The sequence below is a fragment of the Type-E symbiont of Plautia stali genome, from assembly GCF_059731115.1.
In genome coordinates this window covers 1,725,052-1,782,172 of record NZ_AP035906.1, presented here as the reverse complement: position 1 = coordinate 1,782,172, position 57,121 = coordinate 1,725,052, and the positions used below count along the sequence as shown (strand labels likewise).

55 protein-coding genes and 1 pseudogene (2 of these 56 running past the window's edge) are annotated in these 57,121 nt (G+C 53.6%); 21 read left to right on the top strand and 35 right to left on the bottom strand.

Translation table 11 applies throughout. The features are described 5' to 3' along the window. From AC6I8L_RS08190 to AC6I8L_RS08180, 3 genes are all read right to left on the bottom strand, one after another. A protein-coding gene (locus AC6I8L_RS08190) for a DUF2291 family protein (protein WP_058959718.1) crosses the window boundary here: on the bottom strand, positions 1–329 show its 5' portion. Its footprint begins 283 nt before the window's first position; 329 of the gene's 612 nt are visible here — the first part of the coding sequence; its start codon is at positions 327–329; the stop codon falls past the left edge of the window. Between the two features lie 44 nt (positions 330–373). Then, positions 374–1,309 (bottom strand): D-ribose ABC transporter substrate-binding protein, encoded by a 936-nt coding sequence (locus tag AC6I8L_RS08185; protein WP_058959717.1) that lies wholly within the window; start codon positions 1,307–1,309, stop codon positions 374–376. 65 nt (positions 1,310–1,374) lie between these two features. Continuing rightward, complete coding sequence (locus tag AC6I8L_RS08180) at positions 1,375–2,172, bottom strand: GolD/DthD family dehydrogenase (RefSeq protein WP_058959716.1); 798 nt, start codon at positions 2,170–2,172, stop codon at positions 1,375–1,377. Positions 2,173–2,548: 376 nt separating this feature from the next. Between AC6I8L_RS08180 and AC6I8L_RS08175 the strand changes: the two genes are divergently transcribed. Then, positions 2,549–3,370: a DeoR/GlpR family DNA-binding transcription regulator gene (locus AC6I8L_RS08175; RefSeq protein ID WP_058959715.1), complete on the top strand. Its 822-nt coding sequence runs from the start codon at positions 2,549–2,551 to the stop codon at positions 3,368–3,370. Between the two features lie 47 nt (positions 3,371–3,417). Here the strand turns inward: AC6I8L_RS08175 and cheZ are convergent, their stop codons facing one another. The 15 genes from cheZ to otsB all read right to left on the bottom strand — a co-directional run bounded on the left by cheZ (position 3,418) and on the right by otsB (position 20,795). Next, positions 3,418–4,059, bottom strand: a complete 642-nt coding sequence (gene cheZ, locus AC6I8L_RS08170) for a protein phosphatase CheZ (protein ID WP_058959714.1) — start codon at positions 4,057–4,059, stop codon at positions 3,418–3,420. A 9-nt stretch (positions 4,060–4,068) separates the two neighbouring features. Then, positions 4,069–4,458, bottom strand: coding sequence for a chemotaxis response regulator CheY (gene cheY, locus AC6I8L_RS08165; RefSeq protein WP_058959713.1), 390 nt, complete (start codon positions 4,456–4,458; stop codon positions 4,069–4,071). 39 nt (positions 4,459–4,497) lie between these two features. Next, the gene (locus AC6I8L_RS08160; RefSeq protein ID WP_058959712.1) at positions 4,498–5,547 is read right to left on the bottom strand and encodes a protein-glutamate methylesterase/protein-glutamine glutaminase; all 1,050 of its coding nucleotides are present in this window, start codon (positions 5,545–5,547) and stop codon (positions 4,498–4,500) included. Continuing rightward, entirely contained in the window at positions 5,544–6,419 is an 876-nt protein-coding gene (gene cheR, locus AC6I8L_RS08155; RefSeq protein WP_034821825.1) for a protein-glutamate O-methyltransferase CheR, read from the bottom strand. Before cheR ends, AC6I8L_RS08160 begins: the two co-directional genes overlap by 4 nt. Before the next feature lie 90 nt (positions 6,420–6,509). Then, entirely contained in the window at positions 6,510–8,189 is a 1,680-nt protein-coding gene (locus AC6I8L_RS08150) for a methyl-accepting chemotaxis protein (protein ID WP_058959711.1), read from the bottom strand. A gap of 165 nt (positions 8,190–8,354) precedes the next feature. Beyond that, complete coding sequence (locus AC6I8L_RS08145) at positions 8,355–10,025, bottom strand: methyl-accepting chemotaxis protein (RefSeq protein ID WP_058959710.1); 1,671 nt, start codon at positions 10,023–10,025, stop codon at positions 8,355–8,357. Positions 10,026–10,274: 249 nt separating this feature from the next. After that, positions 10,275–11,951, bottom strand: coding sequence for a methyl-accepting chemotaxis protein (locus tag AC6I8L_RS08140; protein ID WP_058959709.1), 1,677 nt, complete (start codon positions 11,949–11,951; stop codon positions 10,275–10,277). 170 nt (positions 11,952–12,121) lie between these two features. Then, positions 12,122–12,619 carry a chemotaxis protein CheW gene (cheW, locus tag AC6I8L_RS08135; protein ID WP_034821837.1) on the bottom strand — a complete coding sequence of 166 codons (498 nt, stop codon included), beginning with the start codon at positions 12,617–12,619 and terminating at the stop codon, positions 12,122–12,124. Positions 12,620–12,641: 22 nt separating this feature from the next. Next, a complete protein-coding gene (gene cheA, locus AC6I8L_RS08130; RefSeq protein ID WP_201785664.1) occupies positions 12,642–14,624 on the bottom strand; it encodes a chemotaxis protein CheA in 1,983 nt (660 codons plus the stop codon). Between the two features lie 10 nt (positions 14,625–14,634). Continuing rightward, positions 14,635–15,666: a flagellar motor protein MotB gene (gene motB, locus AC6I8L_RS08125; RefSeq protein ID WP_034821843.1), complete on the bottom strand. Its 1,032-nt coding sequence runs from the start codon at positions 15,664–15,666 to the stop codon at positions 14,635–14,637. Next, positions 15,663–16,550 carry a flagellar motor stator protein MotA gene (gene motA / locus AC6I8L_RS08120; RefSeq protein WP_034821846.1) on the bottom strand — a complete coding sequence of 296 codons (888 nt, stop codon included), beginning with the start codon at positions 16,548–16,550 and terminating at the stop codon, positions 15,663–15,665. Before motA ends, motB begins: the two co-directional genes overlap by 4 nt. A 131-nt stretch (positions 16,551–16,681) precedes the next feature. After that, positions 16,682–17,260: a flagellar transcriptional regulator FlhC gene (gene flhC / locus AC6I8L_RS08115; RefSeq protein WP_034821849.1), complete on the bottom strand. Its 579-nt coding sequence runs from the start codon at positions 17,258–17,260 to the stop codon at positions 16,682–16,684. Continuing rightward, on the bottom strand, positions 17,260–17,610 hold the full coding sequence (gene flhD, locus AC6I8L_RS08110) for a flagellar transcriptional regulator FlhD (RefSeq protein ID WP_034821852.1): 351 nt from the start codon (positions 17,608–17,610) through the stop codon (positions 17,260–17,262). The genes flhC and flhD overlap by 1 nt, the downstream gene beginning before the upstream one ends. A gap of 960 nt (positions 17,611–18,570) precedes the next feature. Continuing rightward, on the bottom strand, positions 18,571–20,010 hold the full coding sequence (otsA, locus tag AC6I8L_RS08105; protein ID WP_058959707.1) for an alpha,alpha-trehalose-phosphate synthase: 1,440 nt from the start codon (positions 20,008–20,010) through the stop codon (positions 18,571–18,573). Further along, positions 20,007–20,795, bottom strand: a complete 789-nt coding sequence (gene otsB, locus AC6I8L_RS08100) for a trehalose-phosphatase (RefSeq protein ID WP_034821859.1) — start codon at positions 20,793–20,795, stop codon at positions 20,007–20,009. The genes otsA and otsB overlap by 4 nt, the downstream gene beginning before the upstream one ends. A gap of 538 nt (positions 20,796–21,333) precedes the next feature. On the opposite strand from otsB, the gene AC6I8L_RS08095 reads away from it, so the two are divergent. The 4 genes from AC6I8L_RS08095 (at position 21,334) to AC6I8L_RS08080 (ending at position 24,320) form a co-directional block, all read left to right on the top strand. Next, on the top strand, positions 21,334–21,627 hold the full coding sequence (locus tag AC6I8L_RS08095; protein ID WP_202403471.1) for a hypothetical protein: 294 nt from the start codon (positions 21,334–21,336) through the stop codon (positions 21,625–21,627). Positions 21,628–21,737: 110 nt separating this feature from the next. Further along, on the top strand, positions 21,738–22,421 hold the full coding sequence (locus tag AC6I8L_RS08090; protein ID WP_058959706.1) for an outer membrane protein: 684 nt from the start codon (positions 21,738–21,740) through the stop codon (positions 22,419–22,421). Positions 22,422–22,590: 169 nt separating this feature from the next. After that, positions 22,591–23,103: a GNAT family N-acetyltransferase gene (locus AC6I8L_RS08085; RefSeq protein ID WP_034821865.1), complete on the top strand. Its 513-nt coding sequence runs from the start codon at positions 22,591–22,593 to the stop codon at positions 23,101–23,103. A 158-nt stretch (positions 23,104–23,261) separates the two neighbouring features. Further along, a complete protein-coding gene (locus AC6I8L_RS08080; RefSeq protein WP_058959705.1) occupies positions 23,262–24,320 on the top strand; it encodes a YeiH family putative sulfate export transporter in 1,059 nt (352 codons plus the stop codon). A gap of 32 nt (positions 24,321–24,352) precedes the next feature. Here AC6I8L_RS08080 and AC6I8L_RS08075 read toward each other — a convergent pair whose 3' ends face one another. The 6 genes and pseudogenes from AC6I8L_RS08075 to umuD form a co-directional block, all read right to left on the bottom strand. After that, positions 24,353–24,664, bottom strand: a complete 312-nt coding sequence (locus tag AC6I8L_RS08075; protein ID WP_058959704.1) for a hypothetical protein — start codon at positions 24,662–24,664, stop codon at positions 24,353–24,355. 311 nt (positions 24,665–24,975) lie between these two features. Further along, a complete protein-coding gene (locus tag AC6I8L_RS08070; RefSeq protein WP_058959703.1) occupies positions 24,976–25,236 on the bottom strand; it encodes a hypothetical protein in 261 nt (86 codons plus the stop codon). 258 nt (positions 25,237–25,494) lie between these two features. Beyond that, positions 25,495–25,680 (bottom strand): annotated as a pseudogene (locus AC6I8L_RS08065) (sigma 54-dependent transcriptional regulator); the annotation flags it as partial. A 63-nt stretch (positions 25,681–25,743) separates the two neighbouring features. Then, the gene (locus AC6I8L_RS08060) at positions 25,744–26,340 is read right to left on the bottom strand and encodes a DsrE family protein (protein WP_058959702.1); all 597 of its coding nucleotides are present in this window, start codon (positions 26,338–26,340) and stop codon (positions 25,744–25,746) included. A 154-nt stretch (positions 26,341–26,494) separates the two neighbouring features. Then, on the bottom strand, positions 26,495–27,757 hold the full coding sequence (umuC, locus tag AC6I8L_RS08055; protein ID WP_034821883.1) for a translesion error-prone DNA polymerase V subunit UmuC: 1,263 nt from the start codon (positions 27,755–27,757) through the stop codon (positions 26,495–26,497). After that, positions 27,757–28,179 carry a translesion error-prone DNA polymerase V autoproteolytic subunit gene (gene umuD, locus AC6I8L_RS08050; protein ID WP_034821888.1) on the bottom strand — a complete coding sequence of 141 codons (423 nt, stop codon included), beginning with the start codon at positions 28,177–28,179 and terminating at the stop codon, positions 27,757–27,759. The genes umuC and umuD overlap by 1 nt, the downstream gene beginning before the upstream one ends. 258 nt (positions 28,180–28,437) lie before the next feature. On the opposite strand from umuD, the gene alaE reads away from it, so the two are divergent. From alaE to AC6I8L_RS08030, 4 genes are all read left to right on the top strand, one after another. Next, the gene (alaE, locus tag AC6I8L_RS08045) at positions 28,438–28,875 is read left to right on the top strand and encodes an L-alanine exporter AlaE (protein ID WP_153012272.1); all 438 of its coding nucleotides are present in this window, start codon (positions 28,438–28,440) and stop codon (positions 28,873–28,875) included. A gap of 323 nt (positions 28,876–29,198) precedes the next feature. Next, positions 29,199–29,459, top strand: coding sequence for a hypothetical protein (locus AC6I8L_RS08040; RefSeq protein ID WP_058959700.1), 261 nt, complete (start codon positions 29,199–29,201; stop codon positions 29,457–29,459). A 478-nt stretch (positions 29,460–29,937) separates the two neighbouring features. Further along, positions 29,938–30,222 carry a biofilm development regulator YmgB/AriR family protein gene (locus AC6I8L_RS08035; protein WP_058959699.1) on the top strand — a complete coding sequence of 95 codons (285 nt, stop codon included), beginning with the start codon at positions 29,938–29,940 and terminating at the stop codon, positions 30,220–30,222. Between the two features lie 392 nt (positions 30,223–30,614). Continuing rightward, entirely contained in the window at positions 30,615–31,355 is a 741-nt protein-coding gene (locus AC6I8L_RS08030) for an SDR family oxidoreductase (RefSeq protein WP_058959698.1), read from the top strand. A gap of 186 nt (positions 31,356–31,541) precedes the next feature. Here the strand turns inward: AC6I8L_RS08030 and AC6I8L_RS08025 are convergent, their stop codons facing one another. Next, on the bottom strand, positions 31,542–32,321 hold the full coding sequence (locus AC6I8L_RS08025) for a hypothetical protein (protein WP_058959697.1): 780 nt from the start codon (positions 32,319–32,321) through the stop codon (positions 31,542–31,544). A 302-nt stretch (positions 32,322–32,623) separates the two neighbouring features. Between AC6I8L_RS08025 and AC6I8L_RS08020 the strand changes: the two genes are divergently transcribed. Both AC6I8L_RS08020 and AC6I8L_RS08015 read left to right on the top strand, forming a co-directional pair. Then, positions 32,624–33,016 (top strand): VOC family protein, encoded by a 393-nt coding sequence (locus AC6I8L_RS08020; protein ID WP_058959696.1) that lies wholly within the window; start codon positions 32,624–32,626, stop codon positions 33,014–33,016. A 69-nt stretch (positions 33,017–33,085) separates the two neighbouring features. Next, positions 33,086–33,514, top strand: coding sequence for a hypothetical protein (locus AC6I8L_RS08015; RefSeq protein ID WP_058959695.1), 429 nt, complete (start codon positions 33,086–33,088; stop codon positions 33,512–33,514). A 64-nt stretch (positions 33,515–33,578) separates the two neighbouring features. Here AC6I8L_RS08015 and AC6I8L_RS08010 read toward each other — a convergent pair whose 3' ends face one another. Continuing rightward, positions 33,579–34,082 (bottom strand): P-loop nucleotide/nucleoside kinase family protein, encoded by a 504-nt coding sequence (locus AC6I8L_RS08010; RefSeq protein ID WP_058959694.1) that lies wholly within the window; start codon positions 34,080–34,082, stop codon positions 33,579–33,581. A gap of 107 nt (positions 34,083–34,189) precedes the next feature. Between AC6I8L_RS08010 and AC6I8L_RS08005 the strand changes: the two genes are divergently transcribed. The 4 genes from AC6I8L_RS08005 (at position 34,190) to dcuR (ending at position 37,835) form a co-directional block, all read left to right on the top strand. Then, positions 34,190–34,756, top strand: coding sequence for a flavin reductase family protein (locus tag AC6I8L_RS08005; protein ID WP_058959693.1), 567 nt, complete (start codon positions 34,190–34,192; stop codon positions 34,754–34,756). Between the two features lie 64 nt (positions 34,757–34,820). Then, the gene (msrA, locus tag AC6I8L_RS08000) at positions 34,821–35,357 is read left to right on the top strand and encodes a peptide-methionine (S)-S-oxide reductase MsrA (RefSeq protein WP_039334791.1); all 537 of its coding nucleotides are present in this window, start codon (positions 34,821–34,823) and stop codon (positions 35,355–35,357) included. Positions 35,358–35,487: 130 nt separating this feature from the next. Then, positions 35,488–37,119 carry a sensor histidine kinase gene (locus AC6I8L_RS07995; protein ID WP_058959692.1) on the top strand — a complete coding sequence of 544 codons (1,632 nt, stop codon included), beginning with the start codon at positions 35,488–35,490 and terminating at the stop codon, positions 37,117–37,119. Next, positions 37,116–37,835 (top strand): two-component system response regulator DcuR, encoded by a 720-nt coding sequence (dcuR, locus tag AC6I8L_RS07990; protein WP_034821922.1) that lies wholly within the window; start codon positions 37,116–37,118, stop codon positions 37,833–37,835. The genes AC6I8L_RS07995 and dcuR overlap by 4 nt, the downstream gene beginning before the upstream one ends. Here dcuR and AC6I8L_RS07985 read toward each other — a convergent pair. Together AC6I8L_RS07985 and AC6I8L_RS07980 are read right to left on the bottom strand one after the other, a co-directional pair. Next, positions 37,829–38,788 (bottom strand): FAD:protein FMN transferase, encoded by a 960-nt coding sequence (locus AC6I8L_RS07985; protein ID WP_058959769.1) that lies wholly within the window; start codon positions 38,786–38,788, stop codon positions 37,829–37,831. The genes dcuR and AC6I8L_RS07985 overlap by 7 nt on opposite strands. Before the next feature lie 134 nt (positions 38,789–38,922). Continuing rightward, the gene (locus AC6I8L_RS07980; RefSeq protein WP_034821924.1) at positions 38,923–41,703 is read right to left on the bottom strand and encodes a flavocytochrome c; all 2,781 of its coding nucleotides are present in this window, start codon (positions 41,701–41,703) and stop codon (positions 38,923–38,925) included. A gap of 606 nt (positions 41,704–42,309) precedes the next feature. On the opposite strand from AC6I8L_RS07980, the gene AC6I8L_RS07975 reads away from it, so the two are divergent. Next, entirely contained in the window at positions 42,310–43,821 is a 1,512-nt protein-coding gene (locus AC6I8L_RS07975; protein WP_034821926.1) for an anion permease, read from the top strand. Between the two features lie 164 nt (positions 43,822–43,985). Next, entirely contained in the window at positions 43,986–45,629 is a 1,644-nt protein-coding gene (gene fumA / locus AC6I8L_RS07970; protein ID WP_058959690.1) for a class I fumarate hydratase FumA, read from the top strand. Between the two features lie 78 nt (positions 45,630–45,707). Here fumA and AC6I8L_RS07965 read toward each other — a convergent pair whose 3' ends face one another. The 3 genes from AC6I8L_RS07965 to exaC form a co-directional block, all read right to left on the bottom strand. Further along, positions 45,708–45,872, bottom strand: a complete 165-nt coding sequence (locus tag AC6I8L_RS07965) for a hypothetical protein (RefSeq protein ID WP_166931753.1) — start codon at positions 45,870–45,872, stop codon at positions 45,708–45,710. A 151-nt stretch (positions 45,873–46,023) separates the two neighbouring features. Next, on the bottom strand, positions 46,024–47,367 hold the full coding sequence (locus AC6I8L_RS07960; protein ID WP_082678098.1) for an aryl-sulfate sulfotransferase: 1,344 nt from the start codon (positions 47,365–47,367) through the stop codon (positions 46,024–46,026). Positions 47,368–47,491: 124 nt separating this feature from the next. Further along, entirely contained in the window at positions 47,492–49,012 is a 1,521-nt protein-coding gene (gene exaC / locus AC6I8L_RS07955) for an acetaldehyde dehydrogenase ExaC (RefSeq protein WP_058959688.1), read from the bottom strand. Between the two features lie 383 nt (positions 49,013–49,395). Between exaC and AC6I8L_RS07950 the strand changes: the two genes are divergently transcribed. Continuing rightward, positions 49,396–49,959 (top strand): class I SAM-dependent methyltransferase, encoded by a 564-nt coding sequence (locus AC6I8L_RS07950; protein ID WP_058959687.1) that lies wholly within the window; start codon positions 49,396–49,398, stop codon positions 49,957–49,959. On the opposite strand, the gene AC6I8L_RS07945 is transcribed toward AC6I8L_RS07950, so the two are convergent. After that, positions 49,947–50,666 (bottom strand): glutamine amidotransferase, encoded by a 720-nt coding sequence (locus AC6I8L_RS07945; protein ID WP_058959686.1) that lies wholly within the window; start codon positions 50,664–50,666, stop codon positions 49,947–49,949. The two genes, AC6I8L_RS07950 and AC6I8L_RS07945, sit on opposite strands and share 13 nt — an antisense overlap. A gap of 190 nt (positions 50,667–50,856) precedes the next feature. Between AC6I8L_RS07945 and AC6I8L_RS07940 the strand changes: the two genes are divergently transcribed. Together AC6I8L_RS07940 and AC6I8L_RS07935 are read left to right on the top strand one after the other, a co-directional pair. Beyond that, the gene (locus tag AC6I8L_RS07940; RefSeq protein ID WP_058959768.1) at positions 50,857–51,741 is read left to right on the top strand and encodes a DMT family transporter; all 885 of its coding nucleotides are present in this window, start codon (positions 50,857–50,859) and stop codon (positions 51,739–51,741) included. Between the two features lie 47 nt (positions 51,742–51,788). After that, positions 51,789–53,150, top strand: a complete 1,362-nt coding sequence (locus AC6I8L_RS07935; RefSeq protein ID WP_058959685.1) for a CoA transferase — start codon at positions 51,789–51,791, stop codon at positions 53,148–53,150. Here the strand turns inward: AC6I8L_RS07935 and AC6I8L_RS07930 are convergent, their stop codons facing one another. The 3 genes from AC6I8L_RS07930 to ghrA are packed head-to-tail and all read right to left on the bottom strand — an operon-like array spanning position 53,151 to position 55,438. Continuing rightward, positions 53,151–53,711, bottom strand: coding sequence for a TorD/DmsD family molecular chaperone (locus AC6I8L_RS07930; protein WP_058959684.1), 561 nt, complete (start codon positions 53,709–53,711; stop codon positions 53,151–53,153). 26 nt (positions 53,712–53,737) lie between these two features. Continuing rightward, positions 53,738–54,475 carry a phosphatase gene (locus tag AC6I8L_RS07925; RefSeq protein WP_034821944.1) on the bottom strand — a complete coding sequence of 246 codons (738 nt, stop codon included), beginning with the start codon at positions 54,473–54,475 and terminating at the stop codon, positions 53,738–53,740. A gap of 24 nt (positions 54,476–54,499) precedes the next feature. Beyond that, on the bottom strand, positions 54,500–55,438 hold the full coding sequence (gene ghrA, locus AC6I8L_RS07920) for a glyoxylate/hydroxypyruvate reductase GhrA (RefSeq protein ID WP_479398330.1): 939 nt from the start codon (positions 55,436–55,438) through the stop codon (positions 54,500–54,502). A gap of 208 nt (positions 55,439–55,646) precedes the next feature. Between ghrA and treA the strand changes: the two genes are divergently transcribed. Beyond that, positions 55,647–57,121: the 5' portion of an alpha,alpha-trehalase TreA gene (gene treA / locus AC6I8L_RS07915; RefSeq protein WP_058959683.1), read on the top strand. It continues 205 nt past the right edge of the window; 1,475 of the gene's 1,680 nt are visible here — the first part of the coding sequence; it begins with the start codon at positions 55,647–55,649; its stop codon lies off the right edge, out of view.

Here is a 57,121-nt window from a genome sequence, read left to right as displayed (position 1 = left end):
ATACGGCCATTGCGCGAAGTGGTATTGACCGCCGTAACTTCACCACTGACGTTGACGCTGAAGACACAGGGGTTCTCTTCCTGTGCGCGGTAGCCATAGGTTTGACAGGCGCTGTCAAAATCTTTGGCGGACTTCAGCGCATTCAGCAGTTCCGCCACCGGCTTCGCATCGTGCTGAATCTGCGGTACCAGTTTCTGCTGCCAGGTCTGAGCAATATTGGCCATTTTAGGATTGGGGGGATTTTTCAGGTCGGCCAGCTCCTGCTGCGACACAATGCGGCAACCGCTAAGGATCACGATAGGAAGCAGTAACCAGAGTCGTTTGTGCATCACATTCTCCTGGGCGCCTGCTGAGCAGGCGCACCGATTATTGATTACGACTTGTAGTTAAAGTCCTGCACACCTTTAGCATTGTCCGGGGTGATTAAAATGCCGCGGAACATCACGCGCTGCTTCTCCGGCTTCACCCCTTTCTGGATGAAGTTGTCGAGATCGGTCACACCCTGCGCGGCAATAGCCTGCGCCTGCAACATCACCGTAGCTTTCAGATCGCCTTTTTCTACCGCATCACGCTCGTCATTGCTGCCATCGATGCCCACCACTGTGACATCGTTGCGACCTGCGGCTTTGAGTGCCGCAATCGCGCCCAGCGCCACCGGACCGTTACCACAGATCACGCCTTTGACATCGGGATGGGCCTGCAGAATGCTGTCCATAATGCGTTTGCCATCGATCAGGGTGCCTTTCGCATCCTGACGCGCGACAGATTTCATATCCGGATACTGATCCAGCACCTGGTGGAAGGATTTCGAGCGGGTGACGCAGTTATTGTCAGCGAGGTTACAGGTCAATTCGGCATAGCTGCCCTTTTCACCCATCTTCTCCACAAACACGTTGGCCACATCAGAACCCGCCTGGAAGTTGTTGTGGGTGATCTGCGCCAGCGCCACATCGTCGACCGGAATCTCACGGTTGATCAGCACCACGGGGATCCCCGCATCTTTGGCTTTTTTGATTGCTGCGACGCTGGCGGTGGAGTCGGCGTTATCCAGCACAATGCCCTGCACTTTTTTACCGATGGCGGCATCAATCAGTTCGCTCTGCTTCTTAACGTCTTCACCGTGCGACAGCACGCTGGTTTTATAGCCCAGCTCTTGCGCTTTCAGGTTGGCGCCTTTGGCTTCGGAAGCGTAATAGGGGTTATCCAGTGAGTTCACCAGAATCATGATGGTGCCTTTGTCGGCAGCGAAGCTGGATTGGGCGATCAGGCAACTGGCAATGGCAGTGAATAACAGGGTACGTTTTTTCATGTTCGTGCTCTCTCATTGTTTTGTTGTTATTGCAGGGTTGAGGCCTTACTGGTGCTGGCGCGGCATTACCAGATGGTGAAGCCGCCATCGATCATTAAATCTGCGCCGGTGATCATGTCGCTGCCGTTGCTGGCGAAAAACAGCACGGCGGCGGCAATCTCATCGGTGTAAGCAAAACGCCCTAACGGGATCAGTTTCTTCATCTGTTCACCCTTCTCACCACGCCAGGCTTTTTCGCCCATCGGCGTCAGCACCACGGTGGGTGACAAGGTATTAACGTTGATACGGTGTGGCGCGAACTCTTTGGCCATCACCTTAGTCATTCCAAGCAGGCCAGCTTTGGCAGAGGTATAAGCCACGTGGTTATCAATGGCGATGGAAGCGGCTTGCGAGGCGATATTGATGATCTTGCCGCCATTCCCGGCGCGCACCATGCGTTTGCCCGCGGCTTGCGAGCAGAGAAAAGGACCGGTGAGATTGACGGCGATCTGCTTCTGCCACTCGGCAAAGTCGGTTTCCAGTACCGGCTGTAACATCACATAACCTGCACAGTTCACCAGGATATCGATGTGGCCGTAGTGCTGTTCCACCTGGTCGAACGCCGTCTCGACTGAGCCAGCATCGGTCACGTCACAGCACACCAGCAGTACACGATCGGCAGAGAATTGTTCCTGCACAGCCGCCACGCGATCGCTTTCGAATGGAGGGTAAAGCAGGGCCAGCCGTGCACCTTTCTCTAACAGCATGGCGTTACTGGCCATGGCAATCCCACCCAGGCCACCGGTCACCACTGCCACTTTGCCGGTAAGATCCAGATCGGTATTCACGCCGTAGCGCAGGTTGACATCGTATTCCCCACTCATCCCTTCTCTCCTGTGTGCCTGTTCAGCGGCTCTGGTTATCTCTGGCCGGATAGGTTTGCTGTAATATTGATTTTCGAACAAAAATATAAGCTATCGTTTCGCAATGGTTTGTGGGTGAGATCAAATTTCATACAAATGATGAAAACTATTTTTATCCAGCTGTTTTTAAAGCAAATAATAAAAAATCAGGTTTTTTGATATAGAAATAACAGCTGGCGGGTGTATGTGAAATCAAATGCATGGCTTTATCTTATTTTCATTCGAAAATGCATCTTTGTGCGAGCCGCCTCGCAAATCCCCAACACGCAGAGTAAAATCATCACGGGTTTTCTTATGGTTAAAACCAGACCGTGATTGGAAAGAGGGAGCATTTCGATTGAAAAGCAAAACTGAGCAGCTGGCTGATATGCAGCAGCGTCGTGAGAAGATCCTGGAGATGATCCGCGAAGACGGCACAGTCACGGTTAAAGCGCTTACCGATACCTTTGGCCTGACCGAAGCCACCATCCGCACCGATTTGCGTATGCTGCAAAAAGCCGGGCATGTGCAGCGTTATCATGGCGGCGCCACCCTGATGACCGGCAAGCAGAATACCGGCGCCCTGCTGCTTGAGCGTCAAACCCATCTTGATGAGAAAGAAGCGATTGGCCGTCTGGCCGCGCAGTATGTCGAAAACGGCGATACGGTGATTTTCGATTCTGGCACCACCACCACCGCCATTGCGGAGGCGATCAGCCACATCCGCCGTTTATCGGTGATCACCACGGCAGTGAATATTGCGCTGAAGCTGGGGGGCGAACCGGGGATTAATATCCTGCTGACAGGCGGCACCTTTAAGTTTCCGACGCTATCGACCTCCGGGGAGAAAGCGGCTTCATTCTTTGAAAACGTGCTGGCGGAAAAGCTGTTTCTCGCCACCGCCTGCATCTCGCCGCGCCTCGGTTTAAGCTTCCCCAGCGAAACCGACATCAAAGTGAAGATGGCGATGATCAACTCCGCCAGTACGGTATTTGTGGTGGCGGACTCCAGCAAAATCGATAAGGTGTCGATGTTTGCCCTGCCGTGTGACTGGAGCAAAATCCACTATTTGATTACCGATCGCGGGATCACCCCGGCGCAGATTGCGGCGTTTGAAGCGTTGGGTGTGCAGGTGTTGGTGGCAGGTATTGAAGAGGCAAAAAAACGCGCGGTGTTTTGAGCATCAATTCAGGGGCGGCCCACTCGCAGCCGCCCCTTCAATGCTGATTAGAAACCTAAGCTATCCAGCAAGTCATCCACCTGATCCTGGTTCGCCACCACGCCAGGTGCATTGGCATGGATCTGCGGACCATTCAACAGGCTGCTGGCGTCTTTACGCGCGGCAGCGTTGGCTTCAGGCATATTCTCCAGCAGCACCATCAGCAACTGACGCTCGATCTCCTGGATCACATCCATCATGCGCTTGATCACCTGGCCGGTAAGGTCCTGGAAATCCTGCGCCATCATGATCTCGAGCAGCTGCTTGTTGGTGTACGAGGTATGCGCCGGCACATCACTGAGAAATTCGCGCGTATCCGAAACCAACTCGCGTGCATCCGCCAGCTCAATCGGGTTTTCAAACCACGCATCCCAACGGCCTTTCAGCTTATTGGCGTTGGCTTCCATTTGGTCCTGGTGTGGCTGCGCGGCTTCAACGCAGTTGAGTGCGCGTTCTGCCGCTTGCGCCGTCATCTGCACCACGTAATCCAGACGGTCGCGCGCGTCCGGAATGGCTTCCGCCGCTTCGGCAATCGCCTGGTCTAACCCCAATTCGCGCAGGCTGTCGCGCAACATACGCGTCAGCGAGCCGATACGGGTAATAATGTCGTGTGCCGAGGCTTCTTCGGTTGGTTTCGGAAGGTCGCTCATCACATCTCCTTACATACCCAGTTTTTCGAAAATTTTACCCAGCTTTTCTTCCAGCGTGGCTGCGGTGAACGGCTTCACGACATAACCGCTGGCACCGGCCTGGGCGGCTGCAATGATGTTCTCTTTTTTCGCTTCTGCCGTGACCATTAGCACGGGCAGCTTGCTCAACGCTGCATCAGAACGAATGGTTTTCAGCAGTTCCAGACCGTCCATGTTGGGCATGTTCCAGTCGGATACCACGAAATCGAATCCACCCGCACGCAGTTTGGTCAGTGCATCAACACCATCCTCTGCTTCTTCAACGTTGTTGAATCCCAGCTCTTTCAGCAGGTTGCGGACGATACGACGCATCGTATTGAAGTCATCCACCACCAAAAAGCGCATGTTTTTATCAGCCATATCTACTCCTGTGTTGTCTCGTCCGGCAGGACGGGCTCGTTAAATTCGCAATGCCTGTCCGGCGCTAATTTTTGCCAGCATGTGCTGACTGATGTGTCCTAAATCGACTACTTCACTGGTGCCGCCCATCGCAATCGCTTCGCGCGGCATACCAAAGACGACGCAACTGGCTTCATCCTGCGCGATGGTCCAGGCACCGGCGCGATGCATTTCCAGCATCCCGGCGGCACCGTCGTTACCCATCCCGGTGAGGATGACACCCACGGCATTTCGTCCTGCGTGCACCGCCACGGACCGGAACAGCACGTCAACAGACGGCTTGTGACGGTTTACCGGCGGGCCATCATTCAGTTTCACCACGTAGTTGGCGCCGCTGCGGCCCAACTCCATGTGCATGGCGCCCGGTGCGATATAGGCATGACCGGGTAAAATACGTTCGCCATCTTCCGCTTCTTTCACGGTGATCTGGCACAGCTTGTTCAGGCGCTCGGCAAACGAGCGGGTAAAGCCTGGTGGCATATGTTGCGTGATCAGCAGCGCCGGGCTGGTCGCGGGCAGCGGCTGCAATACATGGCGAATCGCCTCGGTGCCGCCGGTGGAAGAGCCAATTGCAATCAGCTTCTCACTACTCAGCAGCGGGCCGGCTTTTAGCATCACCGGGCCAGGTGTGGCCGGGCGCGCATGCAGTTTGGCTCGCGCCGCTGCGCGAATTTTGTCGGCGATCATTTGACTGTACGCCAGCATGCCTTCGCGAATACCCAACTGCGGCTTAGTGACGAAATCCACTGCGCCCAATTCCAGCGCGCGTAATGTCACTTCCGATCCTTTACCGGTCAGCGATGACACCATCACGACTGGCATCGGCCGCAGGCGCATTAACTTCTCCAGGAAGTCGAGGCCATCCATACGCGGCATCTCGACGTCCAGCGTCAGCACCTGTGGGTTGTATTGCTTGATTAAATCCCGCGCCACCAACGGATCGGGCGCGGTTGCGACCATCTCCATATCGGCGTGGCTGTTGATGATCTCCGTCATCAACTGTCGCATTAGCGCAGAGTCATCTACGCACATCACGGTGATTTTGCTCATCGTCTTTCCTTGGTCAATCCATAGACTGTCTGTCCACGCAGCCAGAACTCTTTACTGATCTGGCTGAAGTTCTCTGAGTGTCCAGCGAACAGCACACCGCCGGGCTTCAGCAGGGGAACGAAACGGCGCAGGATTTTTTCCTGCGTCTCTTTATCGAAATAGATCATCACGTTACGACAGAATATTGCGTCGAACGGACCCGGCAACGCCCAGTCGTTGGCCAGTAAATTCAGCTGCGAATAGTTCACCATGCTGGCGAGATCGGAGCGGACGCGCACCATGCCTTCATGCGGCCCGGTGCCACGCAGGAAAAAGCGTTGCAGCTGCGATTGCGATAAGGTGCGCAGCTCTTCCTGGCGATAGACCCCCGCCACGGCTTTTTCCAGTACCTGTGTATCAATGTCGCTGGCGTGCACCTGGAACTTACCCGGTCCGGTACCCAGCGTTTCCGCCAGCGTCATGGCGATGGAGTACGGCTCTTCGCCGGTTGAGGCGGCGGTACTCCACACGCTGTAACTGCCACTGCGCTTACGCGCATGATCCGCGAGGATCGGGAAATGGTGCGCCTCGCGGAAGAATGAGGTCAGGTTGGTGGTCAACGCGTTAATAAACGCCTGCCACTCTGCACTGTTCTGGTCTTGCTCCAGCAACGCCAGATAACGACCAAAGTCATCAATATTCAGCGTGCGCAAACGGCGCACTAAGCGGTTGTAAACCATCTCCCGCTTGTGATCGGCCAGCACGATGCCTGCGCGTTGATAGATCAGCTGGCTGATACGACGAAAATGCGTATCTGAGAGCGGCAGTCGCTGCACCATTTGCGAGAGCAGCGTTGTCGCTTCACTTTGATCCAATAACGTCGATTTCTTCATGTCAGGTCACCCGGCAACAAACTGATTAAATTGTGATACTGCGATTACTGCTGTGCTGCCAGTTGGGCCGCCTTGCGGCGGCCACACGGATTAAAAGGTTTCCCAGTTATCGTCCGCGCTACGTGCACCTGCGGGTTGAGCCAGCGCTTTGACTGCGGCTGGACGCAACATTTTTGGCGCTGTAGATACGTTAACGGCCTGAGCGACAAATTCTTTACCAATATTGAACACCGCAACCGACTGTTTCAGTCGACTGGCCTGATCTTCCAGTGCGGCAGCCGCCGTGGCTGACTCTTCTACCAGCGCGGCGTTCTGCTGTGTCACGCGGTCCATCTCGTTCACGGCCAGACCCACCTGGTCGATTCCGCGACTCTGCTCATCCGACGCCGAGGCGATTTCGCCCATGATGTCGGTGACGCGAGTGACGGCGTTGACGATGTTGGTCATGGTTTCGCCCGCGCTCTCCACCAGCACCGAACCGGTGTTGACGCGACTCACCGAGTCTTCGATCAGACCTTTGATCTCTTTCGCTGCCTGGGCGCTGCGCTGTGCCAGACTGCGCACCTCACCCGCCACCACCGCAAAGCCACGGCCCTGTTCACCCGCACGTGCCGCTTCAACCGCCGCGTTGAGTGCCAGAATGTTGGTCTGGAACGCGATGCCATCGATCACACTGATGATGTCCGCGATTTTCTTCGAGCTGCCGGTGATCTCTTTCATGGTGGTGACCACGCCATCCACCACTTTGCCGCCGTGCTGCGCGGTTTCAGAGGCAGTCAGCGCCAGTTGTGAAGCCTGACGGGCGTTTTCGGCGTTCTGCTTCACGGTGGCGGTCAACTGCTCCATGCTGGCAGCCGTCTCTTCCAGAGAAGCGGCCTGCTGTTCAGTACGTGAAGAGAGATCGTTGTTACCCATGGCGATTTCGCTGGCACCGGTGTAGATAGCGTCTGAACCATCACGCACGGTACGCACGGTATTCGCCAGCTCCTGCTGCATGTGCTGCAGTGAGCTGAGTAATTCACCCATCTCGTTGCGCATACTGACATCAATCTGCTGCGTCAAATCGCCACGCGCGATGTGACGGATATGGTCGATGCTCTGTTTCAACGGACGAATCAGCACGTTGCGCATGCCGCTCCACACCAGTGCAATCACCAGCAGGGTCACCAGCAAAGTACCGATCACCAGCATGATGGAGTGCTGATAGGCGCTTTCGTTGGCATCAATACCCTGCTTTGCCAGCACGATGTTGTAGTTCAGCCATGCGGTGTAATCCTTCTCGAATTTATCCTGCATACCCTGCGTTGGTTGATCGACAAAGCCTTTGAAGTTCCCGTTACCCAGGAAATCAATCAGCTCGGCCAGTCCACCACGGAAGGCGTTGTAGTTGGCCTGCAGCGTCTTGACGTTCTCCGCACTTTTGCCCTTCTCAGACAAATTCGCGTTGAACTCGGCAAAAGCCTGGTCAGCGGTTTTCAACTCCTCACTTGCCAGCGCGACCAAATCTTTCACGGTTGCGCCTGAGCCAGCTTGCTGGCTGTCCAGCAAATAGCGGATCCCTGCACGGTTCAGCGTGTTACGCGCCTGAACCAACGATACCCAAGAGGTGCCCATCGCCCGTTGCAGCGTACTGAGACGCTGGTTATAGGCAAAATTCTCTTTATCGGCTTTCACCGTGGTAAAAAACATCCCTCCGGAAAACAGCTGCAGCAAGGCAAACAGTGCCAGCACACATAACAGCCCGGAAACGACACGAATACGACTAAACATAAACACCTCATTGGTTGGCGGATCGCTCCTGTTATCGGCGTTCACAGAGGGATCTTTATGTTGTCTGCAACGGGTTGGACCAGCGGGAATTAAGGAGGATCAGGGATAAATTAAAGTGTGCCGACAGGTGAACGGGCGCACCTGCGTGCGCCCGGTTAAAAACGTTTAAAATGTCTCCCAGTTGCTGTCACTGACGGGCGCCGTCACGGCTTTGCGTGGTGCACTCAGCATTGGCTGCGCGCTCTGTGGCTGACGCACTGCGGCAGTGGCCTGTGAAGCACGCGGCACGCGGAACACCGCCACTGACTGGCTCAAACGACTGGCCTGCTCTTCCAGCGATGCCGCAGCAGCGGCGGATTCTTCCACCAGCGACGCATTCTGCTGCGTCACGCGATCCATCTCAGTGACCGCCTGGCCGACCTGATCAATACCGCGACTCTGCTCATCAGATGCTGAAGCAATTTCGCCCATGATATCGGTCACGCGCGTCACCGCACCGACGATATCATTCATGGTTTCACCGGCGGTGCCGACCAGCTGCGAACCGCTGTTAACACGATTCACCGAATCCTCAATTAAACCTTTAATCTCTTTCGCCGCCTGCGCACTGCGCTGCGCCAGATTACGCACTTCACCGGCGACTACTGCAAAGCCGCGACCCTGCTCACCCGCGCGAGCGGCTTCGACTGCCGCGTTCAGTGCCAGAATATTGGTCTGGAAGGCAATGCCATCAATCACGCTGATGATGTCGGCGATTTTCTTCGAACTGCCGGCGATATCACTCATGGTACGCACGACGCCATCCACCACCTCACCGCCTTTGCGTGCGGTATCAGAAGCACTGAGCGCCAGCTGAGATGCCTGACGGGCGTTCTCGGCATTCTGCTTCACGGTAGCCGTCAGTTGCTCCATGCTGGCCGCCGTCTGTTCCAGCGAAGCCGCCTGCTCTTCAGTACGAGCGGAGAGATCGTTGTTGCCCGCCGAGATTTCGCTCGCGCCGGTGAAGATAGCATCAGAGCCGTCACGCACGTTGCTGACGGTACGCACCAGCGACTGCTGCATCTCATGAAGGCTGGCCGCCAGTTGGCTCATCTCGTTGCGTCCTTCCACGGCAATATGCTGCGTCAGATCGCCAGATGCGATATGGCGGATATGGCCCAGCAGCTGATGCAATGGCTGGATCAGTACCGCACGCAGGCCAAACCAGCAGCCGACAATTACGAACACCACCACCAGCGCCACCACTGCCAGCAGCCACATCATCATATGGAACGCTTGCTGATTTTGCGCCACGCCTTCCGCCGCCAGTGTGCTTTGCGCCGTGCGCCACTCAGCATAGGTGGCCTTCATCTTCACCTGTTTGGCTTCAATGTTCTGCGCAAACATGCCTTGCAGATCGTTGGCTTTTAAACGTTCCAGCATCGCTTTCAGGCCATCGTTGAAGGCGGCGTAGTCCGTTTCCAGGCGATCGCGCAGTGCGTCCGGCAAGCCTGGCGTACCCGGCAGATCGTAGTAACGCTGGTAGTGCCCGGCAGCCACATCCAGCTGCTTTTCAGTCTGTGCAATCAGCGCCTGAAGCTGGCCGCCGTTGGACTGTGCCGCCATACTGCCCTGCATGCGCAGCATCGCGCGGTTTAACACGGTACGGGTCTGGTTGAGTTCGATCCAGGCATCGGACATCGCGCCGACGTTGTTGGTCGACGTCTGTGCCACGGCAAAAGCTTCTTTATCTTTTTGTAAGGCAGACCAGAACAATCCGCCGGAAATTAACTGCAAAGCACCAAAGACCAGCAAGACTGCGATCAGGCTGGTGACAACATTGATTCGTTTTAACATGAGTTCTCCAAAGAGTGAGGCATTTCGGCTCCCGCTGTTATCGACCGCAGTTGTTAAATTTTGAGGGGCTTTAACGGATTTTACGAAATATAATTCTGCCAATAACTTTCTTTACAGAGTTTTATAACTAAAGAAATTGTCATTAAAAAAAATGCGCCTTTATCGGGTAAACGATAAAAGCGCATTGATACTATTGGAATAAAAGGATATTGCGGCAGTGGGTGCGCCAGCGCACACCACTGCAAGCGATTAAAACGTTTCCCAGTTACTGTCGCTGACTGGTGAAGTCACAGCTTTACGTGGTGCACTCAACACCGGCGGCGCGATCTGCGGATGGCGCACTTCGGCACTGGCCATGCCAGGCTGTACTGCGCGTGGCACCCGAAATACCGCCACCGACTGGCTCAGGCGGCTGGCCTGCTCTTCCAGCGAAGCCGCTGCCGCAGCAGACTCTTCCACCAGCGAGGCGTTCTGCTGGGTCACGCGGTCCATTTCCGTCACTGCCTGACCGACCTGGTCGATACCGCGACTCTGTTCATCAGACGCTGAGGCGATTTCGCCCATAATATCGGTCACACGGGTGACCGCATTGACGATCTCACTCATGGTTTCACCGGCGGTGCCCACCAGCTGCGAACCGCTGTTGACGCGATTGACAGAATCTTCAATCAGACCCTTAATCTCTTTCGCCGCCTGGGCGCTGCGCTGTGCCAGGTTGCGAACTTCACCTGCCACCACCGCAAAGCCACGCCCCTGCTCGCCAGCACGCGCCGCTTCCACCGCTGCATTCAGCGCAAGGATGTTGGTCTGGAAGGCGATACCGTCAATCACGCTAGTGATATCAGCGATCTTCTTTGAACTCCCGGCGATATCGCTCATGGTGCGTACGACGCCTTCCACCACGTTGCCGCCCTTCTGTGCGGTTTCAGAGGCACTCAACGCCAGCTGTGACGCCTGGCGGGCGTTTTCGGCGTTCTGTTTCACTGTGGCGGTCAGCTGTTCCATGCTGGCTGCGGTCTGTTCCAGCGAGGCAGCCTGCTCTTCCGTACGAGCGGAGAGATCGTTGTTACCTGCCGAGATTTCACTCGCGCCGGTGAAGATGGCATCAGATCCGTCACGCACGTGACTGACAGTACGCACCAGCGACTGCTGCATGTCATGCAGGCTGTTCGCCAGTTGGCTCATCTCATTGCGGCCTTCAACGCTAATACTCTGGGTCAGGTCACCCTGCGCGATCGACTGAATGTGGGCAATGTTAGTGTTCAATGGATTAATCAGGATGCGACGCAGGTTCACCCAGCACAGTCCAATCACCACTAATACCATCACCATGATAGCGCCCAGAATCCAGCTCATGCGGCTGAAGGCATCGGCATTTTTTTCCTGGCCTTGTGCTGCCAGTTTCGCCACATCCGCACGCCAGTCGGTGTAAGTTTTCAGGAAGTTACTTTGGCTCGGTGCTACTGGCACGCTGCCCGCTTTCGATAAATCGTTGGCGAGAAGCGCATCCTGCATCTGGCTTAATGCCGTGGCGTAAGCGGTATAGCCCTCATCCAGTTGACCTGTGAGTTCCTTATTTTGTCCCGGTGTATCCGGAATCGCTTTATAGAGTTTGAAATTATCCGCTGCTTTTTGCTGGAACTGTTTGCTGTCGTTGAACAGCCCCTCAATATCCGGCTCTTTGTTGGCCAGTTTACTGGTGGCGATACGCAACTGGATGCGCGTCAGTACTACACGGCTCTGGTTGAGGCTCATGTAAGCATCATTCAGCGCCGAAAGGTTTTGGCTCGCTAACTGCGACACATTGAAGCTGGATTTGTCGTCGTTTAAGGCTTTGAGGAATATGGATCCGGATATGACCTGCAGCAGGCCAAACATCAGTAGCACCACCAGCAGACTGGTGACGACGCGAATTTTTTTTAACATAGATAGCCCTGGGAAAAGTAAGTAAATGGAACGCAATATTTATCGGCGGGCGAGGCAGGGAGTTTAATGAAAGTTGTGTGAATAAATATTGTTATTATCTGATTTTTATAGGAATTATTTCAGAGCGGAATTATCACGGGCCGATGCTGCCAGCCCGTGATTGTCGATGATTACGCGCTACGCAGCGTATCCACCAGCGCCATCTCTTCGCTGCTCAGCAGCTTCTCGATGTCGACCAGAATCAGCATACGTTCGCCCAGTGCGCCGAGGCCGGTCAGGTACTCGGTGGACATGGTGACCGCAAATTCTGGTGCCGGACGAATCTGTTCCTGCATCAGAGACAGCACGTCAGACACGCCATCCACCACGATACCCACGACGCGGTGCTCAAGATTCAGCACGATCACCACGGTGTTTTCGTTGTACTCCACATCCTGCTGCGCGAACTTCACGCGCAGGTCGATGATCGGCACAATCACGCCACGCAGGTTCGTCACACCCTTGATGAATTCTGGGGTGTTGGCGATACGCGTTACCTGATCGTAACCCCGAATCTCCTGCACTTTAAGAATGTCGATGCCGTACTCTTCGTCACCCAGGGTGAAAACTAAGAATTCCTGGCCCACGGTTTCGCCAGCGATTTTGGTCACGGTTGCCATGTCAGTCATTTTTTTGCCCTTTATTTATCTATTACGCTGCGGCACCGGCCACACGCTTTTCACGGTTCAACGATTGCAGTGCAGAGACATCCACAATCAGCGCCACACTACCATCGCCGAGGATGGTGGCGGCAGAAATGCCCGGCACTTTGCGGTAGTTGCTTTCCAGGTTCTTCACCACCACCTGATGCTGGCCAATCAGCTGATCCACCAGCAGTGCATAACGACGGCCTGCGCTCTGCAGAATCACCACGATGCCCTGGGTCGCATCGGTTTTGGCATTCTGCACATCAAACACATTCCACAGTTCCACCAGCGGCAGGTATTCACCACGCACTTCCAGCACGCGCTCGCCACCGGCCAGCGGTTTCAGCTCTTCAGCGGTCGGCTGCAGGGATTCCATCACCGCGTTCAGCGGCAGAATGAACACTTCATCCGCCACGCGCACTGACATGCCATCAAGAATGGCCAGCGTCAGTGGCAGCAGGATGCGAATAGTGGTGCCTTTGCCCTGCTTCGAGGAGATTTCGACGTGACCGCCCATCTCCTGAATGTTTCGTTTTACCACGTCCATGCCCACACCACGGCCGGACACGTCAGTGACCTGCTCCGCCGTTGAGAAGCCCGGTGCGAAGATCAGCATGCCGACTTCTTCATCGCTCATGCTGTCGCTGACCGGCAGGCCAGAGGACAGGGCTTTCGCCAGAATACGTTCACGATTCAGACCGGCACCGTCATCGATCACTTCGATGCAGATATTGCCGCCCTGATGTTCCGCTGACAGCGTCAGATTGCCCACCGCTGTTTTGCTCGATGCCAGACGCTTCTCTGGCGTTTCGATACCGTGGTCAAGGCTGTTACGCACCAGGTGCGTTAACGGATCGATAATGCGCTCGATCAGGCTCTTATCCAGTTCAGTAGAGCTACCCAGCAGCGTCAGCTCCACTTCTTTGCCCAGCTTGCTGGCCAAATCGCGCACCAGACGTGGGAAGCGGCTAAACACATACTCCATCGGCATCATACGAATCGACATCACCGACTCTTGCAGGTCACGCGCGTTACGCTCCAGCTGGCCCATGCTGTTCAGCAGGTCGCCGTGAGCCACAGGATCCAGTTCGCCAGAACGTTGTGCCAGCATCGACTGGGTAATCACCAATTCGCCGACCAGGTTGATCAGCTGATCCACCTTCTCAACCGCAACACGAATACTGCTGGATTCGCTGGTTTTGGTCGGCGCTGCCGCACGTTTCGCTTCACGTTTGGCTGGTGGGGTGATGTCGGTTACGGTGGCAGTTTGCACCGGTGCAGGGGCTTCCACTGTAACGGCTTCGGCAGGTGCTGCTGCGACGGCGGCCGCGCCTTCCGGGAAGTGAATCTGCGCTTCATCAATCACAAAACAGAGCACCGCAACGATGTCGTCTTTACCAACGCCATCAATGGTCACTTCCAGCGAATTGGTGCCTTTCACCACGTTGGAAACAGTGCCGAGATTACCCAGCTCCTCCAGCATCAGTTCCGGCTCTTTCTCTTTCAAATCGATTAGTTGCAGGCGTAAACCCGCTGCTGATGCTGGGGCGGCGGCGATCTCTACCACGTCAGCCACTTTCGCCGGCTCGGGTGCGATTCCTTTGGCTTCCAGCGCCAGCTGACGCAGTGCTTCGCAGATATATTTGAAGTTTTCTGCGTTGGGTTCCTGCGCCGTTTTATAGGCATCGAGCTGTTCTTGCATAATATCTTTGGTTTCCAAAAACAGGTTGATGATGTCGGTGCTAAGCTGCATTTCGCCGCGGCGCGCACCATCCAGAATGTTTTCCAGGATGTGGGTGGTTTCCTGTAAAACCGTAAAGCCAAACGTACCGGCTCCGCCCTTAATGGAGTGGGCGGCGCGGAAGATGGCATTCAACTGCTCGGAATCGGGCTCCTGGGGATCCAATCCCAACAGGTGTTGCTCCATATCCGCTAACAGCTCATCGGCTTCATCGAAAAACGTCTGGTAAAAATCGCTGATGTCCATGCTCACGGGATCACCTCGGCTGTGAGGGTTGGTCTGGTGTCACCGCGCCTGCCGCTGGCTGCGCTGCTGGTGCAGGCGCCACCGCACTGGCCGGCGAAGCCGGAGTAGCGGTAGAACTTGCGGGTGCAGCAGATGCAGCGGGACCGGTCGGTGCGGTAATGTCGGGAATAATTTGTGCCGGGTCAGTTATCTGCGCGGCATCGCTCTCAGAGTTCTCTTTCTCTATCGCAGCCTGGGTGTCATGGTTCAACACCAACAGACTGATACGACGGTTTACAGCATCGTTCGAACCACGATTCTTTAACTTCATGGTGTCAGCCATGCCCACCACGCGCAGCATTTTGCCCCCATCCAGCCCGCCAATCACCAGTTCACGGCGTGAGGCATTGGCACGGTCGGCTGAGAGTTCCCAGTTACTGTAGCCGCGATCGCCCGTCGCATACTGGAAGTCATCCGTATGGCCAGCCAGGCTGATTTTGTTCGGAATATCATTCAGAACCGGCGCAATGGCGCGCAGGATGTCACGCATGTACGGCTCCACTTCTGCGCTACCGGTTTTGAACATTGGGCGGTTCTGGCTATCAATAATCTGAATGCGCAGCCCCTCTTCCACCATGTTGATGATTAGATGCGGACGCAGTGCTTTCAGACGCGGATCGGCTTCAATCAACTGGTCCAGCTTTTCGCGCAGACGATTCAGACGAATCTCCTCCAGCTTTTTCTTCTGCGCATCCATATCGACCACTTTCTTCACTTCGCCGTCTTTACGTGTTGGATCGTCACCGCCACCGGGGATCGGGCTTTCGCTGTCGCTGCTGCGCTGGCCACCGGTCAGCGCGACTTTCAGCGGTGTACGAAAGTATTCTGCAATCTGAATCAACTCTTTCGGGCTGGAAATTGAGAGCAGCCACATCACCATAAAGAACGCCATCATCGCCGTCATAAAGTCGGCATAGGCAATCTTCCACGAGCCGTGACTGCCATGATGACCTTTATGTTTGCGCTTTTTAACCAGCACAATGGGGCGATTGCCTGCCTTCATGAGTTCTGATCCGAGGTTTGTTTCGCAGGATTTTTCGCGTTACGCACATGTTCTTCCAGCTCGGAGAACGACGGACGCTCAGCGGAATACAGGGTTTTACGCCCAAACTCCACGGCGATCTGCGGTGCGTAACCATTCAGACTGGAGAGCAAGGTCACCTTGACGCACTGCATCATTTTGGTGGTTTCAGCACACTTCTGACGCAGCACTGACGCCAGCGGCGAGATAAAGCCATAAGCCAGCAAGATACCAAGGAAGGTTCCCACCATGGCGTGTGCGACCAGCGCGCCCAACTCTGCTGCCGGGCGATCGGCTGAGGCCAGTGCATGTACCACGCCCATCACCGCCGCTACGATACCGAAGGCAGGTAAGCCATCGCCCATGGCCGATATACTTTGCGCCGGCACTTCACACTCGTGCTCGTAGGTCTCGATCTCTTCGTCCATCAGCGCTTCAATTTCAAACGCATTCATATTTCCGCTCACCATCAATCGCAAATAGTCGGTAATAAAATCCACCAACTGTTTATCGGACAAAATACGCGGATAGTTAGCAAAAATTTCGCTCTGGCTGGGATCTTCAATGTCACGTTCTAATGAAAGCATGCCTTGCTGACGTGATTTCGCCATCAGGCGATACAGCAGTGCCATTAAATCCATGTATACAGCTTTGTTATATTTCGAGCCGCGCATTAACATTGGCAAGGCTTTTAATGTTTTCTTGATCGACTTGCCATTGTTGCCCACTAAAAAGGCACCAATACCGGCACCGCCGATAATAATCAGCTCGGCAGGTTGATAAAGCGCCCCCAGATGGCCACCGACCATCATATAGCCGCCCAACACGGAGCCGACGACCACGATATAACCCAGAATAATCAGCACAAAAAATCCTTACGTCCGTAACGTGTTGGTAGAAGTTAAGCCAGAGAGCCGCAGGTGTTATTCGTAAATCGTGGGCAAAAAAAAGCAGCGGACTAAGCCGCTGCTGGATGTTTTCCACGATGCGAACAAACTTAAACGGCGCGTTTAACCTGTTCATCCAGCAGTTGTGGAAAGGTATCGGCAGAATCTGCAGAAAGTTTACGTCTTTTTACGGCACGTGATGGCGGCTGGCACAGGCTGCAAACAAAGCTGCCAACAGGCTGATGAGCGTGATTAATAAAGCTCCCGCCACAGCATTTACAGTCAGACAATTCCAGCATGCCGCTTTCAACGAATCGCACCAGGGTCCATGCACGCGTCAGCGCCAACAGCGGGCCCTCGTCCGATTGCGGACACTGCTCAAGATACAAGCGATACGCTTTGATGACCGCTTCAACACCATTGCTCAGCCCGGTTTTCAACAGGAACTGCCAGGCATTACAGAACATCGATGAGTGAATATTTTGTTCCCAGGTCATGAACCAATCGGTTGAGAATGGCAGCATGCCTTTCGGTGGTGGTGCACCACGCAGCTCTTTATACAGTTTAATCAGGCGACCACGGCTCAGCTGGGTTTCGCTTTCCAGCATTTGCAGTCGTGCGCCCAACGTAATCAGCTCCATGGCCAGCTGAATATCGCGCGCTTCCTGAACAATACTTTTCTCGGTCATTAAACCGCCCTCTTCTTCGCAGAAGCATCATCTTTTGACGCGTTCCGCAGTAAACGGCTGGATAATAAAATGCCGGTGTGGATTTGCTGCAGGTCATCCACGCGTGATTCTTGAGTCAAACGATTAATATGGTTGTGATCGGTAAAACGGAACTGGCAAACCAGTTGATTGGTTTCCGCTAATTTTACCATCTCAGGCAAGGTTAATTGCGACAATGCATCTGCCATCGATTCATCGATGCCTAAACGAAACATTGCTGAAGCTTTTTCCTGGTTAATTAAACGCTGAGCAAGAAGCAAATATGACAGATTGATGTCATATATATGTTTTAGTAATTCTGATGTACCCATTTTTTTCCATCCTGATAGACGCGACACATATACGGCCACAGAATTAAAAGTTCTATGGTTCGGGTTGCTGGTTGGTAAATCTAAAGATGGCAAAAAATAATCAGGCAAAGCCAACGTGTACTGAACTGTTTCACTTCCCGCCGGGACACTGATCAGTAGTAGTCAAAACTCCAGGCCAATCTTTTCTTGAGTTGTAACCATCTTCCGTGACGTCTGCTTACAGTTTTTTAAGACTAATCCGAAAACAACGCAAATCTATATCGTCTGATTTCTACATACAACGTGAGTGGTGCGAAATTTTAGATAAAGTGTGATCTACGTCACACTTTTAAGGCAAATTTTTTCCTGGAAGCTTCAGAATTGCTTTTCTGTTGTACGTTTTTTGAGCGAATTTGAATTGTTTCGCTAATATTTCACTCTAAAAAGCCCCTTTTTAGCCTGTGTGGTCGATTGTCATGACAACGCGATCTTTTATCTGTTTAGTTGGTTTTAAATGGAGACATGAAGCCACTTAAAACCATAAAGGCAGCATAATATGCTGATTTTGGTAAAAACTATTTGCTTCTAAATTAATCACTTACAGGGAATATTGCTGAAATGCACTACCACCATGATGATAGATAAGCGTGAAGACTGGTCGCAGCGCGCCTGGGAACTGTTAGGGCTTTGTAGGGAGTGTTTAGCGAACGGCAGTGGATGTAACAGTGCGTTACATTAGTGATATGAATGAATTGGGGATTTGACGCATTGATTTGAGATAACTATCGGCCTGACCAACCAAACCTTTAGGGCCGACATGAAAAAAAAGCTTTTTTCACGTTCGATTGCACGCTTTTTAACCAAAACGTGCGATTTTAGCTGCCGTGTCAGGCAGTTACTCCTTAAGGAAATGAAAACGATTTCGCAGGTTTAAGATGGGCAGTGAAAACGGTGCGCAGCATTGCGCACCGGGAAGCAGATTTAAGCGAGTTTCGGGAAGGTCGCGACTTTATTGGCCATGCCATGATCGGCGCTGCGCGCAGGTAACGCATTTAAATCACGCAGGAAGCTCTCACGCCATTGCGTAATATCCTGCTTGCGCAACACCGCCATCATGTCGTTGTAGCGCGAGATACGCTCGGTGCGCGGCATGGTGAGCGCTCTGTCGAGTGCGGCGGCGACTTCATCACGATCGTAAGGATTGACGATCAGTGCCGATGTCAGTTCGTTCGCCGCCCCGGCAAAGCGTGATAGCACCAGCACGCCCGGATCGTCCGGGTCCTGCGCGGCAACATACTCTTTCGCCACCAGGTTCATGCCGTCACGCAGTGGCGTGACCAGACCCACATCGGTTAAGCGGAAGATTTTCATCAACAGGCGGCGATCAAAGTGCTGGTTCAGATAATAGAGCGGTGTCCAGCCGAGCGTGCCGTACTTACCATTAATACGCCCCGCTTCTGTCTCTAATTGATGGCGAATATCCTGATAGGCCTGCACATCGCCACGGGACGTCGGCGCGATTTGTGAATAACGGATATTGCCGCGATGCTGCGGGAAATTCTCCAGCAGTGCCTCATAAGCCAGAAAGCGTTCCGGCAATCCTTTTGAATAATCGAGCCGCTCGCTGGCAATAATATTTTGTACATCGCCCAGCTCACGTTTCATCGCCGCCATTTTCGGTGGCAGATGTCCTTCGGCCATCTCTTTGATGCTATCCGGCTCAATACCAATCGGATACACCTCCGTCATAAAGGTATTGCCAAAGGCACGGTGTTTCTTCTCGCCTTTATTCTGCAACTGCGTCAACTGGCTGAGGCTATCGAGGAAGGCTACGCGATCGGACTCGGTCTGGAATCCCAGCAGGTCGTAATCGCACAGCATCTCCAGCAGTGTCTGATGCGGTGGCAGCGCATTGAAGATCTCCGGCGTCGGGAACGGAATGTGCAGGAAGAAGCCGATACGATTGTTGACGCCCAGTTTGCGCAACTCGGCCGCAAACGGCAGCAGATGGTAATCATGGATCCACAACACATCGTCAGGTTGCAGCAGCGGCTTCAGGCGCTGGGCCAGCAAGGTGTTCACACGGCAATAGCCATCCCAGGCTTCGCGCTGATACTGCACTAAATCCAGACGATAGTGGAAGGCCGGCCAGATAACGGTATTAGAGAACTGGCAGTAGTACTGATCATAATCGTTCTGATTGAGCGGCAGTGAGGCATAAGTAATGCCATCCTGTTCCATCTGCGAAAGTGGCTCATCTTCTTCCTCGCCAGAGAATTCACTGATTTCTCCGTTCCAGCCAAACCACAAGCCTCCGGTGGTGCGTAACGCGTCCAAAATGCCCACCGCAAGACCACCCGCGCTGGCTTTGCCTTTATCCGGAATGGCGATACGGTTAGATACCACGACTAAACGACTCATAACCTTGACTCCTTACCGACGATGTCATGTTCTAGTTGTAATAATAGTTGCGCCAGCCAGTGCCATACCGCATCAACGCTGTCGAGACGGTAGCGCGCATGGCTGGCGCCTTCTCCGACCTTGACTGAAATGCCCTGCATGGCGTTAACGGCGAGAAATCCTTTTTCATCGGTCAGATCGTCACCCACGAAGACCGGAATGCGGCCAATAAAGGGGGCTTCTTGCATAAATTCACGTACCGCAGCACCTTTATCGATGCCCTGCGGTTTTAGCTCCACCACACACTTGCCCGGCTGTAGTGCCAGCGCAGGAAAGCGCGTCACGGCGTCTTCCGCCAGTTGCATGATGGATTTTTCGTACTCGGGCGCGTTGCGATAGTGCAGCGCAAACGCCATGCCTTTCACTTCCAGCAGGGTGCCTGGCCATTGGTCGAGTGTTTGCTGCAGTTCGGTTTGCAGCGTTTGCGCAATGTCGCCAGGCAGCGAATGCCGGTGCACGTGCCCACTGGCGTCACGGCGTTCCGCACCATGCACGCCCGCCGCAGGCGCTTCCAGTGGCGCAACCAGTGCATCCAGTTGCGCAATCGGACGGCCCGATACCAGCGCCAGGGCGCCATGGCTCAGATTGGAGATTTGTTGCAGATGCTGGCGCACCGATGCGGGGATGGAAACCGACTCGGGTTGCGACTGAATGGTCGCTAATGTGCCGTCGACATCAAAAAAGAAGGCATAAAGACCGCCGCTGAGTGACGGCAAGGTGCTGTTCTGATTAACCGCAGGGGTCACGTCTCCTCCTGTTCATTAGGCTTTAACAGGATGTTCGAAGTCAGGCTGGGTGTTTTCAGTTGGATGTCTGGACTGAGGCGAGGAGATTGAGCCAAAAACGAGGGACTGCGATAGGTAACTCTCCACAAACGCACAACTTTATAGCCAACACAGCAACCTGACTGCGAACATCGTCAGCATTAAGTCTAGACGGAGATCACAGTTTTGCCAGGCACAGTGGGTTAATGCATGAGAAAAGTGTCTGTTTCAGGTCTTTGCAACGGCAAAAAATCGCCCCTTTCCTTTTATAACGCTTCGCTTTTTTAAGACCTTAAATTTTGCCCGCCCTCTTTCCCTGGTGACGCCTCATTTACCAGATTTTCCTTACTTGCATCCGCGCCGCCGATTGGCTTATGGTGCGGTTACCGCGCGATTCAAGGCGGAAAAAAGGCCGATAAAGGCCCATATCTGCGCCAAATGGCGCTTTCAGGCAGGCATTCAGGACGATGAAAATCCGATCAGGTTCACACTTTTGCGATGTCATGGCGGGTAACAGCCTATGATCCCCCAGAGCTACAGTCAGCGCGTGCATTTCTATTACTGCATCCTGGTGGCGCTGAAAATCAATGCAAAAACGCGCAAACCCGCCGGCGTGCGTGGCAAGAATAACTTTCTGCTGAAATGGCTGCGTAACGCGCAGAACAACACCATTTTCCATCCCGATATCACCAGCGAAATTGAGTGGCTGCGTGGCAAAATTATCAGCTCCGGGCCGGATGCCGATTTAGAGCCGATGCTGCAATACGTTTATGAGACCGCCAGGCGCGCTGAAACCTTGCGTTTAGGCTCTTAGCTACCTTACGTAACTCTACCAGGTTGCCTAAGTATTCAACCGAATTTTTCTCGTGATTGGCCTTTCTTATGATGCGTTCTCTACCTGATAAAGAATGAGAACGGAATCATATGAAACTTAATGCGTTAATCTTTGCTATGCCTATGCTGTTTGCTGCGGGCAGCGCTGTTGCAGCCGAAACCAGTGAAGGCTATTACGCCTCTGCAAAATATCTGCAAAGTGAACAACGTGCCAAAGAGATGGATACCAGCGCACGTCCTGGCGTGGGGCAATTTGTTGCAGGCAATGAAAAGGCACATAACGGCGCGGCAGCGCTTGCAGCCGGTTATCAATGGGGCAATGGCTGGCGCACGGAAGGCGAATATACCTTTGGTCAGAAATCCGAATTCACCAGTGGTTCATCGACTTTCACTTCCAGCTATAACCATCTGCAAACCGATGTCCAGCGCTTGATGCTGAACGTGTATCGTGACTATCAAATCGGCTATAAGGTTGCGTTGTACGGCACCGCAGGCGTCGGCGTCAGTAAAATCAAAGCAGGCGGTTGGCAAGGCAACTCCTCTCGTCAGTATGCTTCAACCACGCAAAACAACCTGACCTACAGTGTCGGCGTCGGTATTAGCTACACGCCGATTGAGCAGGTGAGCCTGGACCTTGGCTACCGTTATGTGGATATGGGCAAAATAGAGAGCGGATACAATACGTTCGGGAACGCTCGTGGCCTTAAAGATGAGCAAATGAAAGCACATCTGGTGGAAAACCAGTTTGTTCTGGGAGCCCGTTATTTGTTCTGATGCCTTACGCATCCCTGCGCTCTCCAGTCGGAGGGCGCATCACTATTCTGATTCCACACTTAGCATGTGTCGGAACCGTCTCTCCCTGTTAAAGTACCCTGCTGAAAAGTCAGCGATGGAACGTTTGGCTGCACGACCATCAATAGGGACGGATAACAGGACATCTTACATGAATTTCACCATACGCAAGGCTCAGGCCGAGGACGCGGAACTGCTTCATCAGCTGGGACGCATGACCTACAGCGCGCATTTCAAACATATGTGGGTTTCAACCGACGAAATGGATGCGTTTATCGATAAAGAATATGGCCTGACGGTGCTGCAGAGCAGCCTCGCGGCAGAAAACGAGAGCTGGCTGATCGCCGAGACCGATCACCCGGTAGGTTTTGCCAAGGTCACCTGGAATACACCGGTTCCTGATTCCGGCATGACGGGCGCCATGTTGAATAAGCTCTACCTGAATCCCGATCAGACCGGTAAGAACTTCGGCAAAATCATGTTCCAAAGCATCATCAATGAAGCCCGTGAGAAGCAGGAAGGTTACATGTGGCTGGAAGTGATGGCTGAAAACGTGCGTGCACGTAAGTTTTGGGAAGCCTTTGGCATGCAGCACATCAAAGACATCCCGTTCGTCACCGCCTCGCAGCGCAGCACGCTGCAAATTTTGGGTATGGTGATCTAACCCGATAAGGCGCCGCGAACATCGATTTCGCCGCGCCCTCTCCGCCTTTATCTGCGTTCATCCCCGTCTTTACCACTTATTCAGATTTGTTCTAACGATATAATCAGTTTTTCTTTCAAGCCATCTCTCCGCATCATAACGGCAACACAGGAGGCGTTATGGCTGATATCTCTCTACACAAACACTCACAGGGTATGGCGCATTTCGCGCCCGGTTTGCTGCTTACGGCGGCCATTGCGCTGGCAACGGCATGGCTCGGTAATCTGCCGTCGGTCGCGCAGCTGGGGTTAGGCGCCCTGACGCTGGCCATCATCGGCGGAATCATTCTCGGCAACACGCTCTACCCGACGGTGCACGGTCACTGCGACGCGGGCGTACAGTTTGCCAAACAGAAATTGCTGCGTCTCGGCATTATCCTTTATGGCTGCCGTCTCACCTTCCAGCAGGTGCTGGATGTCGGCGTCAGCGGTGTGGTGATTGATGTACTGATGCTGACCAGCACCTTTACCCTCGCCTGCTGGCTGGGACGTAAAATCCTGAAACTGGATCGTGAAACCGCGTGGTTGATTGGTGCAGGTAGCAGTATTTGCGGTGCCGCCGCCGTATTGGCGACTGAACCGGTGATTAAAGCCGAATCGTCCAAAGTGGCGGTGGCGGTCGCGACTGTGGTGATCTTCGGTACACTGGCGATTTTCCTTTACCCGCTGATTTGGCATAGCGTTTCGCCATTACTGCCGGGCCTGAGCCTGAGTGAATTTGGTATTTACACCGGTTCGACCATGCATGAAGTGGCGCAGGTCGTGGCGGCCGGACATGCTATCAGCCCGGAAACAGAAAATGCGGCGGTGATCGCCAAAATGCTGCGCGTAATGATGCTGGCACCGTTCCTGGTGGTGATCGGGGTGATGGTACGCCGCAGCGCACCGGCCACCAGCGGGGAAAAACAGCGTATTACTTTCCCATGGTTTGCACTGGCGTTCATTCTGGTGGCGCTGTTTAACTCAGCGCATCTGATTCCCGCCTCGGCGATTGCGGTCATTAATCAGCTGGATAACGTGCTGCTCGCCATGGCGATGGCCGCACTGGGTCTTACTACCCATATCAGTCAGCTGAAACGAGCCGGTCTTCGTCCGCTGCTGTTAGGGTTGATGTTATTTATCTGGCTGATTGTCGGCGGCGGCGCGATAAACCTCACCATCCATCATTGGCTTGGATAACTTATTTGCCGCCCGACCGGGCGGCAAATGCCTTATTGTTTGAAGTGTTTTCGTGAATAGATGGCTGTCTGTCTGCGGCTTTTAATACGAAATTTCGCATGGGAGATCACGGTCATCCACTTTGGATCGACCTTGTTGGTCAAATAGATATTCAACTGATCCAACAGTGCCTCCCAATTCTTCGCCTGCCAGGCTTTATCACTACCAAGACTCTCCTTCATTCGCTGAATAAGGCTATCCACCCTGGCCTTTACATCACTCAGCGTTTCTCCGGCCTGATGTGCTGCTGCTAATTTCCGGATTTCGGTGGCGTAATAATTGATATCGATCTCGTTTTCGCGCACGCGAACCTCTGCTTATTATTGGTCCGTAATATTACAGTAACCTAAGTCTGCGAATTAACATAATCGGCAATACCTCTCGCCGCTTCGCTATTCTTACACACCCATACTATTTTTCAGCAATAGCGCGCAATATTCGTGCGATCGGACAATTAAAAACGCCACCTGAAGGCGGCGTTTCACAGGGCTTGGGTCGTAATATAAAATGGGGTTTCATTATTTTTTCGAAATCTTAACGCATTTCTTTCAGTTACCCATCAAACAAACAGACCCACGAGTTATCAGTCAATTGACGAACATCCACTGACTTACGTTCACTCTTTAATCGTGAATTCCAGCTCACTCAGTTTTTGATATTCCTTCGCCAGCTTTTTAAGTTGCGCCGCACGCATTTTATCCGCACGCGCCAGGGCTTCTTCTTCGGTTAACTGAAACTCTTTTTTCTTAAAGAACTGCTCAAAGTTGTACTCACGATCGCGACGCTGTACAAATACCTCGCCATCGTTTTTGAGTTCGCCTTCTGCGATGTAAATGCCCCGGGTTAATGCATATTTTGTTATATAGGCTTTTGTCATGCTGTCCTCTCATCTTGCTTCGTCAGTTAATTAAAGCAAAATCGCCGCGTAATTTACAGCGCCTTGAAGAAAAAACAGTCTATTCCTGGATTGTATTGCCATTGATTTAATTAATGTTTTAATTAAACCGAACGCAAAGGCCAAGCGAAGACATTCATCTGGTATGGTGGCAATTAAAAGCGCAGCGTGCTTTTAAGATTCCAGTAATGCAAAGCCATCCCATATGAATTTCCCGCTCAGCGCCTCAAATGATAGCTTTCATTTTTTCTGGATATTTTCCCAACTCAACCCAAAGCGCATAAGGTATTTACGTAAGCGATCGGCATCATTTGGCTGTTTTTTATGCTGCCGCGAGACCGCAAATAAATGTCGGCCCGCTTCAGATAATGTTGTGGTGTGTTGGCAGACTTCCAGCACGGTTTCGAGTTGTTTTTGATCGAAGAGTCATTTAGCAGAAGCAGCAATCATGGCGTTGAGGTTCTTGCAAGGGCCAGCAAAGCCACAAACTCACATACTCAGTAAAGCGTACCCCTGATTTTGCAGCGTGGTCATCGTGGTGAGTGCGGAAGGTGTATGGATCACTGAATCTGCAATCCATTGAGGTTCGTAGTGATGCCATGCAAGCGCCTGATCGCACACCGTGACTTTAACGCCCTGCTGCTCCAGCGCCGATATCAGCGCAAGGTTAGGATTATCCACACCAAACAGCTGTCGAAAGCGGGTGTTTTCCAGCATCGCGGGCGTCGCTTCGCCATTCACCGCCACCACAAATTTTAGCTGCTGTACCGGCACACCGGCCGCCACATAGGTATTCACCACTTGTGCCACATGCTCCAGCGCCGGATTAACCTGACTGCGCTCTTCCGCGCCACGACTGACTTTGAAGACCACTTTGTTACTCAGCGCACTGCTGGGCTGAAATGCGCTGCTGGCGTCATAGTGCACTTTGCCGTAACCGGCAATAGCGGGCGTGGTCCAGTTGATGGCGGGATCGGAAGCTGGGGCACTCACTTTCGGGGCAAAGAGGGTTTCATTTTGGCTGAGTAAGGCACCACACACCCCACCCGCTATTGCGACAACTGCGCTAATCACCACTGAACGCATCTCTTTTCCCCCACGACATCGTGAAAAATCGGCCTTGCCAAGTATGGCATGGATTGGCATTTTGTCGGCTTATCGTGACGGTTTACGGGAATATTCAGCCATTTCCTAACGCCCGGTAAAAAGTGGCGGCTCATGTTATGCGCTAATCCGCTATTTACTTCGCCACCGGGAGATCTGCGTATCGGGTGGTATACGCCGGTGATAACATCTCACGCTTCATCGCCCAGGATTTCTGGATTCCTTGTCCGGCGAACCATAGCTTCCCTTTCCCGCTTTGATTAATGCCATCGATCACCCGCATCAGCGTTTCGCTATTCGCCTGCGGCTGGATGTCATCAAACAAATTGAGCTGCGCCACACCCTGACTGAAGAAGTCACCTAACATTACCCCCGCTTTCATATAGCGGCACCCTTCCCGCCAGATGCGATCCAGCGCCTCGGTGGCCACGCGGATAATATCGCGGCTGTCATTGGTGGGCGTTAGTACTTTAATGATCGCCTGATTACCGTAAAAGATTTCACCCTCCGCATGCGGGCTGGTGCGAATAAACACGCCGATCTGTCGACAATACTGCCGTTCGCCACGCAACTTTTCGGCGGCGCGCACGGCATAGTTGCACACCGCTTCACGCATATCGGCGTACTCCGTGATACGTCCCGCAAACGAGCGTGAGCAGACAATCTGCTGCTTCACGGGCGCAAACTCTTCCAGTTCGAGACAGGGCTCACCGCGCAACTCTCGCACGGTGCGCTCCAGCACCACATTGAAATGCTTGCGGATCACCCAGGTGCTCTGCTCCGACAAATCCAGCGCGGTATTGATGCCCATGGCATTCAGCTTCTTACTGATACGACGCCCTACGCCCCACACATCCGCCACATCGACTAACGCCATTAACTTCTTTTGCCGCTCAAGGTTGGAGAGATCCAGCACGCCGCCGGTTTTGCTCCATTTCTTAGCGGCATGGTTAGCCAGCTTGGCGAGGGTTTTGGTGGGCGCAATCCCCACCCCTACCGCCAGATGCGTTTCGCGTTTCACCCGCTGCTGGATTTCCCGTCCGAACTCTTCCAGCACGCGGCAATTCCGCACGCCCGTCAGATTCATAAACGCCTCATCGATGGAGTAGATCTCAACGGCGGGCGCCATCTCTTCCAGTATTGTCATCACGCGCAGACTCATGTCGGCGTAAAGCGCATAGTTAGAGCTGAACACATGCACGTTATGGCGACGCAACACATCTTTGATTTTGAAATAGGGGCCGCCCATGCCGATATCCAGCTTCTTGGCCTCGGCCGAACGCGCGATGACGCAGCCATCGTTGTTGCTTAACACAATCACCGGCTTGCCTTTGAGGTCCGGCCTGAACACCGTCTCACACGAGGCATAGAATGAATTCACATCCACCAGCGCAAACATTACCGTCTCAGCGTTTTGATGACATGTTTAACGACACCGAAAATCTCAAACTGATCCGGGTCGGGAATGGGAATGATGGCGTGCGCCGCATTCATCGGTTTGAGGTGCAAGCAAGGCTTCAGCATCAGCTGCTTCACCGTGAATTCCCCCGCGATGGCAGCCACCACCACATCACCCTGCTCGGGTTCTACAGCACTATCGACGATCAGCATATCGCCATCACTGATTCCGCCCTCAATCATCGAGTCACCGCTGACTTTGATGAAGTAAGTGGCGCTGGGATGCGTGACGCAGAGATCATTGAGGTCAATACGCTGCTCAACGTAATCCTGCGCCGGTGACGGAAAACCGCACGGCACACGACTGATAAACAAGGGCAAACTGAGGATGGCGCGGAGTTCCGCCGGTTGATAAAACACCATAATGATGGCCTTCGAAAATATACTGTATATAAACACAGTATTACTGATCGGGTTGTTTGATCAAGCGGGATCCTTCGGGATGGTGCAAAGCAGTTGGCAGGAAAGGAGATTTAGTTTTGGCGGGTTTTAACGGTGAGATGGATGTGCTGCGGTGGTTTTGGGCTAGGGTGAAATGAGGGTTCGCTACAAAGTTGAACGACTGTTTTTCTCACGACTTCATATAGGAAATGCACTTTGCCTCAACCTCAAGACCAGAGCATGCGCCGAACGGCCTTTATTGCGGATACTACTGCACTGATTTTATTTTTCACCATGACGGGCATGATTAATGAACGATGGATCGCCGGCATGGCGTGGGATCAGGTTCTGCATGCCCGTTTGATTGGTGCCGTTTTGATGGTGCCGGTTGCCCGCCCTTACGGGTTGTGGCGCGATTGGGTGATGCAGCGGGCGGGATCGGGCCGGGTTTCGAAGCTGCTGTGGGACAGTGTTGCGCTGGTGAGTTTTCAGGTGCCGATCTATGCAGCAATCATTGCTTTTAGCGGTGCATCAGGCAGTGGACTGGTGCGTGGGACGCTCGGTGCTGCGTTGATGATGCTGTGTTTGGGAAGGCCTTATGGCGCGTTTCTTAATTGGGTGCGGGGGTTGTTTGGTTTGCCGCCGGGCGGAGAAAAGCCGATGTCATTGGATAGCTAAATGATTCTCAACCGGAAGCGAACAAAAATGATTCGAATAGCCTGTGAAAGGGTGTGTTAACCTTTTGATGAACAGGCACTTTTCCCACATAAATAATCCATTTTTTATAAAATCATTAAAACCAGTGCCTCACGCTGTATTAAAAATGAACACCCCCATTCCGCATGATGGAAACGCCAGATTGAATATTTAAAGGCTCCGCTTTTATTGATCATGAAAATCCACACCATGACATTATTAAGACGAGTCGTAATGCAATATTGAAAATAGCTTCTAAGTTTAAATTGAGGTTGTCATTAATTCGATCTGATGGAGGATTTTCAGTGTTATTTCAAGATCATGAAAAAAGCCATATTATCATTGGTGAAGCTGCATTAAGCCTTGCTTTATGTCGAAAGGAAATCAGTATTGCAAACCTTTTTTCACAGCTTGGTTTGATGTCTAAATCAGAGAATGATATTGACCGCTTGACTCAAATCGCTAAAGCCAGAAACTGGTTAATGAGTTTTGAGTCATCTTCAGTCGCCGAGGAGCAAATACCTTATTTGCAGACCTTAGTTAGCCTGAATAATGAACTGAATTAACGATAAATGAACTGAAGCCAAAGGACGTAATCCGGTTCCGGCCGGAAGACGACGAAGCGGATAACCTCATCGGTTACACGTGAGTGTATACCGGCCGGAGACACTGTCAGGGACGACACTCTCAAAATGATTTGCCAGAATCAGTCTTTCGCTACACCACTGGCGAAGCAACTGAGTTATCAGGCATAAGCTGATAACACACTCCACGTAAACCATCCCCGCATAAAACCGCAAACATCGAAGATGCCTTTGAGCATAAATTGGTCTAATAAGATTTATGGACGATGCCAGAACGGTTTTTGGTGATCACCGCCCTCCCAATTTTGACAAAATGCGCTAAATTTATTTCATATGCGGTTTCGATATCAGTCGAAATTCCACCATGTACAAAATCCGCACTCTACTAATAGATTGCGATTTTTATACGTTACAGCCTGACCATAATGACGTTTGAGTAGCGGACATAAGGGATAAAATCATGTATCAGAGCGCACAACAGTCAACCAATAGCGCGAAGTCTTTCCTTCACTTAGATGCGCTTCGCGACAAAGCCACTGCTGAAACCGTTGTGATTGAAGCAGCCGCGGGTGAAATCACCCAACGTGGCGTGAGAGTCACCAACGGCGCCGTGATTTTGCAATTGATCACTGAAGTGCAGAAGGCCTCTGATCCCGTGCAAATCGATCTGTTACTCAACGCCCTAAAAATCGTGGTCGGGATGACACCGGGTGAAGCGGAACGCTGGGCATACTTCAACTGGTAACAGTGTTTATGAAGGCTAAGCACATCCTCGGCCATTGATATTGTTGCGACAGAAGCCCCACATCAAGGAAACAGACGGGAAGCACTCAATATTTTAAAGAATGCAGGTATCAGCTATACGCCAGGTATCGACAAACACGAAGTGGAGGATTTTCTGTCACCTTATTTAGTGAGGTCATATTAGGCGCCTGCAAATTTCGACGCTGTTCGCGCCGGAAAGGCAAGATCTGCTTCACGCTGAAAGCCGACCTGACATCTCGCCAGTTGGTCCATTCCGTACCAGAAGCTGTAGTTCAATCAGCAATGCCTTAGTTGCGTAATGAAATGGATGACGAACAGTGTTTTGTTTACGTAAGGTAAATGCTCATTCCTCCGCCAAAAAAAGGACTAAGCATGGGCAGGTTTCAGGGTAAACGTATACTGATCACTGGTGGTACAAGTGGCATGGGACTGGCAGGCGCGCTGCGCATTATCGCTGAGGGTGGTGATGTAGCTATTACAGGGCTCAGTGAAGAAAGACTGGAACGCGCCCGTACTCTGCTGCCTAAAACATCGCTTATTTTGAAAAGTGACTCTGCAAGCGAAGTTGACATCAATACGCTAAAGGAAGCTATTAGCGATTGGGGTTCACTTGATGGATTATGGCTCAATGCTGGCTTCGCGGAGGTCAGTTCTCCGGAATCTGTAACGGCGGATTCTTTTAATCGTATGATGAACGCAAATGTGCGCGGCCCGATGCTACAGCTTGCCGCCCTATCAAAATCACTTAATTCAGGTGCATCCGTTCTGGTTACTTCGTCCTCTTCAACTTACGAAGGTGCGGCTATGACAAGCCTGTATGCAGCGACGAAAGGTGCCGTTATCGCAATGGTCAAAAGCTGGGCATCTGCGCTGGCGGAACGTGGCATTCGCGCCAACACTTTAGTGCCAGGCCCAATTGAAACTAATTTCAGGCACTTTATGCCAGAGGAGTCGCGTCAGCAGTTTGAAGATTTCGTGGTAAGCCAGGTTCCTTTAGGTCGCGCAGGCACAGCAGAAGAAGCCGCTGCGGTTGCACTCTTCCTCCTGTCCGATGACGCATCCTATGTTACCGGCAGCCAGTATGCTGTAGACGGCGGGCTGGTACATTACTGATGTTTCTAAAAGGAGTTATGAAATCTATCGAGTAGATTCAATACAGTCTGCAGTTCTCTCATAGTGGATCTCGCCCAGCTGCAGGTCTGCTCCGTGTCAGAAGCAGACATTACCTAACACATTAATGACCGTCACAGGTTTACGCTTTCTTCACAGTAAGAGTGGTGGTTGATGAGTTATCATATTTTAAAACACCCAACTGATAAATCCATCTGAATACTTTTTACTGATTTTTATTGCATACAAATCATGAAGACTTAGAAATAAATCATAATCTTTTTTGAATATTAACTCCTCATACTCTGCCATTATTAAATTATGCTGAGATGTTAGTTTGGACATCCTCTCCATTTCACTGACAAGCATGGATTTATTTGCGTCGATAGATTCGTCCATAGCAATAAACTTCCGCATTAAGGGAATTAACTGATTAGGGTCTAAGTTTTTTGTATTCTCCTTGGCTTTTTTTTGTCTTTCTGAATAGATGGAATTAATCGCATCTGTATATTTTTTGGACAGCTCCATGAATTCAGGATATGACCCAGTAACTAATGAAAGCTCTTCATACTTGAGAAATAAATCGGTCTTGCATTTCTTTACCGTTATTTCAAGGTCTTCAACTCCCTTTTTTAACTCCACGTTTGCTTTAATAATAGACATCGGAAGAGCTTCATAATATTGGCCTAATTTCGAATCAGGGGTCACAGTCATATGTACTATCTCATTAGACATAAGCTGATAAGATCCAGATAACTCCCCATACTTTAGAAAAAGTTCATTGTGTGAAGATGAACAAGAACTTTGTAATTCCCTCATTGGCCTGAAGTAATCCTTTATAAGTTCCTCTTGAAGACCTTGGTCTTTTTTGTAGTTTTCTAAAATTCCAGCAAAAAGAAATGATCCTAAAGATATAGAAATTATGGCAATTAGCAATTGACTAGAAAATGATTGTGCTCCATTACTCATGAATTATCCTTAACATATTTTAGAAATAAACGCCCCTGTTAGGGAGAGATCGACAGGTCGGAAACAAACTTAACTGATGGGTTAACCATAGTCCAGGAGCTTATTTAAACACTTAGTGTGGCTGTCTGCTTCACGCTCATAACGGTCCCCCCTCTCCAATCCGCCTCATGCTGATGGCTGGCATAGTTATCACAAATACTCCCAAGCATTATGGTAAATCCCGTGTTGTGCTGTGCTCAAACAGTTGTATCTCGCAAATTCTTCAGCAAACATCTCCAAAGCACAATTAAGGAGCACCTACCATGAACATAACCAAAATCGACCATATCCACGTCTACGTTGACGATATCGATAAAGCAGAACGCTGGTATCAGGAAACCCTTGGCTTCACCCGCGATAGCTCGCTGTACTTCTGGTTTGAACAAGGAGGGCCGCTGGTCATCAGGAATAATGGCGCATCGCTTTCCCTTTTCCTGAGAAAATCCCAGCACCCAGGCCATACCATGGCTTTTGCCGTGCAGGCATCCGCGTTTCTCGAACTCATACCTATCCTCAAGTGCAAAGAAATCGCTTATTCCGTCAGTGATCACGATGTCTCTATGTCCCTGTACTTCAGCGATCTCAGTGGCAACAAGATTGAAATAACGTCCTGGGAATATACACAGGCAAAACAGATATTGGAAAATGCGGGATAACGATTCGCCATCAAGGAACGGATAACGCTACAATCAATAACGGACTAACATTTTGAAAGGAGTCAAAAATTGAAATTTCACTATTCGCTTCATCGCCTTGGTCTGATAAAACAATGGCAAAAGGACCGATTCAGAATTGCATTTTTTATTCTCATCGGCCTATTCCTTTCAGGCGTGATCAAATGGCTATTACCCCAATTAACTCATGGCAATATCACAGGTGGCTTTACCGGTATGCTATGCGGGCTTGCAGCAAGCTTTTGGCTTACTAATATTGCGTGGCTTACATTTAAGACCCCCATTCGCCAAAGCGACCTGGATTCAGTTTTGGAGAAATACCATTACGAGCAAACTGAGCAAGGTTATTATGAGCTGCAGATAGCGAAATACAGAAGATTCAAATCTCAGCGTATTTATATAAGTAACGATGGTAATGACATCACGCTTGAAGGCCCCTACAACACCCTCAAAAGAATCATCAATCATCTCAATAAATAGCTGGAAACTTTGAGGGGCCAATATTAGATGACAGGCACAAATACCCAGCCAGTCATCTTCAGTCTTAACCGTGCATCACCACATTAAACCCTTCATTCGCGTGCGGTGCGACGAAGTAACTGCTAATCACCTCGAACTGCGCATTGGTCGCCGTGAAGTCATGTTCACCTTCTGCATTACGCGCATGCAAACGGCTCTTGCACAGCGCATCGGGCACATCGATAAAGTGCAGCTGATGTTCCGCCTGTGCACTCTGGATCACCGCCTTCATCCACTGACGTTGGCCGACGGTGTTCGCCGGGAAATCCAGCACCACTGACACACCTCGCTGTAACAGTGCGATTAGGTGTGGCGTCATCGCATTACGTAGCTTGCCCGCACAACGCACGTAGTCCGCAACATCCTGCATCTCTTCGGCGAACAAATGTGCCAGCCAGGCGTCTTCGCTGATAATCACCGCGCCAGTTTGTTGGGCCAGTTGATGTGCCAGCGTGGATTTTCCGGCAGCGATTTTACCGCACAGCAGATGCAAAACAGGACGAGATGTGGACACAGACGCAGATTCCATTAGCCAGCTCCAGATAAAATGACGCTCTACCATGCCGTTAAATGCCGGTCCAGTAAAGCCTGGCATCTACACTTACGCTATCTCTGTAAAAAATAAGGAGCCGCATGATGAGTCAACGCCTGCACAAAATCGACTTTCCGGTCAGCAAGGCGCGGAAGTATCTGGAACCTGGTCCGGTGGTGTTGCTGAGTTCGCAATTTGAAGATCACCACGACATCATGACGCTCGGCTGGCACACCATTCTGGAGTTCTCGCCGTCACTGGTGGGCTGCATGATCGCCAACGGTAACTACAGTCATGAGCTGATTCGGCAAAGCGGACAGTGCGTGATGAACATCCCCTCGGCGGATTTGGTGGACAGCGTGGTGGCGATTGGTAACTGCCATGGCGATCGCCTCGATAAGTTCGATGCCTTTCACCTCACGCCAGAACCGGCAAAAGTGGTGAATGCGCCGCTGATCGATGAGTGCTTCGCCAGCTTTGAGTGTCAGCTGTATGACGACTCGATGGTGAATAACTACGGCTTCTTTATTTTCGAAATCGTTAAAGCGCACGTGGCCGATAAACCGGAATTTCCGCCGACGCTGCACTACACTGGCGAAGGACGGTTTACCGTAATGAGCAATAGCGTGCTCGACAAGCACCATGATTTTAAGCCAGAAATGTTAATTTAGGCGGCTTGAATTCGCCTTCGAGCGCCCTCACAGTAACGCTTTCGACCTGACAGGAGTAATAACAATGGCAACCGAATATGCGGTGATCGCCGGTGGCTGTTTCTGGTGTACCGAAGCAGTGTTCAAAGATGTGATTGGCGTGGAGTCAGTCGAAAGTGGGTATACCGGCGGGGAGCGCCCGAACCCAACCTATGAGCAGGTGTGCAGCGGTGCCACCGGCCACGCCGAAGCGATCCGCGTCGGTTTCGATCCCGAGCAAGTGAAATATGGCGACCTGCTGGATATCAGCTTTGCGACGCACGATCCAACGCAGCTGAACCGTCAGGGCAACGACGTCGGTACCCAGTATCGTTCAGCGATCTTCCCGGCGAATCCAGAGCAGGAAGCCGAAGCGATTGCCGCCATTGCGCGTGCGCAAGCCGATCTCAACGTGCCGGTGGTGACCACCATCGAGCCGCTGAAAGAGTGGTATCCGGCAGAAGATTATCATCAGGATTACTGGGATGGCGCCGGCCAGCGTAACGGCTACTGCATGGCGGTGATTCCACCGAAACTGCAGAAGCTGCGTAAGAGCTTTGCCAACCGCGTGAAGCAGGGCTAATCCAGCCCCCTAAGATGCGGCCTCTGCACGCCGCATCCAGTCTGCTTATCACCATCAAAGGTCGTCATTTATGACGACCTTTTTGCATTAAAGCGTCATAATAGCGCCCTCTTCTCTTCAGGGAGCGATGATGACCACGCCTCAACCCGCAATCCCCGCGCGCAAGCGGCCCATGAAACTCAACACGCTGGTGACGCTGATGCTCAGCGCGGTGATCGTGCTGGTGCTGCTGAGTGTGCACATGTTCTATTTCTTCCAGATTGGTGCTTCAACCCGCGCCCAGCTGGAAGATAAAGCCATGGCGGTGGCCCGCACGCTGGCGAGATCGCCGGAGATTCAGCAGGCGCTGACGCAACCGGTGGCCAATGCCAATATTCAGCCCATCGCGAAAGCCGTGGAAGAGAGCAACAATCTGCTGTTTATTACCGTCACCAATATGGACGGTATCCGCTATTCTCATCGCAATCCGGAACTGGTCGGTAAGCACTTTATCGGCGAAGACATTGGGCCCGCCCTGCGCGGCCATGAGAATGTCTCGGTTAACAAAGGTTCTCTGGCAAAAGCGCTGCGCGTGTTTACCCCGGTGTATAACGCGGAGGATCGGCAGATTGGGGTGGTGGCGATTGGTATTTCCCTTGATGCCGTCACCGATCAAATCAACGAAAGCCGCTGGAGTATTATCTGGACCATCCTGATTGGTACGCTGGCGGGTGCGATTGGCACCCTGGTGCTGGTGCGCGTGCTGAAGCGCATCTTGTTCGGCCTCGAACCCTACGAGATTTCCACTCTGTTTGAGCAGCGTCAGGCAATTCTCAACTCGGTCAAAGAGGGCGTGGTGGCGATGGACGATCAGGCGCAGGTGACGCTGGTGAATCAGGCCGCGCGCACCCTGCTTAATGAGCCGTCGTCCAGCGGTATGATTGATAACGAGGGCATTGATGATGCCTCGGTGATCAACCAACACCTGCAAGATGTGCTGCACAGCGGCCGTGCGCGTCGTGATGAAGAGCTGAATGTGAATGGTCGCTTGTTGTTGTGCAATACGGTGCCGGTACGCAGCCAGGGACGCATTATTGGCGCGGTCTGTACTTTCAGGGACAAGACCGAAATCAGCCGACTGATGCAGCGTCTGACGGGCATGGTAAACTACGTCGATGCGTTGCGGGAGCGCTCGCACGAGTTCATGAACAAGCTGCACGTGATCCTCGGCCTGCTGCACATGAAAAACTATGCGCAGGTGGAAGCGTATATTTTGAAAACCGCCAATAATTACCAGACTGAGATTGGCTATTTGCTCGATCGCATCAAGTCACCGGTGATTGCCGGTTTCCTGCTGAGCAAGATCAATCGCGCCTCGGATTGTGGTCATCGCCTGACCATCAGCGATGCCAGCTTTGTGCCCGACAGCGGTAACGAAGACCAGATGGCGGCCTTAATCACCGTGGTCGGTAATCTGGTGGAGAACGCCATCGATGCGCTCAGCGAGCAGACCGAAGGCGAGATCCACGTGATGCTGCACTATCAAAATGGCTGGCTGGCGTGCGAAGTGAGTGACGATGGTCCCGGCATTGAGCCGGCCAATCTGGCGACAATTTTTGATAAAGGGTTCTCCACCAAAGGAGAGAACCGTGGTGTGGGCCTGTTCCTGCTGAAACAGCAAACGGAAAACCTCGGTGGCGGCGTGACCGTTGAGTCAGAACCCGGCGTATTTACCCAATTTTTAGTACAACTTCCCTGGGATGGAGGAAACCAATCCGCATGATCAATGTGTTAGTGGTCGATGATGACGCCATGGTCGCTGAGCTGAACCGCTCGTTTATCGGTCAGGTTCAGGGCTTTCACTGCTGCGGGACCGCTTCGACCCTGAAGCAGGCCAAAGAGATTTTGTTCAACAGCGACACCCCGATTGATTTGGTGCTGCTGGATATCTACATGCAGCAAGAGAATGGCCTCGACCTGTTGCCGGAACTGCGCAAAGCCCAGAGTTCGGTAGAGGTGATCATCATTTCATCCGCTGCCGATGCCGAAAACATCAAAACTTCGCTGCACTACGGCGTGGTGGATTATCTGATCAAGCCGTTCCAGTTCCCGCGTTTTGAAGAAGCGCTCACCAGCTGGCGGCAGAAGAAGTCGTTGATGGATAATCAGCACTACTATCAGCAGTCTGATGTCGATCTGTTGATCCATGGTAACCCGGCCACGCAGCATGACAACAAGCGCCTGCCGAAGGGTTTAACGCCGCAGACGCTGCGCACCTTGTGTCAGTGGATTGATGCCCATCCCGGCCATGAGTTCTCCACCGATGAGCTGGCGGCGGAAGTGAATATTTCGCGCGTGTCGTGCCGTAAATATCTGATCTGGCTGGCGCAGATTAATATTCTGTTCACCAGCATTCATTACGGCGCCACCGGCCGTCCGGTGTATCGCTATCGTTTACAGCCGGAATACCATTCGCTGTTGCAGCAATACTGTCAGTAACGCAGCTGCCAGTCGACATCGCGCTGCTGGAACTGAAAGTGGCGCGGTGAAGAGCAGATGATTTGCCGATCGCGGGTGACGAACACCGCATCCAGATCGGGCTGGTCGGCCAGATAAGCCAGCCCCTGCTCGACGCCCATGCCGTACAGCAGCGTGGTGTAGATGTCGCCATCCAGCGAACGGTCGGAAATTACCGTCACGCTCAGCAACTCGTTATCCAGCGGATAGCCGGTGTGGGGATCGAAGATATGGTGCCAGCACTTGCCGTCCAGTTCGAAATAGCGCTCGTAAATCCCCGATGTCACCACCGATTTACCCTGCACCTGCAGCACACCCAGCAGTTCATCCTCGCGTCCAAACGGCTTTTTCAGGCCGATGCTCCAGCCTTGTGGCTCATGCGGCGGTGCGCCGAGGGTCTGCACATTGCCCCCGAGATTGATCAGCGCCTGCGGCACGCCCTGCTGGCGTAAAAACGTTTGCACCACATCCGCGATATACCCTTTGGCGATGGCCCCGAGATCGATCTCCATGCCCGGCTGTTGCAGGAACACCGAGCGCTTTTCTTCGTTGAGGATCACCTGATGTGGATCGGTGAGCGGCAACAGTGCGGCAATCTCATTGGCGGGAGGCACGGCACGCCCCTGAAAACCAATCTTCCAGCGTTTGACCACCGGGCCGATGGTGAAGTTAAAAGCGCTGCCGGGTGACACACTGACGGCGTGTGCCACGCTGATCAGCCGGAACACCGCCTCACTGACGCGCACCGCATGGCAACCCGCTGCCTGGTTGATCGACATCACTTCGGATTCGGCACGATTGACGGTGAACAGGTTTTCCTGCTGCTTGATAAGTTGAAAGACCTGACGGGCTAAGGTGGGATTATCGTCGAACAGTTTGAGCAGAATGGGGGAACCCATCAGAACAGCGGAGTAAGAGTAGACGCCTTCGGTCATAGAGCCTCGTTTACCCGCCATATTGCACGCCAGTGCCTTATGCATGTCACCCGGTGACCGACGGTTGTCAGTCACCGGAATTCACACTCTAACGTTTTACACTGGTACGCAATATTTTGGGTAATTAACGTTAATTAGTTTCCTAACGCCAGTTTAGCCGCATTGTGACCGGCCTTGATACCGAAGATGATGATATCCGCTACTGCATTACCGCCGATACGGTTCGCACCGTGGATACCGCCGACCACTTCACCAGCAGCCCAGGCACCGGGAATCACCTGTTTCTGCGCATCCAGCACCGCGGTATCGGTGTTGATGGTGACGCCGCCCATAGTGTGGTGCACCCCTGGGGCGATACGGATGGCGAAGTACGGACCTTTATTCAGCGGGTGCCGCAGCGCCGTCTTACGACCGAAGTCTTCATCATCCTGCTTCGCCACAAACTCGTTGTAACGACCGAGTGTGGTTTGCAGCGCTTCCTGATCCATGTTGAGTTTCACCGCCAGCTCGTGCGGGGTTGGTGCGCTAATCACAAAGCCTTTGGCGATATACTCGTCGGCCGCTTTGTTGTTGGCGCGGACTTGCTCATCAAACACGATCCATGCGCTTTTCTCTGGCAGTGCGATGATCTCAGCAGAGACTTTGTCACGGGTTTCCATCTCATTGTAGAAACGATGACCCGCCTGGCTGACCAGAATCGCCCCGCCGCCACGCATCGCTTCAGAGATCAGATAAGACGTAGTCTGCTCAACCGTTGGGTGAATCTGGATCTCGCCCATATCCACGGTATCCGCACCGATTTTTTGCAGCATAGCGATACCGCTACCGGTGGCACCTTTGTGGTTGGTGGTCACGAAGCCATCCAGTTCCGGGCGATATTTCACCACCATCTCGCGGTTAGCACTGAAACCGCCGGTGGCGACAATCACGCTTTTCGCATTAAGAATGCGGCTGTCATTGTACTCATCCACCACTTTGACGCCGGTAACGGCACCGTTTTCCACCAGGATTTCTGAAACGGAGGTCTCCAGCAGCACTTCGATTTCGCGCTGGTTGACGTTTTTCACCAGGCCGCTGATCAGGAAGCCACCTACCGCTGAACGGTCTTCCGGGCGGTGCGTACGGTCGATGCTCATGCCGCCAGTGATGGTAATGTCGCACAGTTCGATATTTTTCGCCGCCAGCCACTCAATCGCTTCTGGCGCCTGCTCAACAAACTCGCGCAGCAGCACCGGGTTGTTTTTGAATTTACCGCCCTTCAGCGTCTCTTCGTAGAACAGCTCTTTGCTGTCTTCGATGCCTTTCAGTTTCTGATAGCGGGTTTCGGCGGCGTTCATGCCCACCGAGGCTTTGATGGTGTTACCGCCAATGGTCGGCATCTTCTCGATGATCACCACGCGTGCGCCGTCATCGTGCGCCTGAATCGCCGCCGCCAGACCGGCACCGCCAGTCCCCACCACCACCACGTCATAATTGACCGGTGCGTTCGGGTTACCGCCCTCTTCAATCACATACTCTTTGCTTGACGTGGTCAGTGCGCGGGACACCGCTTTTTTCAGCGCCTCACTCTGCGTGGTCGCACCGGTGATGGCATCGACGTGTGGGCTGTTCGCCACCAGAATGCGTTCACGCAGGCTTTCGAAGGTACTGGTAAAGTCGACATCCAGACTGGGATCCGGCACCAGTGAGATATCGGTGATACGGTCGGTGTCGAGCGTCACATTGATTTTCAGCTTCAGCGCTTCGGCTTCCACTTTCGCCTGGTAAACCCCGGCTTTGTATTTACGATGGCCATCGCTAACGTCGCGGATCATCGCATCCACCAGCGAGAAGCGCCACAGCGGTTCTGGAATCGTCAGCGCCTCACGCTTGGTGCTGTCGATGTAGAGCTCCATGTGCTCGTTTTTGATGATGCGGTCGGCCCAGTCCGGATAGGCGATGCAGGCTTTACCGACCGCCACCAAATCAAAGCCGTGCTCCAGCGCGTTCTCGGCATCTTCTTTATTCACCACACCACCCACGCCAATCACTGGCACTTTCGCCAGCGTGGCAGAGCGTTCGGCCAGGTATTTGGTGATCAGGGGCGTGGGATCTTTGGTATCGACAATCGATGGCCGCAGCAGCTGCCCGACGGAGAAGTGCACGTAGTCCAGACCGCGCGCCGCCAGTTTTTCCAGCAGATACATCGTGTCATCCCAACGGATACCGGGAACTTCCAGCTCTTCCGGTGAGAAGCGATAACCGATGATGAAGTCAGCCGCCGCAAAGCGATCGGCCATTTTATGGGTGATCTCCAGCACTTCCATTGGGAAGCGCGCGCGGTTATCGCGGCTGCCGCCCCATTTGTCGTCGCGCTGGTTGGAGTTAGGTGAGTAGAACTGCTGGATCAAATAGGTGTTCGCGCCGTGGATCTCAACACCGTCAAAACCGGCTTTGATCGCGCGGTTTACCGCATCACCAAACTTGGTGATCATCACATCGACTTCTTCGGCGGTCAGCGCTTGCGGTTTGGTGGCACCGTCACGCGGTGCGGCAATGGCGCTCGGTGCAACAGGGGTTTTACCGCCAATCAGCGCCGGTTCCACCATGCGGCCGCCGTGATAGATCTGCAGAATGGCTTTTGAACCTTCAGATTTGATCGCATGGGCGATTTTCGCCAGCCCGGCAATTTTGTTGTCGCTGTCGATACCCAACGCGCCAGGGAAAGCCGGGCCACGGTTATCAATAAAGCAGCATTCGACAATCACCGTACCGATACTGCCCGCACGTACGCGGTAATACTCGACCAAATCGCTGGTGACGCCGCCGTCAAAATAGCCGGTACAGGTGGTCATCGGGGCCATCACCAGACGGTTTTTCAGCACCGCACCTTTCGGCAGCGTTAGCGGGTTAAGGATTGGGGTGAGCTTATTCATAATGAGCAACTCCAGAATTAAGAAATTGTGTATTCAATTCTTTGGCGGTTCGGCGCGGCTTTATAATTATTTAAGTGGTCCGATTTCATGGCGTAAATATACCATTTTATTTAGTTACATAACCCAGAATGTTAGTTATATAAGTTTTACGTTTGGAAATGATATTTAATGCTCATTGCCAGAATAGGCGCTCCGCTAAGTTTTAACCAAGACTTGACAAAAATCAACTTTTTCCTTACATTTAAAACAAATGTAGTACTATCATAAAGATAAAAGCCTCCAACCCGCCTCATTTTGCTCGATTTTTCGCGTTTCGATAGTTTGTAGCGTTTAATCCACAGCAGACAGAAAGTTAAATAAAAAGCAAAAGATAAAAATTAAAAAACAGTGAATATTTTTTATTGATCTAGATCAAAGGAGATATTTTAATTAATCGCATCTTAGCTGCATTCAATTGATAATTCGCGTATCGAATTTGCAAAGCAAAGTTTCATCAAAGAACAAAATTTAAATTGTCACGACTCATCTGCTGCACGCATGTTGAAACCAAAAGAACAGTGTGTTCGTGACAATCAATCGCATTCTTCCTAACTTGCAGACAAAACTATGAACACACAAACAACCCAGAGTGCCTCCCCCGTAGTGCCTCCTGCGGCGCCGGGGAAAAAGAATCGCCTGATTATGTTGTGCCTGCCGATCATTGTGGCGGTGCTGTTGCTGCTGGTGCCGACCCCTGCCGGGCTGGAACCTTATGCATGGCACTTCTTCGCTATCTTCGTCGGTGTGATTGTCGGACTGATCTTTGAGCCGCTGCCCGGTGCCGTTATCGGCCTGACTGGCGTGGTGGTGATAGCGCTGTTCAGCCAGTGGGTGCTGTTTAGCCCGGCCGAACTGGCGGATCCCAAGTTTAAAACGGCGGCGCAGTCGTTTAAATGGGCAGTGAGTGGCTTCGGCAACTCCACCGTCTGGCTGATCTTCGGTGCCTTTATGTTTGCCGCCGGCTACGATAAAACCCAGTTCGGACGCCGCCTGGCGCTGATTTTGGTGAAGTATCTCGGCCGTCGCAGCCTGACGCTCGGTTACGCCATCACCTTCGCGGACCTGTTACTGGCACCGTTTACGCCTTCTAACACCGCGCGCAGCGGCGGTACCATCTACCCGATCATCGCCAACCTGCCGCCGCTGTACGGTTCAAAACCGAATGACCCGAGCGCACGTAAGATTGGTTCTTACCTGATGTGGGTGGCTATCACCGCCGCCTGTATCACCAGTTCAATGTTCCTCTCTGCACTGGCACCGAACCTGCTGGCGCTGGCGCTGGTAAAAAGCGTGGTGGGCTTCGAAATCTCCTGGGGTATGTGGTTCCTCGCCTTCCTGCCGCTCGGCGTGCTGTTGATTCTCACCATGCCGCTGCTGGCCTACTGGCTCTATCCGCCGGAAGTGAAGGTTAATGACGAAGTGCCACGTTGGGCGACCGCTGAACTGGCGAAGCTCGGCAAGCTGTCACGCAACGAAATCCTGCTGCTGGTGTTTGTGGTCTCAGCACTGATGATGTGGATCTTCGCTGCCGCATGGATTGAGCCAGCAATGGCCGCCCTGCTGGTTATCGTGCTGATGCTGTGGACCGGTGTACTCAACTGGAACGATATCACCAGCAACAAAGCGGCATGGAATACCTTTGCCTGGTTCGCCACGCTGGTCGCCCTGGCAGATGGTCTGGCGCGTGTGGGCTTTATCGCCTGGCTGGGTAAAGAAGGTGCGCAGCTGCTGCACGGTTATGACCCACAAGTCTCGGCGGTGGTGTTGCTGGTGGCCTTCTACTTACTGCACTACCTGTTCGCCAGTACCACTGCGCACACCACTGCGCTGTTGCCTGCGATGCTGACCATCGCCGCCTCGATTCCGGGCATCAACATGCCAGTGTTCTGTCTGATGATGTGTGTGTCCTTAGGTGTGATGGGTATCATCACCCCGTACGGCACCGGCCCAAGCCCGATTTATTACGGTAGCGGCTACCTGCCAACCAAAGATTACTGGCGTCTCGGTACCATCTTTGGTGCCATCTTCCTGATTGCTCTGATGGTTATCGCCTACCCATGGATGGTGATGATGTTCTGATGATGTTGCTCCGATGTTAAAATCGGAGCCGCGCAGTACCGTGAAAGTGTTATGATGCTCGCCAGTCAGCCCTTGCGGAGGGCTGGCGAGAGAAAATCTAAAAACAGATCGCCTAATTTGTCACCTGCCACTCTGACAGGCGACACGAAGCTAAGTGAGCCAACATGTCGAACAAACCCTTCTATTATCAGAATCCCTTTCCTCTCGCCAAAGATGATACCGAATACTATCTGCTGAGCCGCGATTACGTCTCAGTAGCCAACTTCGATGGCGAAGAGGTGTTGAAAGTCGATCCGAAAGCCCTGACGCTGCTGGCGAAGCAGGCATTCCATGATGCTTCATTCATGCTGCGCGCCTCGCATCAGGCGCAGGTTGCTGCGATTCTGGCGGATGACGAAGCCAGCAAGAACGACAAATACGTTGCCCTGCAGTTCCTGCGTAACTCGGAAATCGCCGCCAAAGGCGTGCTGCCGACCTGCCAGGACACCGGCACGGCGATCATCATGGGCAAAAAAGGCCAGCGCGTCTGGACCGGTGGTGGCGATGAAGCCGCGCTGTCACAAGGCGTTTATAACACCTTTATTGAAGACAACCTGCGTTACTCGCAGAACGCCGCGCTGGATATGTACAAAGAGGTCAATACCGGCACCAACCTGCCGGCGCAGATCGATCTCTACAGCGTGGATGGCGACGAGTACAAATTCCTGTGCATCGCCAAAGGCGGCGGTTCTGCCAACAAAACCTATCTTTATCAGGAAACCAAAGCACTGATTACCCCGGCCAAGCTGAAGAACTACCTGGTCGATAAAATGATGTCGCTCGGTACCGCAGCCTGCCCGCCATACCATATCGCGTTTGTGATTGGCGGCACCTCAGCAGAGAGCACGCTGAAAACCGTCAAGCTGGCATCAACCCACTACTACGATTCGCTGCCGACCGAAGGTAACGAACACGGTCAGGCATTCCGTGACGTGGCATTGGAGCAGGAACTGCTGAAAGCCTCACAAGAGCTGGGCCTCGGCGCACAGTTCGGCGGTAAATACTTCGCCCACGATATTCGCGTGGTGCGTCTGCCACGTCATGGCGCGTCTTGCCCGGTGGGCATGGGTGTGTCCTGCTCGGCTGACCGTAATATCAAAGCCAAAATCAACCGCGAAGGCATCTGGATCGAGAAACTGGAAGATAACCCAGGCCGCTATATCCCGGAAGAACTGCGTCAGCAGGGCGAAGGCGAAGTGGTGAATGTCGATCTTAACCGCCCGATGAGTGACATTCTGGCGCAGCTGTCATCCTATCCCGTGGCAACCCGCCTGTCGCTGAACGGCACCATTATCGTGGCGCGTGATATTGCCCACGCCAAGCTGAAAGAGCGTATTGATAACGGCGAAGGTTTGCCGCAGTACATCAAAGATCATCCGGTGTATTACGCAGGCCCGGCGAAAACCCCGGAAGGTTATGCCTCCGGTTCACTTGGCCCAACCACCGCGGGTCGTATGGACTCCTACGTTGACCTGCTGCAGGAACACGGCGGCAGCATGGTGATGCTGGCAAAAGGCAACCGCAGCAAACAGGTGACTAATGCCTGCCATAAACACGGCGGCTTCTATCTCGGCAGCATCGGCGGCCCGGCAGCGGTGCTGGCGCAGCAGAGTATTAAGAGTCTGGAGTGCGTGGAATATGCGGAACTGGGAATGGAAGCCATCTGGAAGATTGAAGTGGAGAACTTCCCGGCGTTTATCCTGGTGGATGACAAAGGCAACGACTTCTTCCAGCAGATCCACAATCAGTGTTCTGCCTGCGTGAAGTAAGGCTTTAAGCCGTGCTAAAACTAAAAATCCGCGGCTTATGGCTGCGGATTTTTTTATGGGGTGAGCACTGCGCGATGCTTACATCGCACCGAGTTGTACGTCTAACAGCATATCGGCATCATCATCGTTTTGACCAATCACGTAGATCGCCTGACGTCCCGGCAGATTCACCGTGATGATGTGCTGATCATCGGCATCCAGCACGTCATCGTGCTGTTCCTGAAACTTATGCAATGTGTTCATGTTTTTCCTTAAAATGGTGCGCGACTTTACTTTCCCTAAACTCTTATATCGACAAGACCCGGCTCAAATGTAGCGGAATATTCTGCTTTCGTGATGCAGGCACTCTGTCACGGCCAAATGACAGTCTGATTAAAGAAGTAACGCACATTTCTTACTGTGAGGATGTCAGTGCCGGACAACCTGGTAGCGCCGGATAACGGATGCAATCCGCTGTCACCGCCTTCTCACTGTGCGGTGTCCCATCCGGTGCCCAGCGGTAATCCACCATGTAGGCGCGATACACCGTGTTGCCACTGTAGTGATCGCGCGGCATCGCTTTGCCGTAAAACGGACTGACGTACTCCCAGACAATCGCGCCCTGCGGTGTCACCTGGAACAGGCGGCCGCTCTGCCCTTCGTTGATCAAGGTATTGCCATTCGGCAGGCGCTGCGCATTGCTGATATAGGCACTGTAGAAGGTGGAGATCGCTTGTCCCGATTTCTCGCCGATGTACTCCCAGACGATTTGTTTGGTCTGCGGGTTCACTTCAATGACGCGTGAAGCGGAGAAGAATCCTTGCCGCGTGGGCGGGAATCCGGCGTTGCCCTGATTATCAAAAATCAGAATATTGCCAGCCCCCGGTAAGCCCGGTCCGATCATGTGCACATCGTGCTCGCCAATCAGTTGATCCAGTGGACGCGGCAGCGGGGTATCCAGCTTCAGCGCTGGATAATCAGGCCCGATGCGCCACACCACTTTGCCCGTCTGCCGATCGACAATCACGGCCACGTTGCCGTTGCGCGAGTTAAACAGAATGTTGTCAGGGGCAAAGCGCTGATCGCCTTTATCAAACCACGGATTTGGCCCCAGCGGTGCCGCCGTGTTCATATGCAAAAAGTCAGCGTCCTGGCTGTCACGGATCATCGCCAGTTGCGCGTCAGAAAAACCCAGTTCATTGAGGTGATCGGCCACCGACCAGCTCCATAGCTTCTCTCCCTGCGGCGACACCTCCTCCAGCGTATTATCGATGATGCGATAGTTGTAGCCGGGCAGCTGGCGCAGTGCCGCGCCCAGCACCAGCGTGTTGCCATCTGCCAGGCGCTGGATTTCATGATGTTGATGCACCGGCTGCTGCTGACTGCCGTATTGCCACTGTACCGCACCGTTCCAGTCCACTTCCGCCACGCTGGCATTCACCATGCCGTTGCCGGGGCTGGCTTCCTTATCGAGATCTTTCTGACGCTCCAGCTGTACCAGCAGATGCCCCCGCTGGCCGTTGACGCGATCAGTGGGAATTGGCCAGCTCGGGAATCCTTCATAGGCCCAGCGATGCACTTCCTGCCCGGTCATATCAATTAAGTGGGTTTGGTTATCGCTGCCGGGGATCACCACATAACCGTTCCAGGCACGCGCGGGATCGTAATACGTCACGCCCGTAGGAAACGCACTGGGAATGGCCCACGCGCCAAATGAGAGGGACAACAGGCAGACAGACAACGTTGCCGCAATACGCATGATTCACCATCCTGACTAAGGGAGAAAGAAAACGCCCTTATAGGGTAGATGCGAATGGCGGCAGGATTAGTCCGAATGAGGCATGTGGGAGAAAAGGCAGCGGCATGACCCGCTGCCTGAGTGCTTAGAAGAAGCCCAGCGGTTGCGTGCTGTAGCTCACCAGCAGGTTTTTGGTTTGCTGGTAGTGATCGAGCATCATTTTATGGGTTTCACGACCAATCCCGGATTTTTTATAGCCACCGAACGCGGCATGTGCCGGATAGAGGTGATAACAGTTGGTCCAGACACGACCCGCTTTAATCGCGCGCCCCATACGATAGGCGCGGTTGATATCACGGGTCCATACACCTGCGCCCAGTCCGTATATCGAGTCATTGGCGATGGCGAGGGCTTCCGCTTCATCTTTGAAGGTCAGCACACCGACTACCGGTCCAAAGATCTCCTCCTGGAACACGCGCATGCTGTTGTCACCTTTCAGCAGCGTTGGCTGGATGTAGTAGCCGCTATCGAACGCTTCACCAATCTTCTCTACACCGCCGCCGTGCAGCACCTGTGCACCCTCTTTCTGCGCGATTTCCAGATAAGAGAGGATTTTGTCGAACTGCTGTTGCGACGCCTGCGCGCCAATCATGGTTTCGGTATCCAGCGGATCGCCGCGTTTGATGGTTTTAATACGTTTCATGACGGCCGCCATAAACGGCTCAAAGATCGACTCTTGCACCAGCGCGCGTGACGGACAGGTACAGACTTCGCCCTGATTCAGGAAACCGAGCACCACGCCTTCTGCCGCTTTCTCGATAAAGCTCTCTTCCGCATCCATGATGTCTTCAAAGAAGATGTTCGGTGATTTACCGCCCAGCTCAACGGTGGACGGGATCAGGCTTTTCGCCGCCAGCTCGAGGATATGTCCACCGGTGGCGGTGGAACCGGTAAAGGCGATTTTGGCGATGCCTGGATGTGACGCCAGCGCTTCACCGGCTTCTTTACCGTAACCGTGCACCACGTTGATGACACCCGGTGGCACCAGATCTTTGATCACTTCCATAAACAGGGTGATCGACAAGGGCGTCTGCTCAGCCGGTTTCAACACCACGCAGTTACCCGCTCCGAGCGCCGGAGCCAGCTTCCACGCCGCCATTAACAGCGGAAAGTTCCACGGGATGATTTGCCCGACCACGCCCAGCGGTTCGTGGAAGTGATAAGCGGCGGTGAATTCATCGATTTCTGCTGCGGTACCTTCTTGCGCACGCACGCAGCCCGCGAAGTAGCGGAAGTGGTCTACCGCCAGCGGGAGGTCAGCGGCCAGGGTTTCACGTACCGGCTTGCCATTATCCCAGGTTTCGTTGACCGCGATGTATTCCAGCTTCTCTTCCAGTCGATCGGCGATTTTCAGCAGCACCAGCGAACGCGCCTGCGGAGAGGTTTTTCCCCAGGCATCCGCAGCGGCCTGTGCTGCCGCCACTGCGTTATCGACATCGGCCTTGTCCGAACGCGGGAACTCGCCGATGGTAGAACCGTTAATCGGGGTGGTGTTGACGAAGTAATTACCGTTCACCGGCGCAACGAATTCGCCGTTGATAAAGTTGCCATAACGCGATTGCAGAGTGATGAGAGAACCTTGTTCTCCCGGAGCAGCGTAACGCATGGTGTTTCTCCTTGCGGACAGAGTGGCGAATAACAACTATGAAACCTGTTATTAACATTGATCGATCAATGTCAGCCTGTCAGATCGCAGAGCGGGAAACTGTGACCGCACCGAAGGAAAATTCCGGGAATGAGGGTTTGAGATTTAGGCGTGATGATCCTGCACGTCAGTCTCAGCATTGATTAAACGTTACGCTCTTGCCCGCCGCAGATGGCGGGAGTCTATTGCGCCACTTCACAGCCAGGTTATCAGCTTTACATCTCTCCAATTTCTTCCCCGCTTCGTTGCGGAAAATTCCGAGTTTTGGCGCATATGCAGCGAAAAGCGAAACAAACGCAATGAATTTGGTCAATATGAAACAGGATACTCATCAGGAGAAAGAGATGTTGGCTTCAGCCCTGACGTTAATGCGCGCCAAAGCGAACTTTGTTCAGCAATTTATTCGAAACCCGCGCAAGATGGGCAGCATCACGCCCTCCTCTGCTGCGCTGTGCCGCACCATGTGCGATGCCGCCAACTGGGATCACAGCCTGCGTATCGCCGAACTCGGTGCCGGTGACGGCGTGTTAACCCGTCATATTCTGGACAGAATGTCGCCGCAGGCTCAATTGGATGTGTTCGAGATCAGTCCAGATTTAGTGAAGAGTTTGCGCGCGTGGAGCGAACCGCGCATGCAGGTGCGTGCGTGCTCAGCCGAGTACTTGTCGGGTGAATACGATGTGATCTTTTCCGGCCTGCCGCTGCTGTCGCTGCCGCCGGAAACGCGCGAAGCGATTCTGAGCGCTGTGCACGATGTATTGGGCCCGCGCGGTGTATTTATCCAGTTTCAATACACCTCATTGACCCAACCTACTCTGTCACGTTACTTCACCTGGCAGCGCCAGCGGGTGCTGAAAAATATGCCGCCCGCCTGGGTTTATCGCTGCACACGCCATTACGCGCCCTGAGCCTGCACGCGCGGCTGCGGCCGCGTTTGCTGCCAGAATCTTTGGAGCAACTCACGTGACCAATCCTCACCGGCGACCTGCGCGCCATCATCACTCACGCCTTCCGGTAAGCAGGTGGTCATGATTTCGCGGGTAAACTCCGGGTGGAACTGCACCGACAGCGCCTGCGGGGAATAACGTAAAATCTGGCAGCCATCCAGCTCGGAACGTGCCAATACTTCAGCCTGCGACGGCGGCGTAATCACCGACTGGCGATGTGACAACCACGCCTGGAATTCACCTGGCAACGTCGCTAACCAGGGATCATCACTGGCAGTGTGGGTCAGGGTTTTCAAGCCGCGCTCCCAGCCGTTCGGGTTATCACCCACTTTGCCGCCCAGCGCATACGCCATCAGCTGATGACCGTAACAGACGCCCAGCAGCGGCAGCTCCGCTTCCAGCGCGCCACGAATCCATGCCGCCGTGCGTTCGCTCCAGTCGGCGTGGTCGGTGACCATCGCCCAGGAGCCGCTGAGAATCGCGCCGCTGACGCGATCAAACGCCGGCAGCTCTTCGCCAAGATGCGGACGGACAATCACATAGTCTTCCGGCTGCAGTTGCAGCGCATCAATAAACCAGACGGGTTGTTCACCAATTTGCGCCACAACCTGCGGTGGCGGCACTTCGAGTTGAATCAGAGCAAGGGGTAACGCGCGGGTGTGTGTCATTCCGAATTCATTCCTTAACGGAGTCAGCTTTCGGACATCCACTTTGACAGGAAATCAGTGACCTGTCTTATTTTTTTCCTGCATAAGCTCATGCCATAGCAAAAAATATTTTTGCACAATGTCACAGAAATGCACGGCTTCGTGCCATGATTAACCGGTGATTACCCCCTTTCATGTGAAGGATGACATTGTGGCAGTGCGGCATTTCTTTATGGTTCTGATGGTGGTCTCCATCTGGGCTTTCAATAACGTGGCAGTGAAGTGGGGATTGCTGGAACTTCCGCCGCTGTTCCTCACCTGGATGCGCTTTGTGGTGGTGGCGATTGTACTGGTGCCGTTCTGCCGCATTACGCGCGAACAGCTGCCATGGCTGCTCACCCTTGCCTTCACCTTTGGCTTTATGCACTTCTCGCTGCTGTTTGTCGGCATGCGCTTTACCGATGCCGGCACCGGTGCGATTGTGGTGCAGCTTGGTACGCCGATTGCCATGTTGCTGGCAATGCTGGTGCTAAAAGAGAAGCTGACGCTGGTACAGCTGTTTGGTATTGCGATCTCTTTAAGTGGCGTGGCGGTGCTCTCCGGCAGCCCCACGATTCCGGCGTGGTGGGTCTTATGCATCTTGTTGTGCAGCGCCTTTGGCTGGGCCATCAGCAATATGATCGTGAAGAAATCGCCGCCGATAAAACCGCTGACGCTCACCGGTTGGATCTCCTTCCTCGCCGTGCCGATTGTCGGTGCTGCTTCCTGGCTCACCGAATCGCACCAGTTACACGCCTTAAGTCATGCGGGCTGGCGCGGCTGGTTTGGTATTCTTTACAGCGCGCTGGCTTCCTCGATTGTGGCTTATACCCTGTGGTATTCGTTGCTGAAAAAGTACAACGTCAACTTAATCATGCCTTACTCGCTGCTCACGCCCGTGCTGGCCGTGTTGATGGGCGTATTTGTGCTGGGCGATAGCATGAACAGCTTCAAAATTCTCGGGGCGTCTCTGGTAGTGCTCGGTACCGCCATTGCGGTGATCAACCTGCGTAATCTGCGCATGCACGCGCGCTTTCCTCGCCTGCGCCGCCGTTAAATTCTCTCTGCTATGCTTGAGTCTCGCGCGTTTTCCGGAGACTCAATATGGATACTCAATCTGCTGCCGCGTTATGGCAGCAACTGTGGCAAGGATTGCGTGGCGCGGAACCCCTTCCCGCGCTCAGCTTTCTCCAGCCCGATACCTTTTCTTCCGCGTTTGCCGTCAGTGAACTGGCCGCCACCAGCATCGGGTTGGCAAGCCAGGCAGTGAGCGATTTACTCGGGCAATCGGCCCCGGTTAGCGTCAATGTAAGGCTCGCCTCTCGCTGGTTTCAGCACAGCCTCACGCCGTTAAATCGTCCACCCGCCGCGCTCTGGGATCCCTTTGCAGGCGATTACGCCACCGCCGATGGCTGGATCCGTCTGCACACCAACGCTCCGCATCATCGCGCCGCCATGGAGCAGGTGCTGGGCCAACACGCCGACCGCGCCGCATTAGCGCAGCGGGTGTCTCAGTGGCAAGCGGCCGCGCTGGAGCAGGCCGTGATTGAGGCTGGCGGCTGTGCTGCGCAGATGCGCAGTGAGCAACAGTGGTTGCAGCACCCGCAAGGGCTGGCCGTCAGCAGTGAAGCGCTGATCGCCCAACAGGCCACGGGGGATGCCCCCACGCCCGGCTGGCAACTGCCGCCTGCTCGTCCGCTGCTCGGCGTGCGTGTGCTGGATCTGACGCGCATTATCGCCGGGCCGGTCGCCACGCGTTTTCTCGCCAGCCTTGGCGCGCAGGTTTTACGTATCGATCCTTACGGCTGGGAAGAGCCAACATTGGAGGAGGAGATCACCTGCGGCAAACGCTGCGCACGGCTCGATCTCAAATCCAGAGCGGGCGTTGAGCAGCTGCGCGATCTGATCAAACACGCTGATGTGCTGGTGCATGGTTATCGCGCGGATGCGCTGGAAAAGCTGGGGCTGGATGCCGAGTCACGGCGCAAACTGTCGCCCGGATTGGTGGATGTCAGTCTCAATGCGTGGGGCTGGGGCGGACCATGGCGCAATCGTCGCGGCTTTGACAGTCTGGTGCAGATGGGATGCGGCATTGCCGAACAGGGCATGGTCTGGCGTGGTAACATCAAACCGACACCGCTGCCGGTGCAGGCGCTCGATCACGCCACTGGCTATATGATGGCCGCCGCTGTGCTGGAAGGGATGCGTCAACGTCGGGAAAATCACGTTGGCTGGCAGGCACGCCTATCGCTGGCGCGCACCGCCAGGCTATTGCAACAGTTTGGCGCGTCACCGCAACAGCCGCAGCATGGCATTACCGCGCAGCACGACGATGCCCTGCCGACAGTTGAGATCAATACGTGGGGGATTGCCGAAAGGTTGCGTGCCGCTGCATACCTGCCCGGCACGCCGATGATCTGCGCCACGCCGGGCGTCAAGCTCGGCAGCAGCGCAGCCAGCTGGTAATCAGGCTTCTTCGTCGTTGCCTTCGTTCAGCTCGTCGTACATTGCCTGAATAGCTTCACGGCTCAGCGCGGCCAGCGTGCGGTAGAACGCGCTGGTCGCGTGGGCTTCCACTTTGCCGAGGAACGCGCCGCACCACGGCAGCAGATAGTCGTCGAACAGCGCTAATTGCGCAGCAAACTCATCCTCCGCGGACTGATCTTCCAGCCACGAGGCCGCCAGCAGCAGTACGCCAAAATGGTCGGCTGGCGCGTCGCTTAACGGCATGCCACGTGAAGAGAGAAACGCACGCACATCCGCTTCTTGCGGGCCGTTTGGCCACTGTGAGGCGTAAGGCGGTACGCTGCATTCGCTGCCGACGAACAGTGCGTTGTAATCCGCCGCCAGGGCCTGCGGATCGCTATTCTGCTGCAGACGTGTTAACAGTTCATCCTGCTCCAGCGGCCACTGAGCCTTCAGTTTGCCTTCACGCAGCATGGTGAAGAGCGGCACCAGCAATGGATCTTGTGGCTGGCGGTTGAACAGCGAGCCGATGACGCGGCAGAGAATGGAAAACTCATTCATGCAACAGAATTCCTTGAGGCTAAAAGTTAAAAGTCCGCAAATTCAGCAATGTGCTTACCGGTTCGCTGTTCGAGGAAGTCGAGCAGGCGGCGCGGCGTGACATTTAACACGCGATCCTCGGGAAAATCCACTTCGCGTGTGATGCGGATGCAGTGTTCGAAATGACCAAGGGTAAAGGCGGTGTGAGAGTCTGAACCGAACGCCAGACGCCCGCCGGCATCACGCACTGCTTCAGCGATGGCGCGACAGTTGGGTTCACTGCCCGGACGCGAATGGGTAAAGGAGGAGTTATTGATCTCCAGCGCCACATCATAATGCGCGGCCGCTTCGGCAATGGCGCGGATATCCACCGGGAATTTCGGGTTGCCCGGGTGCGAAATAATATGCACCAGCCCGCCCGCCATCGCGGCAATCATCGCTTCCGTGTGATGCGCTTTATCACGCGGTGCGTACACCGGCTCATGGAAACCGGCCACAATCAGATCCAGCGCATCCAGCATCGGGCCGCTGCAGTCAATTTCACCCTGCTGATTTTTGATGTTGGCTTCAATACCACGCAAAACGCCTACGCCATCAATCACGCGTGGCCAGATACGCATATTAACGAAGTGCCAGTAGTGCGGCGCATCCGCCATATCCGGGCCGTGATCGGTGATAGCAAACAGCTTCAGGCCATTCTGCTTCGCCTGCACCACATAGTCATGCAGTGTGCTGTATGCGTGGGTACTGGCAACGGTGTGCATATGCAAATCGACGGGATACATCCTCTTCTCCTGACTCAATGTGAATTAATAACCGCGCTGGCGATCAACTAAACCACCCGGCTGATCCCCTTGCTCCAGAGCAAGTATGGCACCGGCAATGAAATCCATCGCCTCGCCGGGCAACGTGATAGCCGCAGTATGTGGCGTCAATGTGACATGTGGATGAGACCAGAGCGGGTGATCCGCCGGCAGTGGCTCGGTCTGGAACACGTCCAGCGCCGCGCCCGCCAGTTGCCCGCTGTTCAGCGCCGCCAGCAGATCGGCTTCCACCACGTGCGCGCCACGCGCCAGATTGAGGAAAAAGGCACCCTGCGGTAACACGCGCAGCAACTTTTCATCGATCAGGTTGGTGGTTTCCGGCGTGGTGGGCAACAGATCGATCAGCACCTGAGTGCCATCGAGAAATGCATCCAGCTGATCGCGACCGTGGAAGGTTTGCACGCCCTCAATCTGCTTAGCCGAGCGGCTCCAGCAGCGCAGCGGGAAGCCCCACTGGCGCAAACTTTCCAGCACGCTACTGCCCAACACGCCCGCACCGAGCACGCCGATGGTAAAGTCAGAGCGCTCCGCTGTGTCGAGTGGCTGCCAGTTTGCCTGTTGCTGCTGCTGACGATAGTCGGCAAAACGGCGGAACCAGCCCAGCACGCACCAGTTGGCGTATTCCTGCATCTGTCGCGCCATGCCGGTATCTTCGAGACGGAACAGCGGCACGTCATCGGCTAACATTTCCGGATGGGCGCGCAGTTGCTTAAGAATTTCGTCCACGCCCGCGCCCATGGCAAACACACCTTTCAATGGACGACCAGCCAGCATCTCGGTGGGTGGCGAACGCACGATGGCATAATCCGCCGGATCCGTGTCGCCTGGCTGCCAGTAGCGCACGTTGGCTTGCGGTAAACGCTGACGTAGTCCCGCTAGCCAGCGATCGGGGGCTTGCGACGGGTGATACCAGATGATCTCCATACAGCTCTCCTTTTTTTCCTTCAGCCTCAAGCAAATAGCGCTTCAGGGCAAGCAAAAACCTTAAGGTTAATGCAATTTCTTGCGTGATTAATTCCCGCGGCTTCACATTTCCATGGCCTGAGGCGGCTAAGCGGCGCGTTAGCGACTAAAGTTGTTCGAGTGGTCAATGTGTTAGCGCACCACCTTTTCGGACAAGGAGAAAAAACCGATGATAAAAAATGTCAAATTCACGCCCGCGCGACTGACTTTCTTGCTGAGCGCAGCGCTGCTGGCCAGTGCTAGCGTGGCCCAGGCTGAAGATAACAGCCGTATGATCAGCAGTCAGCCGCAGCCACCCGACATTCGGTTGGGGCCCCTGTTCAACGCCGTGCAGCAGGCAAAATTTTATCCGGATCAGAAAACCTTTGCCGATGCGGTACCGAAGTACAATCCCTCCTCGATACTGGCGGACTGGCAGATGCAAAAGAGCCAGCGCAATTTCGACCTGAAGCATTTCGTTGACGCCAACTTCACCCTGCCCAAAGAGCAGGACAAATATGTTCCGCCTGCGGGGCAAAGCTTACGAGAACACATCAACGGCTTGTGGCCAGTGCTGACGCGATCCACACCGACCGCCAGCCAGTATGATTCCCTGCTGCCGCTGCCGAAACCCTATGTGGTGCCGGGCGGCCGCTTCCGCGAAGTCTATTACTGGGACAGCTACTTCACCATGCTGGGCCTCGCCGAGAGCGGACACTGGGATCGCGTGCAGGATATGGTGGATAACTTCGCCACCGAACTGGATAAATACGGCCATATCCCCAACGGCAACCGCAGTTATTATCTCAGCCGTTCGCAGCCACCGTTCTTTAGCCTGATGGTAGATCTGCTGGCGACCCATAAAGGTGATGATGTCTATCGCCAGTATTTGCCGCAGTTGCAGAAAGAGTACGACTACTGGATGGCGGACAGCGATAAGGTCGCTGCCGGTCAGGCCAGCAAGCGCGTGATCAAACTTAGCGACGGTACCCTACTCAATCGCTATTGGGACGAACGTGATGCACCGCGCACCGAATCCTGGCTCGACGATGTCAACACCGCCAACAAAGCGCCCGATCGCAATAAACAGCAGGTGTATCGCGATCTGCGTGCCGGTGCGGCTTCTGGTTGGGACTTCAGCTCTCGCTGGTTTACCGATGCCCACAATCTGGCCTCGATCCGCACCACCCAACTGGCACCGGTCGATCTCAACAGCCTGATGTTCCATCTGGAGCAGGTATTGTCCAAAGCCTCGAAACTGGCGAATCAGGATGACAAAGCCAAACAGTTCGCGGCAGATGCTGAGAAACGTCAGGCAGCGATTAATCGTTATCTGTGGGATGAGAAACAGGGCTGGTATGCCGACTATGACTGGCAGAAAAAACACATTCATCCGCAGCTGACCGCCGCTACCTTGTTCCCACTCTATATGCAGGTGGCGAGCGAGAAACAGGCGGACCGCACTGCCAAAGCGGTGGAGAAACAGCTGTTGAAACCTGGCGGTTTGGTGACCACCACCGTGAACAATGGTCAGCAATGGGATGCACCAAATGGCTGGGCGCCTCTGCAATGGGTGGCGGTGGAAGGTCTGGAACATTACAAGCAACCCAAGCTGGCACAGGAAATTGGTCAGCGCTTCCTGCAGAACGTGCAGGCCACTTACGA

Excerpts from the sequence above, each read along its gene's own strand:
- AC6I8L_RS08060 (WP_058959702.1), bottom strand. The coding sequence starts at position 26,340 with ATGCGTTCAGTGGTGATTAGCGCAGTTGTCGCAATAGCGGGTGGGGTG.
- AC6I8L_RS08180 (WP_058959716.1), bottom strand. The coding sequence starts at position 2,172 with ATGAGTGGGGAATACGATGTCAACCTGCGCTACGGCGTGAATACCGAT.
- motB (WP_034821843.1), bottom strand. The coding sequence starts at position 15,666 with ATGAAGGCAGGCAATCGCCCCATTGTGCTGGTTAAAAAGCGCAAACAT.
- otsA (WP_058959707.1), bottom strand. The coding sequence starts at position 20,010 with ATGAGTCGTTTAGTCGTGGTATCTAACCGTATCGCCATTCCGGATAAA.
- cheW (WP_034821837.1), bottom strand. The coding sequence starts at position 12,619 with ATGACTGACATGGCAACCGTGACCAAAATCGCTGGCGAAACCGTGGGC.
- AC6I8L_RS08160 (WP_058959712.1), bottom strand. The coding sequence starts at position 5,547 with ATGAGCAAAATCACCGTGATGTGCGTAGATGACTCTGCGCTAATGCGA.
- AC6I8L_RS07995 (WP_058959692.1), top strand. The coding sequence starts at position 35,488 with ATGACCACGCCTCAACCCGCAATCCCCGCGCGCAAGCGGCCCATGAAA.
- AC6I8L_RS08140 (WP_058959709.1), bottom strand. The coding sequence starts at position 11,951 with ATGTTAAAAAAAATTCGCGTCGTCACCAGTCTGCTGGTGGTGCTACTG.
- AC6I8L_RS08085 (WP_034821865.1), top strand. The coding sequence starts at position 22,591 with ATGAATTTCACCATACGCAAGGCTCAGGCCGAGGACGCGGAACTGCTT.
- AC6I8L_RS08095 (WP_202403471.1), top strand. The coding sequence starts at position 21,334 with ATGATCCCCCAGAGCTACAGTCAGCGCGTGCATTTCTATTACTGCATC.
- flhD (WP_034821852.1), bottom strand. The coding sequence starts at position 17,610 with ATGGGTACATCAGAATTACTAAAACATATATATGACATCAATCTGTCA.
- cheR (WP_034821825.1), bottom strand. The coding sequence starts at position 6,419 with ATGAAGAAATCGACGTTATTGGATCAAAGTGAAGCGACAACGCTGCTC.
- AC6I8L_RS07935 (WP_058959685.1), top strand. The coding sequence starts at position 51,789 with ATGGATACTCAATCTGCTGCCGCGTTATGGCAGCAACTGTGGCAAGGA.
- msrA (WP_039334791.1), top strand. The coding sequence starts at position 34,821 with ATGGCAACCGAATATGCGGTGATCGCCGGTGGCTGTTTCTGGTGTACC.
- AC6I8L_RS08090 (WP_058959706.1), top strand. The coding sequence starts at position 21,738 with ATGAAACTTAATGCGTTAATCTTTGCTATGCCTATGCTGTTTGCTGCG.
- AC6I8L_RS07985 (WP_058959769.1), bottom strand. The coding sequence starts at position 38,788 with ATGACCGAAGGCGTCTACTCTTACTCCGCTGTTCTGATGGGTTCCCCC.
- cheA (WP_201785664.1), bottom strand. The coding sequence starts at position 14,624 with ATGGACATCAGCGATTTTTACCAGACGTTTTTCGATGAAGCCGATGAG.
- AC6I8L_RS08025 (WP_058959697.1), bottom strand. The coding sequence starts at position 32,321 with ATGAGTAATGGAGCACAATCATTTTCTAGTCAATTGCTAATTGCCATA.
- AC6I8L_RS08035 (WP_058959699.1), top strand. The coding sequence starts at position 29,938 with ATGTATCAGAGCGCACAACAGTCAACCAATAGCGCGAAGTCTTTCCTT.
- AC6I8L_RS07965 (WP_166931753.1), bottom strand. The coding sequence starts at position 45,872 with ATGAACACATTGCATAAGTTTCAGGAACAGCACGATGACGTGCTGGAT.
- dcuR (WP_034821922.1), top strand. The coding sequence starts at position 37,116 with ATGATCAATGTGTTAGTGGTCGATGATGACGCCATGGTCGCTGAGCTG.
- AC6I8L_RS07950 (WP_058959687.1), top strand. The coding sequence starts at position 49,396 with ATGTTGGCTTCAGCCCTGACGTTAATGCGCGCCAAAGCGAACTTTGTT.
- fumA (WP_058959690.1), top strand. The coding sequence starts at position 43,986 with ATGTCGAACAAACCCTTCTATTATCAGAATCCCTTTCCTCTCGCCAAA.
- umuD (WP_034821888.1), bottom strand. The coding sequence starts at position 28,179 with ATGGTGTTTTATCAACCGGCGGAACTCCGCGCCATCCTCAGTTTGCCC.
- AC6I8L_RS07975 (WP_034821926.1), top strand. The coding sequence starts at position 42,310 with ATGAACACACAAACAACCCAGAGTGCCTCCCCCGTAGTGCCTCCTGCG.
- AC6I8L_RS08010 (WP_058959694.1), bottom strand. The coding sequence starts at position 34,082 with ATGGAATCTGCGTCTGTGTCCACATCTCGTCCTGTTTTGCATCTGCTG.
- AC6I8L_RS08005 (WP_058959693.1), top strand. The coding sequence starts at position 34,190 with ATGAGTCAACGCCTGCACAAAATCGACTTTCCGGTCAGCAAGGCGCGG.
- AC6I8L_RS07930 (WP_058959684.1), bottom strand. The coding sequence starts at position 53,711 with ATGAATGAGTTTTCCATTCTCTGCCGCGTCATCGGCTCGCTGTTCAAC.
- cheZ (WP_058959714.1), bottom strand. The coding sequence starts at position 4,059 with ATGAGCGACCTTCCGAAACCAACCGAAGAAGCCTCGGCACACGACATT.
- umuC (WP_034821883.1), bottom strand. The coding sequence starts at position 27,757 with ATGTTTGCGCTGGTGGATGTGAATTCATTCTATGCCTCGTGTGAGACG.
- cheY (WP_058959713.1), bottom strand. The coding sequence starts at position 4,458 with ATGGCTGATAAAAACATGCGCTTTTTGGTGGTGGATGACTTCAATACG.
- alaE (WP_153012272.1), top strand. The coding sequence starts at position 28,438 with ATGCGCCGAACGGCCTTTATTGCGGATACTACTGCACTGATTTTATTT.
- AC6I8L_RS08150 (WP_058959711.1), bottom strand. The coding sequence starts at position 8,189 with ATGTTTAGTCGTATTCGTGTCGTTTCCGGGCTGTTATGTGTGCTGGCA.
- AC6I8L_RS08080 (WP_058959705.1), top strand. The coding sequence starts at position 23,262 with ATGGCTGATATCTCTCTACACAAACACTCACAGGGTATGGCGCATTTC.
- AC6I8L_RS08185 (WP_058959717.1), bottom strand. The coding sequence starts at position 1,309 with ATGAAAAAACGTACCCTGTTATTCACTGCCATTGCCAGTTGCCTGATC.
- AC6I8L_RS07925 (WP_034821944.1), bottom strand. The coding sequence starts at position 54,475 with ATGTATCCCGTCGATTTGCATATGCACACCGTTGCCAGTACCCACGCA.
- AC6I8L_RS08030 (WP_058959698.1), top strand. The coding sequence starts at position 30,615 with ATGGGCAGGTTTCAGGGTAAACGTATACTGATCACTGGTGGTACAAGT.
- AC6I8L_RS07960 (WP_082678098.1), bottom strand. The coding sequence starts at position 47,367 with ATGCGTATTGCGGCAACGTTGTCTGTCTGCCTGTTGTCCCTCTCATTT.
- AC6I8L_RS07980 (WP_034821924.1), bottom strand. The coding sequence starts at position 41,703 with ATGAATAAGCTCACCCCAATCCTTAACCCGCTAACGCTGCCGAAAGGT.
- ghrA (WP_479398330.1), bottom strand. The coding sequence starts at position 55,438 with ATGGAGATCATCTGGTATCACCCGTCGCAAGCCCCCGATCGCTGGCTA.
- AC6I8L_RS08145 (WP_058959710.1), bottom strand. The coding sequence starts at position 10,025 with ATGTTAAAACGAATCAATGTTGTCACCAGCCTGATCGCAGTCTTGCTG.
- AC6I8L_RS08020 (WP_058959696.1), top strand. The coding sequence starts at position 32,624 with ATGAACATAACCAAAATCGACCATATCCACGTCTACGTTGACGATATC.
- AC6I8L_RS07945 (WP_058959686.1), bottom strand. The coding sequence starts at position 50,666 with ATGACACACACCCGCGCGTTACCCCTTGCTCTGATTCAACTCGAAGTG.
- flhC (WP_034821849.1), bottom strand. The coding sequence starts at position 17,260 with ATGACCGAGAAAAGTATTGTTCAGGAAGCGCGCGATATTCAGCTGGCC.
- AC6I8L_RS08070 (WP_058959703.1), bottom strand. The coding sequence starts at position 25,236 with ATGACAAAAGCCTATATAACAAAATATGCATTAACCCGGGGCATTTAC.
- exaC (WP_058959688.1), bottom strand. The coding sequence starts at position 49,012 with ATGCGTTACGCTGCTCCGGGAGAACAAGGTTCTCTCATCACTCTGCAA.